The organism is Microbacterium sp. LS_15 (assembly GCF_041954735.1).
Classification (GTDB): Bacteria; Actinomycetota; Actinomycetes; order Actinomycetales; family Microbacteriaceae; genus Microbacterium.
The window spans coordinates 1-55,309 of record NZ_JAVAYD010000015.1; the positions used below are offsets into that span (position 1 = coordinate 1).

At 70.2% G+C, this 55,309-nt stretch carries 57 protein-coding genes, 1 tRNA gene and 1 riboswitch (1 of these 59 cut by a window edge); of the genes, 12 read left to right on the forward strand and 46 right to left on the reverse strand.

Annotation, left to right across the window (positions count from 1 at the left end):
• Positions 1 to 332: 332 nt before the first annotated feature.
• Positions 333 to 1,676: a CoA transferase gene (locus RAC69_RS14835; protein ID WP_375087502.1), complete on the forward strand. Its 1,344-nt coding sequence runs from the start codon at positions 333 to 335 to the stop codon at positions 1,674 to 1,676.
• Here the strand turns inward: RAC69_RS14835 and RAC69_RS14840 are convergent.
• The 4 genes from RAC69_RS14840 to RAC69_RS14855 all read right to left on the reverse strand — a co-directional run bounded on the left by RAC69_RS14840 (position 1,661) and on the right by RAC69_RS14855 (position 5,412).
• Positions 1,661 to 2,467: a DUF4184 family protein gene (locus tag RAC69_RS14840; protein ID WP_375087503.1), complete on the reverse strand. Its 807-nt coding sequence runs from the start codon at positions 2,465 to 2,467 to the stop codon at positions 1,661 to 1,663. The genes RAC69_RS14835 and RAC69_RS14840 overlap by 16 nt on opposite strands.
• A gap of 84 nt (positions 2,468 to 2,551) precedes the next feature.
• The gene (tyrS, locus tag RAC69_RS14845; RefSeq protein ID WP_375087504.1) at positions 2,552 to 3,853 is read right to left on the reverse strand and encodes a tyrosine--tRNA ligase; all 1,302 of its coding nucleotides are present in this window, start codon (positions 3,851 to 3,853) and stop codon (positions 2,552 to 2,554) included.
• A 78-nt stretch (positions 3,854 to 3,931) separates the two neighbouring features.
• Positions 3,932 to 4,771, reverse strand: a complete 840-nt coding sequence (locus RAC69_RS14850; protein ID WP_375087505.1) for a hypothetical protein — start codon at positions 4,769 to 4,771, stop codon at positions 3,932 to 3,934.
• The gene (locus tag RAC69_RS14855) at positions 4,768 to 5,412 is read right to left on the reverse strand and encodes a SatD family protein (RefSeq protein WP_375087506.1); all 645 of its coding nucleotides are present in this window, start codon (positions 5,410 to 5,412) and stop codon (positions 4,768 to 4,770) included. The genes RAC69_RS14850 and RAC69_RS14855 overlap by 4 nt, the downstream gene beginning before the upstream one ends.
• Positions 5,413 to 5,471: 59 nt before the next feature.
• On the opposite strand from RAC69_RS14855, the gene RAC69_RS14860 reads away from it, so the two are divergent.
• Entirely contained in the window at positions 5,472 to 6,059 is a 588-nt protein-coding gene (locus tag RAC69_RS14860) for a DUF1349 domain-containing protein (protein ID WP_375087507.1), read from the forward strand.
• Between the two features lie 55 nt (positions 6,060 to 6,114).
• Here RAC69_RS14860 and argH read toward each other — a convergent pair whose 3' ends face one another.
• The 23 genes from argH to infC all read right to left on the reverse strand — a co-directional run bounded on the left by argH (position 6,115) and on the right by infC (position 30,699).
• On the reverse strand, positions 6,115 to 7,545 hold the full coding sequence (argH, locus tag RAC69_RS14865; RefSeq protein ID WP_375087508.1) for an argininosuccinate lyase: 1,431 nt from the start codon (positions 7,543 to 7,545) through the stop codon (positions 6,115 to 6,117).
• A complete protein-coding gene (gene argF, locus RAC69_RS14870) occupies positions 7,545 to 8,474 on the reverse strand; it encodes an ornithine carbamoyltransferase (protein WP_375087509.1) in 930 nt (309 codons plus the stop codon). Before argF ends, argH begins: the two co-directional genes overlap by 1 nt.
• A complete protein-coding gene (locus RAC69_RS14875; protein WP_375087510.1) occupies positions 8,471 to 9,682 on the reverse strand; it encodes an acetylornithine transaminase in 1,212 nt (403 codons plus the stop codon). Before RAC69_RS14875 ends, argF begins: the two co-directional genes overlap by 4 nt.
• The gene (gene argB, locus RAC69_RS14880; protein WP_341933993.1) at positions 9,679 to 10,596 is read right to left on the reverse strand and encodes an acetylglutamate kinase; all 918 of its coding nucleotides are present in this window, start codon (positions 10,594 to 10,596) and stop codon (positions 9,679 to 9,681) included. Before argB ends, RAC69_RS14875 begins: the two co-directional genes overlap by 4 nt.
• Positions 10,593 to 11,750, reverse strand: coding sequence for a bifunctional glutamate N-acetyltransferase/amino-acid acetyltransferase ArgJ (gene argJ, locus RAC69_RS14885; RefSeq protein ID WP_375087511.1), 1,158 nt, complete (start codon positions 11,748 to 11,750; stop codon positions 10,593 to 10,595). The genes argB and argJ overlap by 4 nt, the downstream gene beginning before the upstream one ends.
• Positions 11,747 to 12,811, reverse strand: a complete 1,065-nt coding sequence (gene argC / locus RAC69_RS14890; protein ID WP_375087512.1) for an N-acetyl-gamma-glutamyl-phosphate reductase — start codon at positions 12,809 to 12,811, stop codon at positions 11,747 to 11,749. Before argC ends, argJ begins: the two co-directional genes overlap by 4 nt.
• Positions 12,812 to 13,049: 238 nt before the next feature.
• Positions 13,050 to 15,227, reverse strand: a complete 2,178-nt coding sequence (locus tag RAC69_RS14895; RefSeq protein ID WP_375087513.1) for a bifunctional hydroxymethylpyrimidine kinase/phosphomethylpyrimidine kinase — start codon at positions 15,225 to 15,227, stop codon at positions 13,050 to 13,052.
• Entirely contained in the window at positions 15,224 to 16,072 is an 849-nt protein-coding gene (thiM, locus tag RAC69_RS14900) for a hydroxyethylthiazole kinase (protein ID WP_375087514.1), read from the reverse strand. Before thiM ends, RAC69_RS14895 begins: the two co-directional genes overlap by 4 nt.
• Positions 16,063 to 16,156: riboswitch (TPP riboswitch) on the reverse strand. Its footprint overlaps the gene before it by 10 nt.
• A 23-nt stretch (positions 16,157 to 16,179) precedes the next feature.
• Positions 16,180 to 17,145, reverse strand: coding sequence for an NAD-dependent epimerase/dehydratase family protein (locus tag RAC69_RS14905; protein WP_375087515.1), 966 nt, complete (start codon positions 17,143 to 17,145; stop codon positions 16,180 to 16,182).
• Positions 17,146 to 17,207: 62 nt separating this feature from the next.
• Entirely contained in the window at positions 17,208 to 17,927 is a 720-nt protein-coding gene (locus tag RAC69_RS14910) for a DUF402 domain-containing protein (protein WP_375087516.1), read from the reverse strand.
• An 86-nt stretch (positions 17,928 to 18,013) separates the two neighbouring features.
• Positions 18,014 to 20,536 carry a phenylalanine--tRNA ligase subunit beta gene (gene pheT, locus RAC69_RS14915; RefSeq protein WP_375087517.1) on the reverse strand — a complete coding sequence of 841 codons (2,523 nt, stop codon included), beginning with the start codon at positions 20,534 to 20,536 and terminating at the stop codon, positions 18,014 to 18,016.
• Positions 20,536 to 21,576, reverse strand: a complete 1,041-nt coding sequence (pheS, locus tag RAC69_RS14920; RefSeq protein WP_375087518.1) for a phenylalanine--tRNA ligase subunit alpha — start codon at positions 21,574 to 21,576, stop codon at positions 20,536 to 20,538. Before pheS ends, pheT begins: the two co-directional genes overlap by 1 nt.
• Before the next feature lie 33 nt (positions 21,577 to 21,609).
• Positions 21,610 to 22,557 (reverse strand): amino acid ABC transporter permease, encoded by a 948-nt coding sequence (locus RAC69_RS14925; RefSeq protein ID WP_375087519.1) that lies wholly within the window; start codon positions 22,555 to 22,557, stop codon positions 21,610 to 21,612.
• Complete coding sequence (locus tag RAC69_RS14930; protein ID WP_096713640.1) at positions 22,554 to 23,201, reverse strand: amino acid ABC transporter permease; 648 nt, start codon at positions 23,199 to 23,201, stop codon at positions 22,554 to 22,556. The genes RAC69_RS14925 and RAC69_RS14930 overlap by 4 nt, the downstream gene beginning before the upstream one ends.
• Positions 23,202 to 23,272: 71 nt before the next feature.
• A complete protein-coding gene (locus tag RAC69_RS14935) occupies positions 23,273 to 24,181 on the reverse strand; it encodes a glutamate ABC transporter substrate-binding protein (RefSeq protein WP_375087520.1) in 909 nt (302 codons plus the stop codon).
• A 64-nt stretch (positions 24,182 to 24,245) separates the two neighbouring features.
• Positions 24,246 to 24,995 carry an amino acid ABC transporter ATP-binding protein gene (locus RAC69_RS14940; protein WP_375087521.1) on the reverse strand — a complete coding sequence of 250 codons (750 nt, stop codon included), beginning with the start codon at positions 24,993 to 24,995 and terminating at the stop codon, positions 24,246 to 24,248.
• 352 nt (positions 24,996 to 25,347) lie between these two features.
• Positions 25,348 to 26,316 carry a TAXI family TRAP transporter solute-binding subunit gene (locus RAC69_RS14945; RefSeq protein WP_375087522.1) on the reverse strand — a complete coding sequence of 323 codons (969 nt, stop codon included), beginning with the start codon at positions 26,314 to 26,316 and terminating at the stop codon, positions 25,348 to 25,350.
• A complete protein-coding gene (locus tag RAC69_RS14950) occupies positions 26,313 to 27,689 on the reverse strand; it encodes an ATP-binding protein (RefSeq protein ID WP_375087523.1) in 1,377 nt (458 codons plus the stop codon). The genes RAC69_RS14945 and RAC69_RS14950 overlap by 4 nt, the downstream gene beginning before the upstream one ends.
• 3 nt (positions 27,690 to 27,692) lie before the next feature.
• Positions 27,693 to 28,361 (reverse strand): response regulator transcription factor, encoded by a 669-nt coding sequence (locus RAC69_RS14955; protein WP_341933979.1) that lies wholly within the window; start codon positions 28,359 to 28,361, stop codon positions 27,693 to 27,695.
• A 95-nt stretch (positions 28,362 to 28,456) separates the two neighbouring features.
• The gene (locus tag RAC69_RS14960; RefSeq protein WP_375087524.1) at positions 28,457 to 29,269 is read right to left on the reverse strand and encodes a TrmH family RNA methyltransferase; all 813 of its coding nucleotides are present in this window, start codon (positions 29,267 to 29,269) and stop codon (positions 28,457 to 28,459) included.
• 103 nt (positions 29,270 to 29,372) lie between these two features.
• Positions 29,373 to 29,759: a 50S ribosomal protein L20 gene (gene rplT, locus RAC69_RS14965; protein ID WP_045252681.1), complete on the reverse strand. Its 387-nt coding sequence runs from the start codon at positions 29,757 to 29,759 to the stop codon at positions 29,373 to 29,375.
• A 32-nt stretch (positions 29,760 to 29,791) separates the two neighbouring features.
• Positions 29,792 to 29,986, reverse strand: a complete 195-nt coding sequence (rpmI, locus tag RAC69_RS14970) for a 50S ribosomal protein L35 (RefSeq protein WP_067357502.1) — start codon at positions 29,984 to 29,986, stop codon at positions 29,792 to 29,794.
• A gap of 74 nt (positions 29,987 to 30,060) precedes the next feature.
• A complete protein-coding gene (gene infC, locus RAC69_RS14975; protein ID WP_341936214.1) occupies positions 30,061 to 30,699 on the reverse strand; it encodes a translation initiation factor IF-3 in 639 nt (212 codons plus the stop codon).
• A 232-nt stretch (positions 30,700 to 30,931) separates the two neighbouring features.
• On the opposite strand from infC, the gene RAC69_RS14980 reads away from it, so the two are divergent.
• Entirely contained in the window at positions 30,932 to 31,330 is a 399-nt protein-coding gene (locus RAC69_RS14980) for a DUF1844 domain-containing protein (RefSeq protein WP_375087525.1), read from the forward strand.
• Positions 31,331 to 31,438: 108 nt separating this feature from the next.
• Here the strand turns inward: RAC69_RS14980 and RAC69_RS14985 are convergent, their stop codons facing one another.
• From RAC69_RS14985 to priA, 3 genes are read right to left on the reverse strand one after another with little or no spacing between them, the layout of a single operon-like run.
• The gene (locus tag RAC69_RS14985; RefSeq protein ID WP_375087526.1) at positions 31,439 to 31,840 is read right to left on the reverse strand and encodes a hypothetical protein; all 402 of its coding nucleotides are present in this window, start codon (positions 31,838 to 31,840) and stop codon (positions 31,439 to 31,441) included.
• A gap of 25 nt (positions 31,841 to 31,865) precedes the next feature.
• The gene (locus RAC69_RS14990) at positions 31,866 to 32,657 is read right to left on the reverse strand and encodes an SseB family protein (protein WP_341933975.1); all 792 of its coding nucleotides are present in this window, start codon (positions 32,655 to 32,657) and stop codon (positions 31,866 to 31,868) included.
• Positions 32,641 to 33,387: a bifunctional 1-(5-phosphoribosyl)-5-((5-phosphoribosylamino)methylideneamino)imidazole-4-carboxamide isomerase/phosphoribosylanthranilate isomerase PriA gene (gene priA, locus RAC69_RS14995; protein WP_341933974.1), complete on the reverse strand. Its 747-nt coding sequence runs from the start codon at positions 33,385 to 33,387 to the stop codon at positions 32,641 to 32,643. The genes RAC69_RS14990 and priA overlap by 17 nt, the downstream gene beginning before the upstream one ends.
• 241 nt (positions 33,388 to 33,628) lie before the next feature.
• Between priA and RAC69_RS15000 the strand changes: the two genes are divergently transcribed.
• Positions 33,629 to 35,215 carry a MinD/ParA family protein gene (locus tag RAC69_RS15000; RefSeq protein WP_375087527.1) on the forward strand — a complete coding sequence of 529 codons (1,587 nt, stop codon included), beginning with the start codon at positions 33,629 to 33,631 and terminating at the stop codon, positions 35,213 to 35,215.
• Here RAC69_RS15000 and hisH read toward each other — a convergent pair whose 3' ends face one another.
• From hisH to RAC69_RS15020, 4 genes are read right to left on the reverse strand one after another with little or no spacing between them, the layout of a single operon-like run.
• Positions 35,216 to 35,857, reverse strand: coding sequence for an imidazole glycerol phosphate synthase subunit HisH (gene hisH, locus RAC69_RS15005; RefSeq protein WP_375087528.1), 642 nt, complete (start codon positions 35,855 to 35,857; stop codon positions 35,216 to 35,218). It lies immediately after the preceding gene.
• Complete coding sequence (gene hisB / locus RAC69_RS15010; protein WP_375087529.1) at positions 35,854 to 36,471, reverse strand: imidazoleglycerol-phosphate dehydratase HisB; 618 nt, start codon at positions 36,469 to 36,471, stop codon at positions 35,854 to 35,856. The genes hisH and hisB overlap by 4 nt, the downstream gene beginning before the upstream one ends.
• Positions 36,468 to 37,562, reverse strand: coding sequence for a histidinol-phosphate transaminase (locus tag RAC69_RS15015; RefSeq protein ID WP_375087530.1), 1,095 nt, complete (start codon positions 37,560 to 37,562; stop codon positions 36,468 to 36,470). The genes hisB and RAC69_RS15015 overlap by 4 nt, the downstream gene beginning before the upstream one ends.
• A gap of 37 nt (positions 37,563 to 37,599) precedes the next feature.
• On the reverse strand, positions 37,600 to 37,962 hold the full coding sequence (locus tag RAC69_RS15020) for a LysM peptidoglycan-binding domain-containing protein (protein WP_341933969.1): 363 nt from the start codon (positions 37,960 to 37,962) through the stop codon (positions 37,600 to 37,602).
• Positions 37,963 to 38,253: 291 nt separating this feature from the next.
• Between RAC69_RS15020 and lexA the strand changes: the two genes are divergently transcribed.
• Positions 38,254 to 38,940, forward strand: coding sequence for a transcriptional repressor LexA (gene lexA, locus RAC69_RS15025; protein ID WP_375087531.1), 687 nt, complete (start codon positions 38,254 to 38,256; stop codon positions 38,938 to 38,940).
• A gap of 60 nt (positions 38,941 to 39,000) precedes the next feature.
• Positions 39,001 to 40,866, forward strand: coding sequence for a prolyl oligopeptidase family serine peptidase (locus tag RAC69_RS15030; RefSeq protein ID WP_375087532.1), 1,866 nt, complete (start codon positions 39,001 to 39,003; stop codon positions 40,864 to 40,866).
• Here RAC69_RS15030 and smpB read toward each other — a convergent pair whose 3' ends face one another.
• The 3 genes from smpB to ftsE form a co-directional block, all read right to left on the reverse strand.
• Positions 40,867 to 41,343, reverse strand: coding sequence for an SsrA-binding protein SmpB (smpB, locus tag RAC69_RS15035; protein WP_050722832.1), 477 nt, complete (start codon positions 41,341 to 41,343; stop codon positions 40,867 to 40,869).
• Between the two features lie 75 nt (positions 41,344 to 41,418).
• On the reverse strand, positions 41,419 to 42,333 hold the full coding sequence (ftsX, locus tag RAC69_RS15040) for a permease-like cell division protein FtsX (protein ID WP_375087533.1): 915 nt from the start codon (positions 42,331 to 42,333) through the stop codon (positions 41,419 to 41,421).
• Positions 42,330 to 43,397, reverse strand: a complete 1,068-nt coding sequence (gene ftsE / locus RAC69_RS15045; protein ID WP_341933966.1) for a cell division ATP-binding protein FtsE — start codon at positions 43,395 to 43,397, stop codon at positions 42,330 to 42,332. The genes ftsX and ftsE overlap by 4 nt, the downstream gene beginning before the upstream one ends.
• Before the next feature lie 156 nt (positions 43,398 to 43,553).
• On the opposite strand from ftsE, the gene RAC69_RS15050 reads away from it, so the two are divergent.
• Positions 43,554 to 45,080 (forward strand): DUF4352 domain-containing protein, encoded by a 1,527-nt coding sequence (locus tag RAC69_RS15050; RefSeq protein ID WP_375087534.1) that lies wholly within the window; start codon positions 43,554 to 43,556, stop codon positions 45,078 to 45,080.
• Positions 45,081 to 45,154: 74 nt separating this feature from the next.
• Here the strand turns inward: RAC69_RS15050 and prfB are convergent, their stop codons facing one another.
• Entirely contained in the window at positions 45,155 to 46,264 is a 1,110-nt protein-coding gene (prfB, locus tag RAC69_RS15055; RefSeq protein WP_341933964.1) for a peptide chain release factor 2, read from the reverse strand.
• 108 nt (positions 46,265 to 46,372) lie between these two features.
• Between prfB and RAC69_RS15060 the strand changes: the two genes are divergently transcribed.
• From RAC69_RS15060 to RAC69_RS15070, 3 genes are read left to right on the forward strand one after another with little or no spacing between them, the layout of a single operon-like run.
• Positions 46,373 to 47,602 (forward strand): MFS transporter, encoded by a 1,230-nt coding sequence (locus RAC69_RS15060; protein WP_375087550.1) that lies wholly within the window; start codon positions 46,373 to 46,375, stop codon positions 47,600 to 47,602.
• Positions 47,599 to 48,150 carry an NUDIX hydrolase gene (locus RAC69_RS15065; RefSeq protein ID WP_375087535.1) on the forward strand — a complete coding sequence of 184 codons (552 nt, stop codon included), beginning with the start codon at positions 47,599 to 47,601 and terminating at the stop codon, positions 48,148 to 48,150. The genes RAC69_RS15060 and RAC69_RS15065 overlap by 4 nt, the downstream gene beginning before the upstream one ends.
• 50 nt (positions 48,151 to 48,200) lie before the next feature.
• On the forward strand, positions 48,201 to 48,971 hold the full coding sequence (locus tag RAC69_RS15070) for a hypothetical protein (RefSeq protein WP_375087536.1): 771 nt from the start codon (positions 48,201 to 48,203) through the stop codon (positions 48,969 to 48,971).
• Between the two features lie 31 nt (positions 48,972 to 49,002).
• On the opposite strand, the gene RAC69_RS15075 is transcribed toward RAC69_RS15070, so the two are convergent.
• Genes RAC69_RS15075 through RAC69_RS15105 form a run of 7 tightly spaced genes read right to left on the reverse strand, consistent with a single transcriptional unit; the run spans position 49,003 to position 53,444 of the window.
• Positions 49,003 to 49,386: a hypothetical protein gene (locus RAC69_RS15075; RefSeq protein ID WP_375087537.1), complete on the reverse strand. Its 384-nt coding sequence runs from the start codon at positions 49,384 to 49,386 to the stop codon at positions 49,003 to 49,005.
• A 23-nt stretch (positions 49,387 to 49,409) separates the two neighbouring features.
• Positions 49,410 to 49,844 carry a TadE family protein gene (locus tag RAC69_RS15080; protein WP_375087538.1) on the reverse strand — a complete coding sequence of 145 codons (435 nt, stop codon included), beginning with the start codon at positions 49,842 to 49,844 and terminating at the stop codon, positions 49,410 to 49,412.
• Positions 49,834 to 50,229: a TadE family protein gene (locus RAC69_RS15085; protein WP_375087551.1), complete on the reverse strand. Its 396-nt coding sequence runs from the start codon at positions 50,227 to 50,229 to the stop codon at positions 49,834 to 49,836. The genes RAC69_RS15080 and RAC69_RS15085 overlap by 11 nt, the downstream gene beginning before the upstream one ends.
• 13 nt (positions 50,230 to 50,242) lie before the next feature.
• The gene (locus RAC69_RS15090; RefSeq protein ID WP_375087539.1) at positions 50,243 to 50,440 is read right to left on the reverse strand and encodes a hypothetical protein; all 198 of its coding nucleotides are present in this window, start codon (positions 50,438 to 50,440) and stop codon (positions 50,243 to 50,245) included.
• A 21-nt stretch (positions 50,441 to 50,461) separates the two neighbouring features.
• On the reverse strand, positions 50,462 to 51,400 hold the full coding sequence (locus tag RAC69_RS15095) for a type II secretion system F family protein (RefSeq protein ID WP_375087540.1): 939 nt from the start codon (positions 51,398 to 51,400) through the stop codon (positions 50,462 to 50,464).
• Positions 51,397 to 52,260: a type II secretion system F family protein gene (locus RAC69_RS15100; protein WP_375087541.1), complete on the reverse strand. Its 864-nt coding sequence runs from the start codon at positions 52,258 to 52,260 to the stop codon at positions 51,397 to 51,399. The genes RAC69_RS15095 and RAC69_RS15100 overlap by 4 nt, the downstream gene beginning before the upstream one ends.
• The gene (locus tag RAC69_RS15105; protein ID WP_375087542.1) at positions 52,257 to 53,444 is read right to left on the reverse strand and encodes a CpaF family protein; all 1,188 of its coding nucleotides are present in this window, start codon (positions 53,442 to 53,444) and stop codon (positions 52,257 to 52,259) included. Before RAC69_RS15105 ends, RAC69_RS15100 begins: the two co-directional genes overlap by 4 nt.
• Before the next feature lie 119 nt (positions 53,445 to 53,563).
• Here RAC69_RS15105 and RAC69_RS15110 point away from each other — a divergent pair.
• A tRNA-Leu gene (locus RAC69_RS15110) sits at positions 53,564 to 53,645 on the forward strand.
• A 66-nt stretch (positions 53,646 to 53,711) separates the two neighbouring features.
• On the forward strand, positions 53,712 to 54,482 hold the full coding sequence (locus RAC69_RS15115) for a DedA family protein (protein ID WP_375087543.1): 771 nt from the start codon (positions 53,712 to 53,714) through the stop codon (positions 54,480 to 54,482).
• Positions 54,483 to 54,501: 19 nt separating this feature from the next.
• On the opposite strand, the gene RAC69_RS15120 is transcribed toward RAC69_RS15115, so the two are convergent.
• Positions 54,502 to 55,309 carry the 3' portion of a Ku protein gene (locus tag RAC69_RS15120; protein WP_375087544.1) on the reverse strand. Its footprint extends 62 nt past the window's final position, so the window shows 808 of its 870 coding nt (coding positions 63–870); its start codon lies off the right edge, out of view — the gene reads right to left on this strand; its stop codon occupies positions 54,502 to 54,504.

Consider the following 55,309-nt stretch of genomic DNA (forward strand, 5'->3'; position numbering starts at 1 on the left):
CACCCTGTCTCGCTTGTCAAATCGGCGCGCGGCGCGGATCTCAGATCCGCTGCGCAGCTGAGGACAGCCGCAGAAGGGGTGGATCTCCCATCCTAGACGCACGCGTCTGTTCTCACAAGTGAGTGGATGTGGGAGGTGGTTCTCCGCTTGAGGGGGGTGAAGCTCTCGGCCTCTCCGCTTCCCTGTGGGGCGAACAGGTAATAAGTTACGCGGATTCCGGGGGTCTGGCAAATCGGGCGGGTCAGCCCGGGCGTGTCGTCGGTATCCGCGCGGCCGTTTCCCCAGTCCAGGGGGCGAAACCGCGGACTCTCTCGCCGTCGTACGATCTGAGGATGTCCTCCCGCTCGTCGTCGGCCGCTGCCTCCGCCCTCCTGGAACGCGTGTGGGCGGACCTCGGTATCCGCCCCCTCGGGGCTGACGACCACCTCGACGCCGCCGGTGAGGTGCCGCTCCGCTCCCGGCTCGCCACGGCGGAGCTCGCCTGGTCCAGCGTGCGCGCCCTCGGGCTGCTCACCGGCATCCGCACTCGCCCCGACCCGCGCCGCATCGCGATGGCCTACCGCAGCGACCGCGTGCTCACGATCGACGGCACGGCGCCGACGGTCTGGGCGCCGCTGTCCGGCTTCTGGCAGACAGCCGACGGCTGGATCCGCACCCATGCGAACTACCCCCACCACGCTGCAGCACTGCGGAGCGCACTCGCCGTGCGCCATGAGTCGTCCGCCGATGCTCTCGAGGAGGCGGTGAGAGATAGGACCGCAGACGACGTCGTCGACGCCATCCTTGCCGCGGGCGGCCTGGCCGTGCGGGTCCGTTCCGAGCAGCCGGCCGTCGACGATGAGCTCCGTCGCTCTCCCCTGCTGCAGATGCAGCGCACCCTCGACCGCTCCACCGTGAACGCCACCGCCATCACCACGGCCGCCGGGCCGACCGGCGCGGGCGCTCGACCGCTGGACGGCATCCGCGTGCTCGACCTGACGCGTGTCATCGCGGGTCCCGTGTGCACGAGATCGCTCGCGCTGCTCGGCGCCGACGTCCTGCGCCTGGATCCTCCGCATCTTCCCGAGCCGGAGTGGCAGCACTTCGACACCGGTCAGGGGAAGCGCTCCGCTCTGCTCGATGCCAGGACGGAACACTTCCGGGAACTGCTGGATCACGCGGACGTGGTGGTCCTCGGCTATCGCCCCTCGTCGCTCGCCCGCCTCGGCCTCCTTCCGGCCGACCTCCTCGCGCGGCATCCGTCCCTCATCGTCGCCGAGCTCAGCGCGTGGGGGCGCGACCAGCCCGACCGCGCCGGTTTCGACAGCCTCGTGCAGGCGGAATCGGGGATCGCCGAGGTCGAGTCCCCCGACGACATCCGCCCCGGCGTGCTGCCCGCCCAGGCTCTCGACCACAGTGCTGGCTATCTGCTCGCCGCGTCGATCGTGGCCGCGCTCCGGCACCGTAAGGCGACCGGCGGCGGGTGGCACATCAGCACCTCGCTCCGCCGGGTGGCCGCTGAACTGCTCACCCTGCCGCGGCGGCACGAGCCGCAGCCGATGGGCGAGTTCGACACCGCCCCGCACGTCGCCGCCTTCGACATCGACGGGCTCCGCCTCACGACGGCGCGACCGGCGCTTCCCGGGGTCGAGTTCGCGCCCCCGCGCCGATGGGGGCGCGATCAGCCGCGCTGGTGAGCGCGACGGAACCGACGGAACAGCGGCACCGAGAGACACAGCGCCAGCGTCGCTGCTCCCCAGAGCGCACAGGCCGGTGGCAGCACCCGATAGGCGAGATGCTGGACGGTGAAGTCCTCGGTGAACGGGCCGAAGAGGGCGTAGCCGACGATCACGGCAGCCACGAGAAGAGCAGGCAGCGAGACCCACCAGGCGAGACGGACCGCGGCGGGCACGGAGCGCACGACGTCGTCACGCACCTCGGCACGATCGAGCCGCAGCAGCATCCATACCCCGATGCCGACCAGGCCGAGGATGCTCGACCCGTGCTGCAACCACTTGTACCCGGTGAGCGGCCCCCACATCTCGTCGAGGACCGGGAACGCGGCGACTCCCCATCGCCCCTCGTGCGTGAACAGATCCCAGACGATGTGCGACAGCACGCCGAGCACGAGAGACACCGCCAGCAGCACGGGATACAGCGGGCGCCGCGGCATCCCGAGCACAGCGGCGCGGACAGCAGCGTCACCGGTCGTCGACCAGTCCCTGGGCAGCCTTCGGGAGATAGCGAGGGGCAGGAGCTCCCCGACGGCGGGGCGCAGGACTACACGCCAGAGGAGGAACAGTGCGAAAGCGACCACGGCGGTCCACACGATGTTCACGACGTCGTGCGTGAACCCGTAGTCGAGGCCGACGCCCCGGAGGAACAGCGGCAGATCCGGCGTCATGGCGCCGATCGCGATGGCGGCAGGAACCAGTGGCGTCCGGATGAAGGGCAACGCCGCCAGCGCATGGCTCGGCGTGAACGGCATGGCGGTCTCCTGTCGAGCGGCGAACGCGTGAAGCCTAACGGCGTCGGCCTGGGAACATCCCAGGCCGACGCCGTCATGACCGGATCAGGACACGAAGACGCCGGCGAGGGTCTTCTTGCCGCGTCGCAGCACGGAGACCCCACCGGGGAGGGAACCCCGCACGGTCGCGGCCTCGTCATCGACACGGACGCCGTCGAGCGAGACTCCGCCCTGCGCGATCGCGCGCCTCGCCTCCGAGAGGCTCGACACGAGACCGGTCGCGACCAGAGCTTCGACGACCGGCTCGCCCGACGCGACCGACGTGTTCGGCAGCTCCTCGAGCGCCGTGCGCAGCGTGGCCGCGTCGAGTGTCGTCAGATCTCCTTGGCCGAACAGCGCATCGGACGCCGCGATCACGGCCGCCGCCGCATCGAGGCCGTGCACGGTGGCGACCACCTCGAGGGCCAGACGCTTCTGCGCCGCACGGCGGAACGGCTCGGTCTCGACGAGCGCGGCGTACTCCTCGATCTCGGCGCGGCTGAGGAACGTGAACACCTTCAGGCGGTCGATCACGTCGGCATCCGCCGTGCTCAGCCAGAACTGGTACATCCGGTACGGGCTGCACATCTCCGGGTCGAGCCAGATCGCGTTGCCCTCGCTCTTGCCGAACTTCGTGCCGTCGCTGTTGGTGATCAGCGGCGTACCGATGGCATGCACGGAGACGCCCTCGACGCGGTGGATGAGATCCGTGCCGCTCGTGAGGTTGCCCCACTGATCCGACCCGCCGGTCTGCAGCACGCAGTCGTACTGGCGGTACAGCTCGAGGAAGTCCATGCCCTGCAGGATCTGGTAGCTGAACTCGGTGTAGCTGATGCCGGCATCCGAGTTGAGGCGCGCGGCGACGGCATCCTTCTTGAGCATCGTGCCGACACGGTAGTGCTTGCCGATCTCGCGGAGGAAGTCGATCGCCGACAGCGGCGCCGTCCAGTCGAGGTTGTTCACGATGCGCGCGGCGTTGTCGCCCTCGAAGCTCAGGTAGCGCTCGACCTGCGCGCGCAGCCGATCGACCCATTCGCCGACGGTCTCTCGCGTGTTCAGCGTGCGCTCGGCCGTCGGTCGGGGGTCGCCGATGAGTCCGGTCGAGCCTCCGACCAGCCCGAGGGGCTTGTGTCCGGCGAGCTGGATGCGGCGGAGGGTGAGGAGCTGGACGAGGTTGCCGAGGTGAAGGCTGGGCGCGGTCGGGTCGAAGCCGCAGTAATACGTGATCGGGTCCCCGGCGAGAAGGGCGCCCAGCGCCTCCTGATCGGTGGACACGTGGACGAGGCCGCGCCACACCAGTTCGTCCCACACGTTCTCGAACGTGGGGTCGATCGCCGGCGTCGCGGTCGTCAGAGCGGAATTCGACACGCTTTCCAGGCTATCAGCGCACGACTGCCGAGAATCGCGTCACGCCGCCACCCCGCTGGGCCGCCGCGAGCGGGACGCTCAGCTGTGCGCGGCCCACCACACGAGGAACGCCGCGCCGAGAGCGATGACCCAGCTGACGAGGCTGCCCACGAGGAAGTACTCGGCCCTCGCACCCGTCTCGCCGTCGCGGGAGATCTCGGGGAATCGGACGATGCCCTTCGCGGCGAGCATGGCGGCGAGGATGGGATACGCCGCGGCGAGGGTGAGGATCAGCACGAGGATCCGCTCGAGTGGACCGATCAGCCGACCGCCCTTGAATCCGCTGCGGGGGTCGACCGCTCCGCTCGCTCCGGTGAGGGCGACCGGCTCGGCCGCGACGTCCGTCGTCTCAGCAGCCGACACCGCCGTCGACATCGCCGCTGTCGACATCGTCGCCGCGGGGTCGGCCTCCGTCGCAGCGTCTGGTCTGAGGATGTCGATCGGCCGCCAGGTGTGTTCGCCGTCGAGCGCCGCGCGCACCACGAGGTTCGCGGATTCGAGCAGGAACACGCCGGCGCCGAAGGCGAGCACCGCGAGGTCGAAGGGTATCTCGCCGAAAGGAGATCGCAGCTCCCAGATCCTGCCGATCAAGCCGGTCTCCCGGCGGGGGCCGAGCCAGACGACGGCACCGATGACGAGGACGCCGAAGAGCGCGGCCGGCCAGAATCCCCGTGGCGCGCGACGCTCGGAGGGCATGCTCCACACCCACAGCGCACCGATCGCCAGCGCGGCGATCATCGGGAGCAGCGCATCGCTCACGCTGCCGAGGAACAGCAGGATGATCGCGACGGTCAGATACCCGATCCAGCGCCGCGGCGCGAACTGCCGCACGAGGTCGGCGGCTCCGACGGCGAGCAGGGCGAAACCGGCGACGATCATCCGCTGCCTCCCCTGATGGCGGCGACCCCGTCGAGGATCGCGGCGCTGCCCGCGTTCCGCAGCGACTTGGACACGCTCGGCTGCGTGATCCCCTCTTCGTCGGCGAGGTCGAGCTGGGAACGACCGATCAGGCGCCCGTAGGTGAGTCGGCGTTCGCGTTCGGACATCGCGCCGACGAGCTCGTCGCGCACGAGCAGGTACGCGTTCGACGCGGCGATCGTGCTCTCCATCACCTCATCCTGCCCGGGGGCACCGACAATCCACGTCCTCGAACGCGGAACGGCGCGCCCCTCCTTGGCGTGCACGGTCTCGATCGCCGCGCGCGCGGCATACCAGCCGGGGCCGTCGGCGAGTTCGCCGTGCACGGACTCCACCGTGCTGACCGCTCCGATGCCGATACCGAATCGGAAGCCGATCCCGTCGGGCAGACGCAGCTGGATCATGAGCAGGGAGACCAATGCGTCTTCGAGGGATCGGTAGACGCCCTGCTGCTCGTCGCCTACCGTAGGCGTGAGCGGCTGACTCGCGAGCGGCAGGTCGCCCTCGACGAGCGAGATCGTCCGGTCGAGCACGCGCTGCGCGGCGGAGCGATCGTCGAGCTTGCGAGAGCCCACGATGTCGGCGACCACGGCGATGACCATGCGATAACCATATCACGCATAGTCTGGTTTTATGCCTTATCTGGCTATAAGGTGAGGATATGCCTGATTCAGTCATCGTGCCGTGGTCCGAGGGAACCTGGACCACCGCGCCCGCCGCGATCCACTCCCCCGACGACCGCCTCGACGTCACCGCCGCCGAAGGCAGCGACGCCTGGCGCCACACGGCCTACGGTTTCGTGCACGACACCGAGCACGCGCTGCTCGCACCGCTCGGCGTGGGTGAGGCCGTCGAGGTGTCGTTCCGCGCGCCCTGGAGCGGCCAGTTCGATCAGGCCGGGGTCTTCGTCCGAGCCGACGACGAGCACTGGGTCAAAGCCGGCGTCGAGTACGCCGACGGCCACCTCGGACTGGGCGCCGTCGTGACCGCCATCCGCTCCGACTGGTCGGTGGGCCACGTCGACGACTGGCTCGACAGCGAGATCACCGTGCGGGTGAGTCGATGGGCGGATGCCGTCATCGTCCGGGCCCGCGCCGATGACGGACCGTGGCGACTCGTGCGGGTCGCCCCGTTCGACGGCGAGGCGACCGCATCCGCCGGCCCCTTCCTCGCCGCACCGACGCGCGCCGGGCTCACCGTCACGTTCACCCGCTGGACGCGGTCGGCCGCCGACGACGCGCTGCACTGACACGGGCGCGGCTGCGACGCGCGCCGGCGACCGGAAGCGCGCGACGAACGCCGCGTCAGAGCCCGAGTGCGTGCGCTGCGGCCTGGGCCCGTGCGACGAGCTCCGCGCGCTGCTCGGCGACCCGCACGGGGGCCGTGCCGCCCGCGCCCGTGCGCGAGGCCACCGAACCCTCGATCGTGAGCACCTCTCGGACCTCGGGCGAGAGGTGCGGCGACACCGACTGCAGCAGCTCGTCCGAGGCGTCCTCGAGCCCGATCCCCTGCTCCTCGCACGCACGCACCAGCGCACCCGAGATCTCGTGAGCGTCGCGGAACGGCACCCGTCGCTTCACCAGCCACTCCGCGACATCCGTCGCGAGCGAGAAGCCCTCCGGCGCCAGCGCGGCCATGCGCTCGGTGTCGAAGCGCAGCGTCGCGATCATGCCCGCGAACGCCGGCAGCACGACCTCGAGCGTCTGCACGGAGTCGAAGACGGGCTCCTTGTCCTCCTGCAGGTCGCGGTTGTACGCGAGCGGCAGCCCCTTGAGCGTCGCCAGCAGACCGGACAGGTTACCGATCAGGCGGCCGGACTTGCCGCGCGCGAGCTCGGCGATGTCGGGGTTCTTCTTCTGCGGCATGATGCTCGACCCGGTCGAGTAGCCGTCGTGCAGGGTCACGAAGCCGAACTCGCGCGTGTTCCAGAGGATGATCTCCTCGCTCAGACGCGACAGATCGACGCCCGTCATCGCCGTGATGAACGCGAACTCGGCGACCACGTCCCGCGCGGCCGTGCCGTCGAGCGAGTTCTCGGCCGGACGGTCGAGCCCGAGCTCCCTCGCCACGAGGGCGGGATCCAGACCGAGCGTGGAGCCGGCGAGGGCTCCCCCGCCGTAGGGGGAGACACCCGCGCGACGGCGCCAGTCGACCAGTCGTTCGAGCTCGCGCACCAGCGGCCACCCGTGGGCCTGCAGATGATGGGCGAGCAGGACCGGCTGCGCGTGCTGCAGATGCGTGCGACCGGGGAGGATCGCGTCGGGATGCGCTTCCGCCTGGGCGACGAGCGCATCGATCACCCGGAGCAGGTCGCGCGCGATCACACGGGCGTGGTCGATCAGGTACATCCGCACGAGCGTCGCGATCTGATCATTGCGACTGCGCCCGGCACGGAGGCGTCCGCCGAGCTCTGGGCCGAGCTCGGCGATCAGCGCCTGCTCCAGCGCGCCGTGCACGTCCTCGTCCGAGGGGACGGGCCGGAGGGTGCCGTCGGCCACCTTGCGTGCGACGGCATCCAGCCCCTCGTGCATCGTCGCGGCCTCGTCGGCCTCCAGATACCCGGCCGCCTCGAGCGCGGTCGCGTGCGCGTGCGAACCCGCGATGTCGTAGGGCGCGAGGATCCAGTCGAAGTGGGTCGACCGGCTGAGCTCGACCAGCTCGGGCGACGGCCCGCTGGCGAATCGGGCTCCCCAGAGAGCGCCCTCGTTGGTCCCGTCGTTCTTGGAGGAGGTCATCACGCGTCCTTCTTGTCGAGCAGCCACACCAGCAGCGCCTTCTGGGCGTGCAGGCGGTTCTCGGCCTCGTCCCACACCACGCTCTGCGGACCGTCGATCACCTCGGAGTCGACCTCGTAGCCGCGGTCGGCGGGGAGGCAGTGGATGAAGATCGCCTCGGAGTCGGCGAGCGTCATGGTCTCGGGGGTCACCTTGTAGCCGCCGAGATCGCGGATGCGGGCGAGCTTCTCCTCCTCCTTGCCCATCGACACCCAGGTGTCGGTCACGACGACGTCGGCTCCGGCCGCGGCCTCGACCGGGTCGGTGAGGAGCGTGATCGAGCCGCCGGTCTCCGCCGCACGCCGATCGGCCGCCTCGACGACATCGGCGCGCGGGGCGTAGTCGGCCGGCGAGGCGATGCGCACGTGCATCCCCGCGGTGACGCCGGCGAGCGCGTACGAGTGCGCCATGTTGCTCTGTCCATCGCCGAAGAACGTCAGGGTGAGGCCCTTCAAGTCGCCCTTGTGCTCGCGGATCGTCAGCAGGTCGGCGAGCAGCTGGCACGGGTGGAAGTCGTCGGACAGCGCGTTGACGACCGGCACGCGGGTCCCCGCCGCCATCTCCTCCAGGCCGGACTGCGCGTAGGTGCGCCACACGATCGCGGCGACCTGCCTCTCGAGCACGCGCGCCGTGTCGGAGGGGGTCTCCTTGCCGCCGAGCTGGCTGTTCGCGGTCGAGATGATCAGCGGCGATCCGCCGAGGTCGGCGATGCCCACCGCGAACGACACCCGCGTGCGCGTCGACGACTTGTCGAAGATCACCGCGACGGTCTGCGGGCCCGCGAGAGCCTTGTTCGCCCAGCGGTCCTTCTTCAGCTCGAACGCGAGGTCGAGGATCTCGGCCTGCTCCGCGGGGGTCAGGTCGTCGTCACGAAGGAGGTGGCGGGTCATGCGTGGGCCTTTCCGGAGTCGGTGAGGGATGCCGAGACGTCGGCGAGCGCGGCGGCGAACAGGTCGCGGAACTCGGCGAGCTCGGCATCCCCGATCGTGAGAGCGGGCGCGATGCGCACGGTCTCGGGGTTGGCCGCATTGACGATGAGGCCGTGCGCCTGAGCGGCGGCCACCACGTCTCCGGCGACCGGAGCGCTGAGCTCGACGCCGATCAGCAGGCCGCGTCCGCGCACCCCCGCGACGAGGGGCGAGTCGAGACCCGTGATGATCTCGCGCAGCTCCTGGCCACGACGGGCGGCATTGTCGACGAGGCCGGCGCGCTCGATCTCGGCGAGCACCGCGTCGGCCACGGCGGTGGCGAGCGGATTGCCGCCGAACGTCGATCCGTGCGAACCGGGCGTGAACAGCGAGCTCGCCGCACCGTAGGTGACGAGAGCGCCGATGGGGAACCCTCCGCCGATGCCCTTGGCCAGCGTGATGGCATCGGGGATGATGCCCTCGTGACTGAAGCCGAACCAGGCGCCGGTGCGCCCAGCGCCCGTCTGGATCTCGTCGACGATGAGCAGGGCACCGTGCGCCAGCGTCAGCGACCGTGCGGCCTGCAGGTACCCCTCGGGCAGTTCGACGACGCCCGCCTCTCCCTGGATCGGTTCGACGATGACGGCGGCGACACGGTCGTCGAGTGCCGCCTCCAGCGCCTCGACGGTGGCGGGGATGTGCTCGACTCCCCCCGGCATGGGTTCGAAGGGGGCCCGCATCGCGGGTTTCGCCGTGAGCGCGAGCGACCCCATCGTGCGGCCGTGGAAGCCGTTCTCGAGAGCGATGATGCGCGGCCTGTCGGCTCCTCCGTGCAGACGGGCGAGCTTGAAAGCCGCCTCGTTCGCCTCGGCTCCCGAGTTGGAGAAGAACACGCGGCCCTCGATGCCGGCGCCCGCGAGACGCTTGAGGCGGGCAGCGAGAGCCAGCTGCGGCGGCGTCGCGAAGTAGTTGGAGACGTGTGCGAGGGTCGCCGCCTGGGTGGCGACGGCGTCCACGAACACCGGGTGCGCGTGACCGAGCGAGGTCACCGCGATACCGGCGAGGAAGTCGAGGTGCCGGGTGCCCTCCGAATCCCAGAGGTACGAACCCTCTCCGCGCGTGAGGAGAGCGAGTCGGCGTCCCGCGTTGAGGACCAGGTCGTTCTCCGCGTCGTCCTGCCAGTTGCTCATGCCGTCGTCCCTGCGCTTCCCTTGACCACTTCTGTTCCGATTCCCTTACTCGTGAAGAGCTCGACGAGCACTGAGTGCGGTACTCGTCCGTCGATGATCGCTGCGGCGTCGACGCCGCCCTCGACCGCGTCGAGGCACGCGCGCATCTTCGGGATCATGCCCGACTCGAGCGACGGCAGCATCTCGACGAGAGCCTCCGAGGTGAGGTGCGAGACGAGCGAGTCGCGGTTCGGCCAGTCGGCGTACAGCCCCGGCACATCGGTGAGGATCACGAGCTTGCGCGCCCTGAGCGCCACCGCGAGCGCGGCCGCCGCGGCGTCGGCGTTCACGTTGAGCGACTGACCGGGGTGGTCGAGGTCGGGCGCGATGCTCGAGACCACGGGAACCCGCCCTGCCGTCAGGTGGTCGAGCACCGGCGTCGGATCGACCTGCACGACGTCGCCCACGCGTCCGAGATCGATCTCCTCCCCGTCCACGACGACCCCGCGGCGGCGTCCGCCGAAGAGTCCGGCATCCTCTCCGCTGAGACCGGTCGCGATCGGGCCGTGCGAGTTGATCTTCGACACGAGCTGCGGGTTCACCTGACCGGTGAGCACCATCCGCACGACGCTGATGGCCTCCGTGTTGGTGACGCGGTAGCCGCCCTTGAACTCGCTGGGGATCTCGAGACGCTCGAGCATGTTCGAGATCTGCGGTCCCCCGCCGTGCACGACGACCGGCAGCACGCCCACGTAGCGCAGATACGCGATGTCCTGCGCGAAGGCCTCCTGCAGCTCGTCCGAGACCATCGCGTTGCCGCCGTACTTGACGACGACGATCTGATCGCGGAACTTCTTCAGCCACGGCAGGGATTCGATGAGCGTCGACGCCTTGACGGCCGCGACGTCCGGCGTGGTGTCCTGGATGTCGGTCATGAGGCGTAGGCGCTGTTCTCGTGCACGTAGTCGTGGGTGAGGTCGTTGGTGAGGATCGTCGCCGTCTCGTCGCCGACCTTGAGATCGATGACGAGGTGCGTGGCGCGCGGGGTCAGGTCGACCTCCTCGCGCGGACGATCGGGACCGCCTTCGCTGCACACACGGACGCCGTTCATCCACACGTCCACGTCGTACGGGTCGAACTGCGCGTTCGTCGTGCCGATCGCCGCGAGCACGCGACCCCAGTTCGGGTCGTTGCCGAAGATCGCGGCTTTGAACAGGTTGTTGCGGGCGACGGAACGGCCGACCTCGACGGCATCGGTCTCGGACGCGGCGTGGCGCACCTCGATCGTGATGTCGTGGCTCGCCCCCTCGGCGTCGCCCTGCAGCTTGACGGCGAGCTCCTGGCACAGCTCCCGGAGGGCCGCACCGAAGTCGTCGAGCGACGGCGCGATGCCGGAGGCGCCGTTGGCGAGCAGCGTCACCTGGTCGTTCGTCGACATGCACCCGTCGGAGTCGAGGCGGTCGAACGTGCGGCCCGTCGCGGCCCGCAGCGCGGCGTCGGCCTCCAGAGGCTCGAGCACGGCATCCGTCGTGATGACGACGAGCATGGTCGCGAGACCGGGAGCGAGCATGCCTGCGCCCTTGGCCATCCCGCCGATGGTCCAGCCGTCGCGGCTGACGACCGCTGTCTTCGACACGCTGTCGGTGGTCATGATGGCCTCGGCCGCCACGGGTCCGCCGTCGGCCGAGAGCTCGGCGATGGCCTGCTCCGTGCCGGCGAGCACCTTGCCGCGGAAGACGTCGTCGCCCACGCCGATGAGGCCGGTCGAGCAGACGAGCACGTCACCCGCGCTGACGCCCAGCAGTTCGGCGGCCTTCTCGGCCGTCTGATGCGTGGTCTGGAATCCGAAGCTGCCGGTGAAGCAGTTCGCCCCGCCCGAGTTCAGCACGACGGCCTCGACCACCCGGTCGGCCACGGCCTGCTGCGACCAGATGATGGGATTCGCCTTCGCGCGGTTGCTCGTGAAGACGGCGGCGCCCACCTTGCGGGGGCCGCGGTTGACGACGACGGCGACGTCGGGCTTGCCGGTCGACTTGAGTCCGGCGGCGACTCCCGCCGCTTCGAATCCTGCGGGGGCGGTGACGCTCACGGCGCGACTCCGTTCACTGAGAGGGCGCGGGACTCGGGGAGTCCCAGCGCGAGGTTCATGGATTGCACGGCTGCGCCGGCGGTGCCCTTGACGAGGTTGTCGACGGCCGTCACGACGGTCACGCGCTGGGCGGCGCGGTCGATCGCGAGTCCGATGAGAGCGGTGTTCGCGCCCAGCACGTCGGCTGTGCGAGGGAACTCGCCCGCCGGCAGCAGCTGCACGAATGTCTCGTCGCCATACGCGGACTCCCAGGCGGCGCGGATCTCGGCGTCGCTGACGCCCTCGACGATCGGCGCCGTCGACGTCGCGAGGATCCCCCGCGACATCGGCACGAGCACGGGCGTGAAGGAGATGCGGATGCCGTCGGCAGCCGCCTCCGGCGAGAGACCGGATGCCGCGGCGAGCGCCTGACGGATCTCCGGGATGTGCCGGTGGGTGCCGCCCACGGCGTAGGGGTTGGCCGTGCCGAGGATCTCACTCGCGAGCAGGTTGGTCTTCAGACTCTTGCCGGCGCCCGAGGGGCCGACGGCGAGCACGGAGACGATGTCGCGAGGGTCGATGACGCCGGCGGCGACTCCCGGCGCGAGGCTGAGGCTCACGGTCGAGGCGTTGCACCCCGGCGCGGCGATCCTCGTCGCACCGCGCAGCTTCTCGCGCTGCTTGGCGCCGCCCGTGAGCAGCTCGGGTACCCCGTACGTCCAGGCATCGTGGAACGCGCCGCCGTAGAACGCGTCCCACGCGTCCTGCGAGGTGAGCCGGTGGTCGGCGCCGGCGTCGATCACGAGCGGGGTGTCGCCGAGCGCATCCGTGTACTGACCGGACTGGCCGTGCGGCAGCGCGAGGAACACGATGTCATGCCCGGCGAGGATCTCGGGGGTCGTGTCCTGCAGCGTGAGGTGCGCGAGTGAACGCAGGTGCGGCTGGTGCTGGACGAGCGGCTGTCCGGCGTTCGAGTGCGCCGTGACGGTGCGGATCTCGATGTCGGGGTGAGCTGCGAGAAGGCGTAGGATCTCGCCGCCCGCGTAGCCGGATGCGCCGGAGACGGCGACGGAATACGTCATGCTTCTACCTTAACGGTCGGACCCTTCGCGGAACTCAGGGTGCAGTGTCGGGGGCCGGGGCGGCGACACCGGCACTCGACCGCCGGGCAGGCAGGAGCGCGGGGTCGCCTACAGTCGGCGGCCGCCGCGGCGTCGGCGCACAGCGATGACGCTCGGAGCGAGCGTCAGGGTGGCGGAGTCGGCCGAAGGCATGTCGTGACGATAGCGCGGGCCTCGCACGGCGCGCAAATCTGCCGCGTCACAGGAGGCCGCTCCTGCCCGCCGCGAAGAACGCGAGCTCGTGCGCGCTGGAGACCTCGAACGCGCGGCGCATGCGGGCCTGCGTGCCGGCATCCGCAACCGCTGCGGCCGACATCGTGTAGGTGATCGCCCGCTCCGTCGCCTCCTCGAACGTCGGATCCGCGTACGTGGCGAGCCACGACGCGTACGGATGCCGGGGGTCACGCGCTGCGGCGCCGAACTCCCCCGCATGGAGCCGGTGACCGAGGTCGGTGTACAGCCAGAAGCACGGCAGGACGGCCGCGACGAGCTCGGCATAGTCGCCGCCGAACGCGATCGACCTCAGATGATCGAGGTACGCGGTGGTCGCGGGCGCCGGCGCGGCGTCGAACGTCGCGGCATCCACGCCCTGCTCGGGGGTCAGCCAGGCGGCGTGCAGTTCGAGCTCTCCCGCGATCGCACCGTGGGCGGCGCCGACCCAGAAGGACTGCTCGGCGGATGTCGGCGCGAGCCGTGACGCCTCGGCGAGCACGCGTGCGTAGTCGCGCAGATACAGCGCGTCCTGCTGCAGGTAGAAGAGGAAGGCATCGCGCGGGAGCGTGCCGTCGGCCAGTCCTCGGACGAAGGGCAGACCGTCGATCCCGGAACGGATGCCGGCGATGCTCTCCCACCATTCGCGCCGGACATCTCCGGGGCGGGGTCGATTCGACTCCCCGGCATCCGTCACCCCCGCCGGCGCCCACAGTCCCGCCCGCGCCCACAGTCCCGCGAAGTGGTCGACGGGCCCGTTACCCCGGCCGACGCGCAGCCGTTCGCCGGAGCGCAGGGATTCGCGCAGCCATTCCCTGGCTGCGGCGACGGCGGTCTCCCGGTCCTCCCCGCGGCCGAGCCGTGTCGCGAGCGCGGACGAGAGCGAGCATCCCGTGCCGTGCGTGTTCTCGGTCGCGATTCGCGAGCCGGGGAACTCGCGGACCATGCCGTCACCCGCGTCGACCAGCGCGTCGGGTACCGCATCGCCCGGCAGGTGACCGCCCTTCACCAGCACAGCGATTCCGGCGCGGCGGGAGAAGCGCTCAGCCGCGGCGAGCGCCCCCTCCCATCCGCCGATCGATTCTCCGGTCAGCGCGGCCAGCTCGGCGAGGTTGGGGGTCACGATGTCGGCCAGCTCGACGAGCTTCCGCATCGCGGTCTCGGCCGCCCGGTCGAGCAGCCGGTCGCCGCTGGTGGCCACCATGACGGGGTCGAGCACGACGATCGGCGGCCGGACGCGCTGAAGCCAGTCGCCGACCACCTCGATGACGGCGGCGTCCGCGAGCATCCCGATCTTGACCGCGTCGATCACGATGTCGTCGGCGAGCGCCTCGAGCTGTGCGTGGAGCATCTCGGGAGGCGGCACGTGCACTGCGCGCACCCCCTGGGTGTTCTGCGCCGTGAGGGCGGTGATCGCCGCCATGCCGTACCCGCCGTTCGCGGCGATCGACTTGAGGTCGGCTTGGATCCCCGCACCGCCGGACGGATCGCTGCCCGCGATGGAGAGCACCCGGGGCACGCCGGCGGATCGCCACGTCGCGAGGAGGTCGGCCGCAGCGGATGCCGGATCGCTCGCCGCGCACAGCGCCGAGACCACCGCGACCCCTGCCGCACCGGCACCGCGCAGAGCGGCCACGTCGGCGCGCCCGACACCGCCGATGGCCACGCACGGGAGCGGGCTCCGGGCAGCGAACGCACGGAAGCCCTCGACGCCCAGTGCGGGCGGGTGATCCGGTTTCGTGCTGGTCGGATGGATGACGCCCACACCGAGGTAGTCGACCGTGCCCGCGGGAAGAGCGAGGGCGTCCTCGAGGTGCTCGGAGGTGTTGGCCGTGAGGCCGATCAGCGCGTGCGGACCCAGCTCTGCCCTCGCCCGTCGCACCGAGGCGTCTCCCTGGCCGAGATGCACGCCGTCCACGCGGGCTCCGGCCGCGCGCGCCGCGAGCGCTGCATCGAGCCGGTCGTTCACGACGAGGAGCGCCTGCCCGTCGATCACCCGCGACAGAGCGACGAGCTGCGCGACCGTCTCGGCGTCCGTCGCGCTCTTGTCTCGGAGCTGGACGATGCGCGCTCCTCCGGCGACAGCGCGCCGCACCGTCTCGACCACACCGCGACGTCCGCACAGGTCGGGATCGGTGACGAGGTACAGCGACAGGTCGGCGATCACCGCACGACCTCCTCGATGCGTGCTGCGGCCGCGATGTCGCCGGGCTGCACGGCGGCGAGCGCGTCGAGCAGGGCCACCGCGAAGTTGCCGGGGCCCGCCGATCCCTCTGCCGCACGCTCCGCGGCGATCGTGTAGACGACGCTCGCGGAGGCGACGGCGGTGAGCGCGTCGATCGGCAGGGAACGGGCGGTCCCGAGGAACGCGGCCATGACCGCCCCGAGCGCGCACCCTCCCCCGGTGACGCGCGTGAGCAGCTCATGACCGTTGGCGATGCGCAGCGTCCGTCTGCCGTCGGTCAGGAGGTCGACCGCACCGGAGACCGCGACGACGCTGCCGAATCTCTCCGCGAGAAAGGCCGCGGCATCCGCTGCCGCATCCGGCGTGTCGACCGCGTCGACCCCGCGTCCCCCCTCGCTCAGCCCGGCGAGCGCGAGGATCTCCGAGGCGTTGCCGCGGATGGCGGTCGGCCGCGACGCTGCGAGCTCCCTGGCCAGGGCCGTCCGCACAGGCAGTGCGCCGATAGCTACCGGGTCGAGCACCCAGGGCGTGCCGGAGGCGGATGCCGCGGCGACCGCCTCGCGGCTCGCTTCGCGCTGTTCGGGTGTGGGGGTCCCCAGGTTGACCAGCATCCCCGAGGCGACCCGCGCGAACGGGCCGGCCTCGTCGACGATGTCGACCATCGCCGGCGCTGCACCGAGAGCGAGCAGCACGTTGGCGGTGAACCCGGTGACCACCGTGTTCGTGATGCAGTGCGTCAGCGGTGGGGCCTGACGCAATGCGGAGAGCAGCTCCGCGGCTGGACCGGTGACGGTCGATTCGGAGTGCGGGCGCAGACGATCGCTCATCGCGACATCCCTTCGCTAGTACGAACTAGACCAGGTTCGACGGGTGTGTTCTCAGCCGCGGATGCGGCACCCCGTGTCACTGCTCGCAGTCTAGCGATCGCCTCTGCTCAGTCCAGGAGGCGAAGGAGGGCGAGTTCGTCGTCGCGCGTGAGTCCGGCGCGACGCGAGCGGTCGACGCCCCGGCGGTCCTCGTCGGCGATGACCGTCGCGATCGTCTCCTCGAGCGATCGGAGACCGCCGCCCGCCGCGCGGTAGCGCTGGTTCGAGCGACGCATGAACCCCGTCATATCGGCGGGCAACCAGAGCGGGAGCGACCGCTCCCCCATCCAGTAGTCGACACCCTGTGCGGCCAGCCAGTCGTCCGCGGCCTCCACGGTGTCGCCCTCGTGCTGCGCGGCGGAACGGAACAGGGCGAGCACGTCGACGAGCGGATGCCGGTCGCCGATCGCGTTCATGACGCCGGTGGCCGTGGTCGTCACGACGAACTCCGCGAGGTCGTCGACATCGATGACCTGCGCATCCCTGCCGCCGGCGAAGGGCACGAGCACGGGTTCGGCGCGCGCCCGGAGGAACGCCGCAGCCCAGTAGCCGAAACGATCGCTCGGGTCGCCGTCGCCCACGATCAGCCCGGGCCTGACCACCAGCGTCCGATCCTCCCCGAGCCGGCGGACGGCGTTCTCGGCGGCGACCTTCTGCGCGCCGTAATCGTCGCTCAGCGACTCGGCGGCCGCGACCAGCGCGGCGGACTCATCGGCATCCTCCTCCTCGTCATCGGCATACACCGAGACCGAGGACACGTATGTCCAGCGACCCGCTCGCGCACCGAGCGCGGCGACCGCCGCGCTCACGTGGTCTGCGCGGGACGACACATCGACGACCTGATCCCAGTCCCTGCGCGACACCACGTCGTAGACGGCGGAGTCGTCACGGTCGCCGAGCATCAGCGTCGCGCCAGGCGGCGCAGGGCGCCCACCCCGCGCGAGGCACGTCACCGCAGCGCCCGAGAGCAGCCAGCGCTGCGCGATGCGACCGGACAACCACCCGGTTCCGCCGAGGATCAGCACATCCGTCATGCCCTCATGTCATCAGGATCCGAGGCGCGAGGAAAGCCCATCCGCTCAGAGCGGAGCGCGGGTCACGGCTGACGCAGATCCTCGAGCCCGTCCAGCACCGGCACGGTCCACGCGGGGTCGGGGCGCCAGGCGATCCACTCCGGGTCGAACGGCCAGGCTCCGGCGGTGAACGAGGCGATGGCCGCCGCGGCGTGCTCGGTGATCTGCGCTGCCTGATCGCTGTCCAGACGGCCCTGCTCGACCGCGGCGATGAGCTCATCCTCGTCCTTCATGACGATCCGCCCGTCCGGCTCGATCTCGACGTCGAGGATGTGGTCCGACGTGAACGTGTCGCGGTCGGTCCGCAGATGCGCGTTCTCGAGGTTCACGTACCAGCCGGCGAAGGTCCAGTCCGCACTCGTCGCCTCACTCCAGAACAGCCAGACCGACCAGGGCCGATCGGCCGGAGCGATCCGCAGGATGCCGTTGCCCACCCACTGCTCCACGATCCGCCGGCGCGGTTCGATCCAGCGCCTCTCCAGCGGAACCGTGCGCACGCGCTGCCCGTCGGCCGCGCCTTGCCCCTCCTGCTCCGTCCCCGGCGCGAGCCAGGCGACGAGCCCGCGCTCGTCGTCGCGGACGACGCGCATCGGCGTGATGGTCGACGGCTCGCCGCGGAGCCAGCCCGGACGGCGGTAGTGCCAGTCGATCTGATCGCCCGGGGCGAGGAACGGAGCCTCTCCCAGTGGGCGCGTCCCGTGCGGGACTGCTGGCGGCGTGGCGTGCGGGTTCACGGTCGTCATCTCGCCACGGTACCGTGTGGCGCCGTGGGACCCGTGCTGCGCCCCTGCGTGGGCGCAGCACGAGTCGCCCGTTCCGACGTGGTCCGTCAGTCGCGGATCGCGGCTCCGAAGCGCCCGGCGGCGACGGCGACGCCCGCAAGCTTGGCCTCGGTGGCCTCAGCAGCAGTCAGTGTGCGATCGTCGGCGCGGAAGCGCAGCGCGAACGTGAGGCTCTTCGCGCCCTCGGGAAGGCCCTCGCCGCGGTAATCGTCGACGAGGCGGACCGACTCGAGCAGCGCGCCGGCGCCCTCGCGCAGGGCTGCGCGGACATCGCCGGCCGGCACCGCCGCGTCCACGACGAGCGACACGTCCTGCGTCGCCGCGGGGAACGTCGACAGCGACGGAGCGACCGCCTTCTCGCCGGCGAGCGAGAGGATGCCGTCGAGGTCGAGTTCGACCACGGTCGCCCGTCCGGGAAGATCCGCGGCGGACGCCACGTCGGGGTGCAGCTCGCCCACGTAGCCCACCTCGGCGCCGTCGACCGTGAGCACGCCGGTGCGGCCGGGGTGCAGCGCCGCGCGCTGCGACTGGGCGACGTCGATCGTCACACCGGCTGCCTCGCCGATGACGCGCACGGCATCCAGAGCCTCGGAGAGACCGGACGGCTCAGCGGCACGGCCGGGCTGGCGGGTTACGGTGTTGCCGGTGAGCAGCAGCGCGACGTGGCAGTGCTGCGGCGGGATCGACGCGTTCAGCTGCGCGAGGGTCTCGTCGGAGGGACGCTCACCGAGCGGCGGCACCTCGTCGGTGCCGTAGGTGACCCCGGCCTCGGGGAGGAAGACCACACCCGTCTCGAACAGCGCGAGATCGGTCAGGCCGCGGGAGATGTTGCGGTGCGCAGTCTGCAGCAGTCCGGGGACGAGCGAGCGCCGCAGGAACGGGGCGGCCCCGTCGAGGGCGTTCGCCAGCCGGATGCTGGGCAGGTGCTCCCCCGACGCCGACCCGTGCAGGTCGTTCTGCGCCTCCGTCGTGAACGGGAACGAGGGCGTCTCGACGAGACCGGCGGCGGCGAGGGCGTTCGCGACGCGACGCCGTCCCTGCTGATGAGCGGTCAACCCCCGGCCGGAGGGCGGGGTCGGCAGCACCGACGGGATGCGGTCGAGCCCGTGGATGCGCGCGACCTCCTCCGCCAGCGACCACTTGTCCGTGATGTCGGGACGCCAGGTGGGCGGGATGACGGTCCACCCGGCTCCCTCGGATCCCGACCCCGTCGAGGCGTTGACCTCGGCGCCGATCATGGTGAGCGCATCGGTGATCTCGGCATCCGTGTAGTCCACGCCGATGAGGTTCTGAACGAAGCCGGCGGGCAGCTCGATCTCGGCGACGAAGATCTCGGCGAACAGCGCGCCGCCCTCCTCCGTCAGCGTCCCTCCAGCCAGCTCGACCATGAGGTCGGCGGCGCGGCGGGCTGCGACGAACGGCACGAGCGGGTCGACGCCTCGTTCGAAGCGCTTGGACGCCTCGCTCGGCAGCTTGTGCCGGCGGGCCGTGCGCGCGATCGTGATGGGGTCGAACGTCGCCGCCTCGATCAGCACGTTCGCGGTCGTCTCGCTCATCTCGGTGGTGCCGCCGCCCATCACACCAGCGAGGCCGATCGGGCCGGAGTCGTCGGTGATGAGCAGATCCTCGACGTGGAGCTTCCGTTCCTGACCGTCGAGCGTGGTCATCTTCTCGCCGGGCGTCGCGCGGCGGACGGTGATGCCGCCCTGGAGCTTGTCGAGGTCGTAGCCGTGCAGGGGCTGTCCGAGCTCGAGCATCACGTAGTTGGTGATGTCGATGAGCACGCCGAGCGACCGCATGCCGGCGAGGGCGAGACGAGCGATCATCCACGGCGGGGTGGGACGCGAGGGGTCCACCCCGCGCACGACGCGGGTGACGAACTCGCTCGCCCCGACGGTGCCGCGGATCGGCGCCGAGTCGTCGACGATCGCCGTGTGCCCCGTGCCCGGCTGCAGCTCGGCGAAGTCCCGCTCGGCGGGGTCGCGGAAGGAGGCGCCGGTCGCGTGCGAGTACTCGCGGGCGATGCCGCGCACCGAGAACGCGTAGCCGCGGTCGGGCGTGACGTTCACGTCGACCGCGACGTCGTCGAGGCCGAGCAGCGCGATCGCGTCGGCGCCGACGGGAGCGTCGATGCCGAGATCCGACAGCACGAGGATGCCGTCGTGCTCGTCGCCGAGGCCGAGTTCGCGTGCCGACGCGATCATGCCGTCGGACACGTGCCCGTAGGTCTTGCGCGCGGCGATGGGGAACGGACCGGGCAGCACGGCTCCGGGGAGCGTCACCACGACCTTGTCGCCGACGACGAAGTTGTGCGCGCCGCAGACGATGCCGCGGACGCCTCCGTTCGCCTCGCCGACGTCGACCTGACACCAGTTGATCGTCTTGCCGTTCGACTGAGGCTCCGGCTCGAGCGACAGCACCTGGCCGACGACGATCGGACCCTGCAGCTCGAAGCGGTGGACATCCTCCTCCTCGAACCCGACGGAGACCATGGCCGCGAGGACGTCCTCGGGGGTCGTGTCCGCTGCCACATCGACGTATTCACGCAACCACGAGAGCGGGACGCGCATCACACCACCATCCCGTACTGCTCGCTGAAACGGACATCGCCCTCGGCCATGTCGCGCATGTCCTGCACGTCGCTGCGGAACATGAGTGCCCGCTCGACGCCCATCCCGAACGCGAAGCCGCTGTAGACGTCGGGGTCGATCCCTGCGGCGCGCAGCACGTTCGGGTTCACCATGCCGCACCCGCCCCACTCGATCCAGCGCGCGCCGCCCTTGAAGGTCGGGTGCCACAGGTCGAGCTCGGCAGAGGGCTCGGTGAACGGGAAGAAGTTCGTGCGGAAGCGCGTCTTGGCCTCCGGACCGAAGAGCTGGCGCGCGACGTGGTCGAGCGTGCCCTTGAGGTGGGCCATGGAGATGCCCTTGTCGATCACGAGACCCTCGAACTGCGTGAACACCGGCAGGTGCGTGGCGTCGAACTCGTCGGTGCGGTAGACCCGGCCGGGGCACAGCACGTAGATCGGCACATCGCGGTCGAGCATCGAGCGCACCTGGACGGGGCTCGTGTGCGTGCGCATCACGAGGTGCCGCGAGGGCGGGTCGACGTAGAACGTGTCCTGCTCCTGGCGGGCGGGGTGGTCGACGTCGAAGTTCAGGGCGTCGAAGTTGAACCACTCGTGCTCGAGCTCCGGTCCCTCGGCGATCTCCCACCCCATGCCGACGAAGATGTCGGAGATCTGCTCGCTGAGGAGGGCGAGCGGATGCCGGGCGCCCACGCGCGAACGCGAGGAGACCGCGGTGATGTCGACGCGCTCGGACTCGAGCCGGGCCGCGACCTCGGCGGCGGCGAGCTCGGATTCCTTGGCTGCGAGGGCCTGCGTGACCCGTCCTCGTCCCTGTCCGACGAGCTTGCCGAACGCGGCCTTGTTCTCGGGGGCGACCTGGCGCATCGAGGCGTTCAGGACGGCCAGCGGCGATCCCTCCGCGACGTGCGCCGCGCGAGCGGCTTTCAGCTCGGCGGTGTCGGCTGCCGCGGCGATGGCGTCGAGCGCCGCCGCGACCGCGGCTTCGACCGCTTCCGGGGTGATTTCGAGAGACTCAGACACGAGAGTCGAGTCTACCGGCGCACGGTGCCGCGCTCAGACGCCGCCCGTACCCGTACTCGTGCCGTCGAACTTGCCTGCGCCGCGCTGCATCGCGATGAGCTCGGTGTTGGTGCCGTCCTGGTGCTGACGCGGGTCGCGTCCCCCCGCCGGTCCGCCGGGCGCCCCTGCTCCTCCCCGGAGCTTGGGCGACCGACGCGTGCGGATCTCGAGCCAGCGCGCGACGCCGGACAGCATGAGGCACATGATGATGTAGATGCCGCCGATCACGAATGCGGACTGCAGCACGGGGCGGCCCTGCTGCGAGGTCAGCTGCTTCGCGAAGTACAGCAGCTCCGGGTAAGTGATGATGAAACCGAGCGCGGTGTCCTTGAGGGTCACGACGAGTTGGGCGACGATCACGGGCAGCATCGCGCGGATCGCCTGGGGCAGGAGGATCAGTCGCATGACGCCGCTCTTGCGGAGTCCGATCGCGTAGCCGGCTTCCTTCTGGCCGCGAGGCAGAGATTCGACGCCGGCGCGGAGCACCTCGGCGAGCACGGAGCCGTTGTAGACCATGAGCGCGATCACGACGGCCCAGTACGGCTCCATCTTCACGCCGACCGTCGGCAGGCCGTAGTAGAGCAGCATCATGAGCACGAGCACGGGAACCGCGCGGAAGACCTCGGTGATGACGGTCACGGGTACGCGGATCCAGGCCTGGTCGGACAGGCGGCCGATCGCGAGCACGAACCCGACGACGAGGCTCAGGACGCCGGCGAGGGCGAACGCGGCGAGGGTGCGACCGAGGGCGCCGAAGATCTGCGTCCACACGGCGCTGAAGGTGAAGACGTACCAGCGCGATGCGTCGAACTGCCCGCTGACGGCGAAGCGCCAGACGATGAAGCCGAGCAGGGCGAGGATGACGACCACGGTCGCCACCCCGAGCAGACGGTTCCGCAGGATCGCCTTCGGACCGGGGACGTCGTACAGGACGGAAGTCATCGCGCGATCCTCCACTTGTTCTCGAGATATCGCTGGAGCCAGCTGAGCAGCAGGACGAGGGCGACGAAGATCGCCGCCACCCACAGGAGGACGACGAGCGCATTCTCACCGCGCTCGCTGAGGTAGGAGCGGATCGCTCCCAGCTCGAGGACCGAGAATCCGGCGGCCACCGTCGTGTTCTTGAGAAGAGCGATGAACACGCTCATCATCGGCGGGACGACCGAGCGGAACGCCTGCGGGAGCACGACCAGGGACATGACCTGGCCGAAGGGAAGGCCGATGGCCCTGGCGGCCTCCGCCTGCCCGACCGGGACGGTGTTGATACCGGCACGCAGCACTTCGGCGACATAGGTCGCGGTGTAGATGCCGATCGCGAGGATGCCGAGGATGGTGGTGCTGAGCTTCGGCAGTCCCAGCTGGGGGTAGCCGAAGACGAAGAAGAAGAAGACGAGCGTCAGGGGGGTGTTGCGAATGAGGTTCACGTACACCGTGCCGACGCCTCGAGCGATCGGGACGGGTGAGACGCGCATGGCGCCCACGATGATCCCGAGGACGAGAGCGAGGACACCGCCGCCGAAGAAGATCAGCAGGGTGTTGCCCAGCGCCCTTCCCCACAGGTCGGTGTTTCCGAAGATGACGTCCACGCCGTCCTCCCCTTCTGAGTTCTGAGGAGGGGGCGGCCGCGGCGGGCCGCCCCCTCGGGTCGTTCAGTCGATCAGTCGACGGCCGGCTGGGTGACCTCGATGCCCGAAGAGCCGAGGTTCTTGTCGAAGATCGCCTGCCAGATGTCGCCGCCGTCGGTGAACATCGTGTTGATGAACTCCTGCAGCGCGGCGTCGTCCTTCGCGAGGCCCACGCCGTAGCGCTCCTCGGTGAACGGCTCGCCGACGACCTTGAGGTTGTCGGGATCCTGCGCCGCGTAGCCGATCAGGATCGCCTGGTCGGTCGTGACGGCCTGGACCTCACCCGAGAGCAGCGCCTCGACACACGCGGAGTACAGGTCGAACTCCTTGGTCGGGACCTCCGGGTAGTTGGTGCGGATGTTCTGGATCGGCGTGGAGCCGGTCGCCGAGCACACCGTGGTGTCCGCGTTGAGGTCGGCCTCGCTCTTGATGTCGTCGTTGTCGGCGGCGACGAGCAGGCCCTGTCCCGTGATGAAGTACGGACCGGCGAAGGCGATCTGCTCCTTGCGCTTGTCGGTGATCGAGTACGTGCCCACGTAGTAGTCGATGTCGCCGTTGGTGATCGCCTGCTCGCGGTTCGCCGATGCGATCGGCTTGAACTCGATCTTGTCCTCGTCGTAGCCGAGCGAGGCGGCGATCCAGCGGGCGATGTCGACGTCGAAGCCGGTGCGCTCATTGGTCGTCACGTCGAGGTAGCCGAGTCCGGGCTGGTCCTCCTTGACGCCGACGACGACCTTGTCGCGCTCCTTGATCGCGTCGAACGTGGGGCTCCCCTCGAGGTCGACGTCCGTCGCCACCTCGAACCAGGTCGAGTCCTCTCCGCCCTCGTCGCCACCGGTGCCTCCGCCGGGGTTCGAGGGGCTGCCGCTGTTGCAGGCCGTCAGGGCGAGCAGTGCTGCGGCTGCGATACCGAGTCCTGCCAGTGTCCGTGTGCGTCGCATGTGCGTCTCCTTCGTGTGCTGTGTGTGCAGGGTCTGTGAAGTGTGCGGGGTGCGCGAGAGAGGGTCAGTGCGTGAGGAGCTTCGAGAGGAAGTCCTTGGCCCGGTCGCTCTTCGGGCTCGTGAAGAACTCCTCGGGCTTCGCCTCTTCCACGATCTGCCCGTCGGCCATGAAGACGACGCGGTCGGCCGCCTTGCGGGCGAACCCCATCTCGTGGGTCACGACGATCATCGTCATGCCCTCCTGAGCGAGCTCGACCATGACGTCGAGCACCTCGTTGATCATCTCGGGGTCGAGCGCGCTGGTGGGCTCGTCGAAGAGCATCACCTTCGGATGCATCGCGAGTGCGCGGGCGATCGCGACGCGCTGCTGCTGGCCGCCGGACAGCTGCGCGGGGAGCTTCGATGCCTGCTGGGCGACGCCGACGCGCTCGAGCAGGGCCATCGCCTCCTTCTCGGCATCCGCCTTCTTCTGGCCGCGGACCTTGATCGGGCCGAGCGTCACGTTCTCGAGGATCGTGAGGTGCGCGAAGAGGTTGAACGACTGGAACACCATGCCGACGTCGGCACGGAGGTTCGCAAGTCCCTTGCCCTCGGCGGGCAGAGCCTTGCCGTCGATGCTGATCGTTCCGCTCGTGATGGTCTCGAGGCGGTTGATCGTGCGGCACAGGGTCGACTTGCCCGACCCCGACGGGCCGATCACGACCACGACCTCGCCGGCGTTGACCGTGAGGTTGATATCCGTGAGCGCCTGGAAGTCGCCGTAGTGCTTCTGCACGTCGTCGACCACGACGAGGGGCTTATCAGAGGTCATCATTTCTCCAAACTAGCCACGGGGGTGGCGGGTCTCCAGGCGGGCTCGTCGAGATTTACACGTTCGTAATCCCCTGATCGAGCCCGTTCCGGCCGACCAGCGGAGTGCCCCCCGGTCCGCCCCCGCAGACCGTGGGGGCGTCCCTGCTGCCGTGCCCCTCCCCCGAAGGGCGCGAGGCAGCAAGCCTCCGATCGGATGAGATCGCGAGGCGATCCGGCGGGATGCCTGAGCCCGAGCCTGCGGGCAGGTCGTCGGGTCTGTGGCATCTGAATTCTCCGTCGAATCGTGCGCGATCGACCCCAGATTGGCAGAGCAGGATGCCGCGACGAGAACTTCTTGAGGATTTCTTGAGGCGTCAGTCGCGCTGCTCGCGGAAGTACTCGACCGCCCCGGGGTGCAGGGGAACAGGACCCGTGAAGATCGCCTGGGTGCGGTCGAGGAGCGCGGCGGCCGGCACATCGTGCGCGAGCCGGGTGCGACCGTCGAAGAGTCCTCGCAGGACGTCGCGCACCACCCCTGGCGGAGTATCGCTCGAGGTGACGAGGTAGTTCGGCACCGCGAGCGTCGGCTCCGACTCCTCCAGGCCGTACAGACCGACCGGCAGATCGGAGGGCCGGTACGCGTACGAATACCGCTCGTTCACGTCGTTCACCCAGCTCTGCTCGATGGGCAGGAGCCGCACGGGCGTGGTCTGCGCCAGTTCGGCGATGCCGGGGGTCGGGATGCCGCCGACCCAGAAGAATCCGTCGATCTCCGCGCTCTCGAGCGCCTCGATCGACGCGGCGAGGCCGAGCTCCGGGTCGCTGATCGACGAGGGATCCACGTCGGCGGCATCCAGCACCCGCGACGCGATGACGTTGACCCCGGAGTTCTCGGCCCCCAACGAGACGACGCGCCCCGAGAGGTCGTCGAGTCCGTCGATGTCGGAGTCGGAACGCACCACGACGTGCAGGTACTCGTCGTACAGACGGGCGACGGCCTGCACAGGCAGCGGCTCCGGGAAGGCGCCCTCGCCCTCCACGGCATCCGCGGCTGCATCCCCCTGTGCGAAGCCGAGGAGAGCATCCCCCGAACTGACGCGGAGCAGGTTGTCGACCGAGCCGGCGGTCTGTTCCGCGGTCACGCGGACATCGAGGGCGGCGGAGAGCTCGTCGGCCAGGCCTTCGCCGTAGGCGAAGTAGACGCCGTTGGCGCCTCCCCCCGCGATCTCGTACGCGGTGTCGTCCCACTCGCCGGAACGCGGCGAGCACGCGGTGACCGACGCCGCGACGAGCACGGCGAGCACTCCGGCCACGATCGGGCGCGCGGCCTCGCGCCGCCTCATGCGTGGACTCCGTCCGGCAGGAGCAGCGTGACGAGCAGTCCGCCGCCGTCCGGCGACTCGACGAGGAGCTCGGCGCCGAGGGAGTCGAGCAGGTCGGTCGCGATCGCGAGCCCGAGCCCCGAACCCGGAGTGTCCCCCCTGTCATCGCTGCGCCAGAACCGATCGGTGGCGGTGGCCGCCTGCTCGGCGGTGAGACCGGGACCCTGGTCGCGCACGGTGAGCCGGCACGACTGCTCGTCCCGCCGCGCCGTGACGACCACGATCGAATCGGGTGTCGAGTACTTCACGGCGTTGTCGATCACGGCATCCAGGGCGCTCTCGACGATCGTCCGGTCGGTCACGCTCATCACCGGCTCGCCTCCCGTCGCCACGACGGAGATCCCCCGGTGGCCGGCGACGTCGCGCCACGCCTCCGCGCGCCGACCGGCGAGGGCCGTGAGGTCGACCGCCGAGATCGCGGTGTCGCCGCGTCCGCCCCTGGCCAGCCCGAGCAGCGTCTCGAGGATGCGCGCCATGCGCCGCCCCTCCTCGCGTGTCTCCTCGACGTCGTCGCGCCAGTCGTCGCCGAGTCCCGTCGACAGGTGCTCGACGCGCAGGAGCAGGGCGTTGAGGGGGTTCCGAAGCTCGTGGGAGGCGTTCAGCGCGAACTCCTGCTGCCTCGTCATGACGCGTTCGATCTCGTCGGCCATGCCGTTGAACACGCGCGTCATCCGTCGCAGTTCGGGCGGCCCCGTGTCCTCGGAGACGCGGGCGTCCATCTCCCCTCTCTCGATCGCGGCCATCGCCTCGTCGAGTCGCCGCACGGGCGAGAGCACCCAGCGCGCGAGCTGCATCACCAGCAGGATGCCGAGACCCACCGTGGCCAGCGCCACGAGCGAGAGGACGATGACCTGCTGCACGATCTCGGCCCGCGGAGCCGCGGTGTCGGCCGACACCATGACCGCTCCGATCACGTCACCGTCGTCGAAGACCGGCTCGACGAGCGACGACTCGGCGACGCTCCACGGGAACACCGGCGCCGGGGCCTCCGCTCGCCGCCCCGACAGCGCGAGGCCCACGCGCGCGGTCTCCTCGTCGGACAGCACGTCGTCATCACGGTCACCCGCCGCCCACGCGGTGCCGGCGAGATCGAACACGCGGACGTCGATGTCGTACACCTCGTGGAACCGGCGCACCTCGGCGTCGATCACCGTGGCGCTCCCCGAGCGCAGCGCCTGTCTCGCACTGGTCACGAAGTACGCGAGATCACCGAGCTGCTCGGTGTAGAAGGCCTGTTGGATGCTGCGCGTCGCGCTCCACGCCGTGGCGCCGCCGAGAGACACGAGGATCGCGATCAACGGCACGAGGAAGACGACGACCAGGCGTCTGCGCATCCCTCAGCCCGCCAGCCGGTAGCCGACGCCGCGGACGGTCTCGATCAGCCGGCGCTGACCTGCTTTGCGACGGATCGCTCCGACGTGCACCTCGAGGGAATGGCCGAATCCGCGCCAATCGGTGTTCCACACCTCGCGGATCAGTCTCTCCTTCGGCACGGCCACGCCGGGGTAACGCGCGAGCACCGCGACGATGTCGAACTCCTTGCGCGTCAGCTCTATGGGGCCTCCGTCGACCATGACCTGCCGGGCCACGAGATCGATCCGCACCGCGCCACCGTCGAGATCGACGACGCCCTCCGACTCCGGTCGCACCGGGCGGGAGCGCCTCGTGACCGCCTCGATGCGGGCGAGCAGCTCGTGCACGTCGTAGGGCTTGACCACGAAGTCGTCGGCGCCGGCCCGCAGCCCCTTGATGCGCTCGGTCACCTGATTGCGTGCCGTCACGATCACGATCGGCACGTCGGAGCGTCCGCGGATGCGCCGGCACAGGTCGATGCCGTCGACATCGGGGAGGCCGAGGTCCAGGAGGACGACCTCGGTGTCGGCGCCGAGGAGGTCGAGCGCTGCGGCGCCGTCGGCCGCGCGCACCGTGGCGTAGCCGGATCGGGCGAGGAACGCGTCGAGTGCGGCGGCGACGCGCTCGTCGTCCTCCACGATCAGAATCCGCATCGACCCCGGTCCCCTTCTCCGCCCACGCGCAGGGACAAACCCTACCAGCCGGGGTGCCCGTCGAAGAGTCGTCGACGGCGGTGTCAGGGAAAGGGTCAGGCAGGGGTGCCGGCGCGCTGCGCGAAGGCGCTCTCGTACAGGCACACGCTCGCTGCGGTGGCGAGGTTCAGGGACTCGGCCCGGCCGAAGATCGGCAGCTTCAGCACCCGGTCGGCGCGGTCGAGCGCGTCGTCGTCGAGCCCCCGTGCCTCGTTCCCGAACAGCCACCCCGTCGGCCCGGCGAGCACCCCCTCGGCACGTGCCTGCAGCAGATCATCGCCCTTGACGTCCGCGGCGAGGATCGTGAGCCCGGCGGCATGCGCGCGCTGCACGACGTCGTCGAGCTCGGCTCCCACCGACACCGGGAGGTGGAAGAGGGAGCCCGTGGTCGCGCGCACGACCTTCGGGTTGTAAGGGTCGACAGTGCGGCCGGTGAGCACGACGGCATCGGCGCCCGCCGCGTCCGCCGCCCGGATGATCGTGCCCAGGTTCCCCGGGTCGCGGATCTCCTCGCAGATCGCGACCAGCCGGGGCGACGCGTCGAAGATGTCGCGCACCGAGGTCGGCGTCTGCCGGACGACGGCGACGAGCCCCTGCGGCGTCACGGTGTCGGCCATGGCATTGAGCACGTACTCGGTGACGAACTCCACCGTGACGTCGGCATCCGACGCCTTCGCGCGGATGTCGGGATGCTTGTCCCATCCGGTCGGCGTCGCGAACAGTTCGACGATCGCCTCGGGGCTGTAGGTGAGCGCCTCGCGGACCGCCTGCGGCCCTTCCGACAGGAACAGACCCGTCTCTGCGCGCGCGCTGCGCTTGGTCAGCTTCGCGACAGCACGGACTCGGGGGGACCGGGGGTTCTCCAGCACGATCTCAGTCTAGGGAACAGCGACGCCTGATCCGCGGAGAACAGCGGGGAAACGACAGAGGGCGCCTTCCCGGAGGAAGGCGCCCTCTGTGCTGACGAGCCGCTTACGCAGCCGACTTCGGCGCGTTGACGTCGGAAGGCAGAGCCTTCTTGGCCGTCTCGACGAGCGTCGTGAACGTCGCCGCGTCGTTGACCGCGAGGTCGGCGAGCATGCGACGGTCGACCGTGACACCCGCGAGGCCGAGGCCCTGGATGAAGCGGTTGTACGTGATGCCGTTCTGGCGTGCAGCGGCGTTGATGCGCTGGATCCAGAGGCGACGGAAGTCACCCTTGCGCTTGCGACGGTCCCGGTACGAGTAGACCAGGGAGTGGATGACCTGCTCCTTGGCCTTCCGGTACAGGCGCGAACGCTGACCGCGGTAGCCGGACGCGCGCTCGAGGATGACGCGGCGCTTCTTGTGGGCGTTTACTGCCCGCTTGACTCTTGCCATTTTCGTGTGTTCCTATTCGTGCGTTCGGCGCGTCAGCGGCCGAGAAGCTTCTTGGCGACCTTGAAGTCGGCCTTCGAGAGCACCTGGTCCTGGTTCAGGCGACGGGTGCGACGGCTCGACTTGTGCTCGAGGTTGTGGCGCATGTTCGCCTGCTGCTTCTTCAGCTTGCCGCTGCCGGTGATCTTGAAGCGCTTCTTAGCACCCGAGTGGGTCTTCTGCTTCGGCATCTTCTCTTCCTTCGTATGGCGCCTTCTCAGGCGACGGGGTCAACCCGCGGTGCGGGAGTCGGTGGGGGCGGTCGTCACTCCGCCGCGGCCTCGGCCGGAGCATCGGCCTCGTGCTTGGCGTCGCGCGCTGCCTGCTTCTTCGCGTCGCGGACGGCGTTCTGCTCCTGCTTCGCCTCGGACTTGCTCTTCAGCGGGGCCACGATCATCACCATGTTGCGACCGTCGATGGTCGGGTTCGACTCGACGGTGCCGAGCTCGGCGACGTCCTCGGCGAACTTGCGCAGCAGACGCACACCCTGCTCGGGACGCGACTGCTCACGACCGCGGAACAGGATCATGGCCTTGACCTTGTCGCCGGCCTTGAGGAAGCCCTCGGCGCGCTTGAGCTTCGTCGTGTAGTCATGCGCCTCGATCTTCAGACGGAAGCGGACCTCCTTGAGAATGGTGTTCGCCTGGTTGCGGCGAGCTTCCTTCTCCTTCTGGGCGGCTTCGTACTTGAACTTGCCGTAGTCCATGATCTTGACCACGGGAGGCTTCGAGTTGGGGGCCACCTCGACGAGGTCGAGGTCGGCTTCCTGCGCAAGGCGCAGCGCCGCCTCGATGCGGACGACGCCGATCTGCTCACCCGCGGGGCCGACGAGGCGGACCTCGGGGACGCGGATGCGCTCATTGGTGCGGGGATCGCTGATGCGGAACTCCTTAGACGATGGGATTCGGCCATCAGGATGCTGTCTGCATCCCGAGCGAAATCGGAATCGTCCCCCACCCGCCGACGGTCAGACGCCGGCTTCGCACCCTGTCTACCGGACGCATCTGACGACGCGATCCGGCGGAGTGCAAGACCCGGTAGCCTGGAACGGCAAGCGCGGGTGGGAAGTGAATCCTCTTTCGTACCGGAGCATGACGCTCCGGAGCCCGACACAGTCTAACAGAGAGCAAGGCGAAGTGACGAACCAGGTATCGGACGATTCCGCACGCGAGCGCGAGGAGCGCTGGGCACGGCAGGAGGAGGCCGCCTCGTCGGCCACCCGCGACATCGCCGACGTGCCCGCCGTGGAGGTCATCACCACCGCCGCCGTGCACCTCATGAGCGCCGCCGCCGTGAAGCTGGGGCTCGCCGACGACCCGAATGCGGCCGAGCAGCTCGACCTCGACGAGGCCCGCAAGCTCATCAACGCCCTCGCCGGTCTGATCACCGCCGGCGCGCCGGAGATCAGCGACATGCACGCCCGCTCCCTGCGCGACGGACTGCGTTCCCTCCAGCTCGCGTTCCGCGAGGCGTCGACCATCCCCGATCCGATCGGCAAGGGTCCCGGCGAGAAGTGGACCGGCCCGGTCACCTGACCGACCCCGCGGATCCTGCTCCGGATCGTCGATCGAGCACGTCTCCCCCGGTCGTTGAGCGAGCGTCCCTCTTCGGGTCGTTGAGCGAACCCAGCGAGACGAAACGCCCTACCGCTCCAGGACCACGGGCGCCGCCGTCGACGGACCCCCGCACGGGTCGGTGGAGTGCGTCCAGTCGATCGTCTCCTCGGACTCCGCGAGGAGGATGCCGTCGGCATCGAACACGCGGACGGTGATGTCGTCCGGAGCGCTGAAGCCGAACCCGAACGCCCCGGCGTCTCCGCGCTCCGGCACAGAGAGGTCGGTGCTCGGCGTCGTCTCGACTCCCGGCGCCGTCGAGCACCCCGCGTCCACGCACACCTGCAAGAAGACGTCGGAGCCGTAGGCCGAGGAGTCGATCGTCACCACGTTGCTCCAGCCGATCGCCGTGCAGGCACCGGGCGGGAATGCACACCCGGCGAGCAGCGTGACCGCGGCCACCAGCATTCCGACCGCGCCCACCCGTCTCATGCCGCGAGCCTAGCGCTGCCGGGCATCAGGCGGAGCGACGGAGCTTGACCGTGAGGGAGTCGGCGAGCACCGCGATGCGATCGTCGGCCGCCCACCGCTGCGCGAGACGGGCGAGCACGGCATCCAGCACTTCACGCTCGAGACCGTCGACGAGCTCCAGGACGACGACGAGCTCGGGACCCCGCAGCCGCGCGTCCGGGTCGCCGGCGGCGACCGACACGTCGATCACGGCGAGCTCGTGTGCGACGCTCTCCTGGAGGGCACGGAAGACCTCCGGCGACAGGAAGCTGGGCTCCCACGCAAGCCCCTGCGCGATCGACCAGACCGCGGGTCGACGGATGACGAACTCGGTGTCGGCGGTCGGGTCGAGCACGATGAGATCCGTGTCCTCGGCGGATGCCGACAGAGCCACGCGCACGGCCTCGACGGGGATCGGCCGCGCCGCGGCATCCCAGTGCTGCATCGTCTGCACCGACGAGAACACCGGCTGCACGCGACGCCCGTCGGGCGCCGCGACCGTCACGATCGACAGCTCCTGCGTCTTGTCGACGGCGAGACCGCTGGGCGCCACGCCCTCCTCGCCCTTCTCGGCGATGAGGGGAATCAGCACCCGCGCGGCGCGGAACGCGTCGACCACCTCGACCTGCGACCCCTCGCCCGCGCGGAACCTCAGCAAGGCCGACAGCAGCGCGGGGTCGGCTGATCCGTCGTCGCCGGAGTGCGGGTTCGACTCGAAGCTGCGGCCCTCCCACGGCACCCCGGCCGAGTCGGCGTGGTGATGCCCGACGGGGCCCGGGTCGTCAGTCCCCTGCGACATCCAGAGCCTCGGCCAGCGTGAACGCGCCGGCGTAGAGGGCCTTCCCGACGATCGCACCCTCGACACCGAGCGGCACGAGGTCGCGAAGAGCGATGATGTCGTCGAGATTCGAGATGCCGCCCGACGCCACGACGGGCTTCGGCGTGCGCGAGGTGACCTCGCGAAGCAGTTCGAGGTTCGGGCCCTTGAGCGTCCCGTCCTTGGTGACGTCGGTGACGACGTAGCGGCTGCACCCGGCATCCTCGAGGCGCTCCAGCACCTCCCAGAGGTCGCCACCCTCCTTCGTCCAGCCGCGCGCGGCCAGCGTCGTGCCGCGCACGTCGAGCCCCACGGCGATGGCCTCGCCGTAGCGGCCGATGACGTCGGCAGCCCACTCGGGGTTCTCCAGTGCAGCGGTTCCGAGGTTGATGCGCGTCGCACCGCTCTCGAGGGCGGCCTCCAGCGTCGCGTCGTCGCGGATGCCGCCGGACAGCTCGACGTTCACGTTGCGGTACTGCTTGATGACCTTGCGCAGGATCGGGGCGTTGCTGCCGCGTCCGAACGCCGCATCGAGGTCGACGAGGTGGATCCACTTCGCACCCTGCGACACCCACTCGCCGGCCGCGTCGAGCGGGTCGCCGTAGCTGGTCTCGGTGCCGGCCTCACCCTGGGTCAGCCGAACGGCCTTGCCGCCGGCCACATCGACCGCGGGAAGCAGGGTGAGAGAGGGGGACTGCGCGAAGTCGTTCATGACGTCCTCAGGTGAGATGGGATGCGCCTGATCACCGGCACGAGAAACGACATTAGCCTCCGCGGCAGTCCGCTCCAAATGAGATGACGGTGAGGGACCGGCCACACGCTGTAGCCTCGATATCACGTCTATTCGGTCGATGAGGAGATGGTTCATGGCGCGCGACGGGGAAGCATACGGCGGAGGCCCCCTGCGGCGGGGTAACACTCCCCCGCCACCGGCGCCCGAGATCGTCGAGCACGTGCCCCTCTCACCGCAGGACGACGACGACTGGCCCACTCTTCCGGCCAGCGCGCTGCGACCGCGGCCCGAGACACTCGACCAGGCCGATGGCGACGCAGGAACGGCGCCGTCGACGCGCGCCGAGGCCGCGGCCGCTGCATCCGGGGGATCGCCCGCCGCTCCCGTGCGGCCCGAGGCGCCCGTCTCCCCGACGCCCGGCACTCCTGCCGCCGCGCCTTCCGCGCCCGGAGCGCCCGGCGCACCGGCCCAGCCGACCGCACCGGCCCAGCCGACCACGCCCTCTCAGCCGACCGCACCGGCGAGCCAGCCCATCGTCTCCTCCGTCCCGACGCTGCTGCCTGCTCCGACAGCGCCGCCTGCCCCGACCTCCGTGCCCACGACGGCGCCGGTTCCGACGCGTCCCGCTCCGGCAGCGCCGACGGCACTGCCGGTGCAGCCGCTCCAGCCCGGGCAGCCCGCGCCGGTGCAGCCTGCGCAGCCGGTGCGCTCTGGCCAGCCGGCCGCCCCTGTCGCGTCGGCGCCCGTCGCCCCGGCCACCGGAGCTCCGGCGGCGCCCGCTGCTCCCCCGTCGATGCCGTCCGGTGCCCAGGGCGCACCGGGACCCGCCGGTACCGCCCCGACCGTCGATCCGCTCACCTCATCGCGTCGACTCCAGCGGGAGCAGGGCCTGGAGCGACGCTCCTTCCTGCAGCAGGACCCCCGCGAGGAGCCCGCCCGCCACGGAGGTCGCGGCGTGCTCAACCGGCTCGGCTTCTCCCTCGCCCCGAACGCGCAGGAGCGCGCGGTGCGCGAGGACGAGCACGCCGTGAGCCGGCACTGGCCGGGCCCGCGCACGGTCGCGGTCGTGAACGGCAAGGGCGGTGCGGGCAAGACCCCCGCGACCGTGCTGCTCTCGGCCGTGTTCGCGCAGTACGGCGGGGCCGGGGTGCTCGCCTGGGACAACAACCAGACCCGCGGCACGCTCGGCTGGCGCACCGAGACCGGCGCCCACGACCGCACACTGCTCGAGCTGCTCCCGCAGACGCAGCGGCTCCTCGGCGCCCAGGGTCAGTCGGCGGACCTCGCCCACTTCGTGCATCATCAGCCGCAGGAGAAGTACGACGTGCTGCGCTCGAAGCCCATCCGTCTCGCGCACGAAAACCGGCTGAGCCCCGATGACGTGGACGCGATCCACGCCGTGGCTGCGAAGTTCTACCGCCTCATCATCATCGACTCCGGCAACGACGAGTCCGACCCGATGTGGCTGCGGATGATCGAGCTCGCCGACCAGATCGTCGTCGCCACCACCACCCGCGACGATCATGCGGAGGCCGGCGCTCTGCTGCTCGAGGCCCTCGAGGACCGCGACGAGCGCTCAGCGCGACTGGCGCGCGAGTCTGTGGTCGTGGTCAGCCAGGCCGACCCCAAGGCGTCGTCGGCCGACGTCGCCGAGGTCGTGGCCGGGTACCAGCCGCTCGCCCGCGACGTCGTGCAGATCCCGTTCGACCGTGAGATGGTCGACGGCCACCTGCGGCTGCGGGCTCTGGCCGCGCCGACGCAGCGCGCCTGGCTGTCGGCCGCTGCCGCGGTCGCACGCGGCTTCTGATCAGTCGCGCAGGCTGTTCACCCAGTTGCGCAGCAGCTGGATGCCGGCTTCCCCGGACTTCTCGGGGTGGAACTGCGTGGCGGAGAGCGGACCGTTCTCGACGGCCGCGAGGAACGGCTCACCGTACGTCGACCAGGTGAGCACGGGCTGCGGGAACGGCGGGATGACGTCGAGCTCCCACGACTGCGCCGCGTACGAGTGCACAAAGTAGAACCGCTCGTCTTCGATCCCACGGAACAGGATGCTGTCTGCGCCCGGCTCCACCGTGTTCCACCCCATGTGGGGCAGCACCGGAGCGTTGAGCTCGGTGACGGCACCCGGCCATTCGCCGAGCCCCTCCGCATCGGTGCCGCGCTCGACGCCGTGGGCGAAGAGCACCTGCATGCCGACGCAGATCCCGAGAACCGGGCGGCCCCCCGCGAGGCGGCGATCGATGATCTCGTCCCCTCCGTGCGCGTGGAGCGCGTCGCGGACCGCCTGGAACGCGCCGACGCCGGGGACGAGCAGGCCGTCGGCCTCGAGCGCCTCGGTGCGGTCGCGGGTGAGCACGGCATCCGCGCCTGCCGCGACGAGTGCCTTGACGGCGGAGTGCACGTTGCCCGACTCGTAGTCGAACACGGCGACGCGGGGTGCCCCGGTCACAGCGCGCCCTTCGTGGAGGGGATGCCGTCGACGAGCGGGTCGAGCGCCTTCGCCTGGCGGAACGCCCTCGCGAACGCCTTGTACTCGGCCTCGGCGATGTGGTGCGGATCGCGTCCGCCCAGCACCCGCACGTGCACGGTCAGCCCGGCGTTGAACGTGATCGCCTCGAACGTGTGGCGGACGAGGGAGCCGGTGAAGTGGCCGCCGATGAGGTGGTGCTCGAAACCCGCCGGCTCGCCCGTGTGGACGAGGTAGGGGCGCCCCGAGATGTCGACCACGGCCTGGGCGAGTGCCTCGTCGAGGGGCACGAGCGCGTCCCCGTAGCGGGAGATGCCGGATTTGTCGCTCAGCGCCTCGCGGATCGCCTGGCCGAGCACGATCGAGATGTCCTCGACCGTGTGGTGAGCGTCGATGTTCGTGTCGCCCGAGGCGCGGACAGTGAGGTCGGTCAGGGAGTGCTTCGCGAACGCCGTCAGCATGTGATCGAAGAAGGGCACCGACGTGTCGATGTGGCTCGCACCGGTGCCGTCGAGGTTCAGCTCGAGCTCGACAGTGGACTCCGAAGTGCTGCGCACACGCGTCGCGGTGCGAGGGGTCAGGGCGGTGCTGCTCATGAAGCCGATCCTATCGAGGCCAGTGCGTCGAGGAACGCGGTGGTCTCCGCCTCCGTGCCGGCGGTGACCCGGAGGTGCCCCGGGATGCCCACGTCGCGGATCAGCACGCCGCGGTCGTACAGCTGCTGCCAGACCGCACGGGGATCGGAGACGCCCCCGAAGAGCACGAAGTTCGACCATGATTCGTGGGGCGTGTACCCGAGCGCCTCGAGCGTCGCCGAGATGCGGTCGCGCTGCTCGATGATCTCCTCGACCATGCCGAGCATGACGTCGGAGTTGCGCAGAGCCGCGATGGCGGCGGCCTGCGTGAGCGCGCTCAGGTGGTAGGGCAGTCGCACGAGGCGCAGCGCGTCGATGAACGCGGGATCGGCCGCGAGGTAGCCGACGCGTGCACCCGCGAAGGCGAAGGCCTTGCTCATCGTGCGCGAGACCGCGAGTCGCGGACGGCCGTCGAGCAGCGTGAGCGCCGATGGCGCCTCGCGCGGAGCGAACTCCTGATACGCCTCATCGACCACGACGATCCCGCGGCTGGCCTCGTACACCGCCTCGATCACATCGAGCGACAACGGGGTTCCGGTCGGGTTGTTCGGCGCGCACAGGAGGATCACATCGGGGTCGGCCTCTTCGACCTGCGCGGCAGCATCGTCGGGAGTGAGCGAGTAGTCGGGCTGGCGCGTGCCGGCGACCCACGTCGCGCCCGTGCCCTGCGCGATGAGCGGGTACATCGAGTAGGTGGGTGCGAAGCTGAAAGCGGTGCGCTCCGGACCGCCGAACGCCTGAAGGATGTGCTGCAGGACCTCGTTCGAGCCGTTCCCTGCCCAGATCTGCTCCGCCTCGAGACCGTGCCCGAGATACTCGGCGAACCCCTCGCGCAGGGTGGTGAACTCGCGGTCGGGGTAGCGGTTGACGTCACGCAGAGCCACGGCGATGTCATCGAGAATGTCGCTCGCCACGGCATCCGGGACGGGATGCGTGTTCTCGTTGACGTTCAAGGCGATGGGCAGCGGCGCCTGAGGGGCCCCGTAGGGAGTGAGTCCTCGAAGATCGTCACGAAGCGGGAGGTCGGCGAGTGATGCGGTCACCCTTCCCATGGTAGGCCGCGCAGTGGCGCCCGGCTGCCGGGTGACGTCACTCGGAGTACTGCGCGGGGATCGCGATCTCCTGGCCGATCTGGAGGGCGCCGCCCTGGAGGACGTTCAGACGGGTGATGTCGCCGATGACCTCTCGCGGGTCGGCACCCGGCGCGACGCTCTCGGCGATCGACCACAGGGTGTCGCCCGGCATCACGGTGACCGTCTCGAACGATGCCGTCGCGACGCTCTCGTTCGAGGCGAGGGCCGTGCCCCCGCTCAGAGCCGCGAACGCGATGCCCCCGGCGAGCGGGACGGCGGCGAGAGCGAGCAGGAAGCGGCGACCGCGCGCCGTCAGCCGGAGCCGCGTCGCCGGACGTGCCGGAAGGACCGCTGCGGTGCTGAAGGTGATGGTGGTCATCTGGTGCTCCTCTGCTCTACCGCTGTGCGTCTGCATCAGCGATGAAGTTGGCGTAGCGTTCGCATTCGCGACTCGGCCGGGAGTCATGAATGCGAAGCTACGTTCCGAAGGTATCTTCGAATTCGAACATCTGTCAAGAGTTCTTCGAAACCCGTCCTCCGAATCAGCCGACACACTCGAACAGATCTTCCAGATCGGCGTGATTCTCGGATACGGTTTCGATACGCACACCCCATCACGGACCACCGACATTCGAATCCGGACCGCGATACCGCACACCTGAGGAGCACCATGAGCGAGATCTCCGCCCCCGAGTCCGAGGCGCCGCGCACTCGGCGGAGGAAGAGCCTCAGCCCCAAGCAGATGGCGATCCTCGAGGTCATCCAGACGTCGATCAGCCGCTACGGCTACCCGCCGAGCATGCGCGAGATCGGCGACGCGGTGGGGCTGAAGTCGCTCTCCAGCGTCACCCACCAGCTCGGACAGCTCGAGCTGAGCGGGTATCTGCGCCGCGACCCCGGCAAGACCCGTGCCATGGAGGTGCTGATCGATTTGCCGGGCACCGGCGCTGAGAACCCGGCCGATGTCGCGACCCCGGTGGGCGACGCCGCCCTCGTCCCGCTGGTCGGCCGCATCGCCGCCGGCGTGCCGATCACCGCCGACCAGCAGGTCGAGGAGATCTTCCCCCTCCCCCGCCAGCTCGTGGGCAAGGGTGACCTCTTCATGCTCAAGGTCTCCGGCGAGTCGATGATCGACGCCGCCATCTGCGACGGCGACTGGGTCGTCGTCCGCTCGCAGAACAGCGCGGAGAACGGCGAGATCGTCGCCGCGATGCTCGACGGCGAGGCCACGGTCAAGGTGCTGCGTCGCCGCGACGGCCACACCTGGCTGCTGCCGCGCAACTCGGCGTTCGAGCCCATCCTCGGCGACGAGTCCGTGGTGCTCGGCAAGGTCGTCGCGGTCCTGCGCGCCGTCTGAGGTCATGCGTCCGGCGGCGACCGGCTGGTCGGCTGGCCGGCTCCGTCTAGGCTCGGAGGCATGTCCGCACCGTTCGGGTCCTGGCCCTCACCGTTCACTCCGGCATCCGTCGCGGCATCGTCGCCGCGCATCGACGGCGCCCGTTTCGTCGGGGACGAGGTCTGGTGGGGCGAGTCGGTCCCGTCGGAAGGCGGTCGCGTCACCGTCCGGAGCTCGACCGGCGACCAGATCCTCCCGACGCCGTGGAGCGCGCGGTCCCGCGTGCACGAGTACGGCGGCGGCGCGTGGACGGCCGACCACGAGGGGACGCTTTACTTCGTCGACGCGAAGGACCAGCGCGTGCGGAGGATGCCGCGCGGCGGCGAGCCCGTCGTCCTCACAGCCCCTGGCCCTGCGCACGGCGGTCTGCGCGTGCAGCGGGGGCGGCTGTTCGCGGTGCGCGAGGATCTGACCGTCGAACCGCACCGGCGCGCCGTCGTCGAAATCCCGGTCGACGGATCTGCCGCGGACGATCCCGACGCGGTGCGGGTGGTCGTCGAGAGCGACGGCTTCTTCGCGCACCCCGCACCGAGTCCGGACGGACACCGGGTCGCCTGGGTCGAATGGGACGCGACACGTATGCCGTGGCAGTCGGCGCGTCTCGCGGTCACCGACGGCTCTCTCACGACCGTCGTGCCGACGCGCGCCGCTCTGCAGCCGGAGTGGACGGGCGACGACGAACTCGTGGTCGCCGATGACCCGACCGGCCGGTGGGCCCTGCACAGGGTGCGCGTCGACGCCGACGGCCGGTCCTGGACGCCAGAGCCGGTGACCGCCGCCGAGGTGGACGCCGACACGGGGTATGGACTCTGGGTGCTCGGCAACCGCTGGTATCAGCCCCTCGTCGACGGTCGCCTCGTCGCGGTGCGGACCGACGGCAGGGACGCGGTGGTCGTGATCTCCTCCGACGGCAGCGCACGCCCGCTGCCCGTGCCGCCGGACGGCCATGTCAGCGTCGACGACGTCGCCGGGACGCGCATCCTCCTCTCCGGCAGCAGTTCGACGTCCGCTCCCGGTCTCTGGCTCGTCGACGTCGACACCGGCGCCGTCGAGGCCGTCGCCGGCGGCGCACCGGCCGACCCGGCGTGGATGCCCACGGCGTCCGCCCTCGTCGTCGACGGCGCTCATGGCCCCGTGCACGCTTTCGCCTACCCACCGGCCCACCCGGCGGCGACCGCCCCCGAGGGAGAGCTGCCGCCGTACGTCGTGCTCGTGCACGGCGGTCCGACCGCCCACGTCACCGGGGCGACGTCATCGGCCATCACGTTCTACACGAGTCGCGGCATCGGGGTGCTCGACGTGAACTACGGCGGCTCGAGCGGGTACGGGCGCGCGTATCGAGAGCGCCTGGATGGCGCGTGGGGCGTCGTGGACGTCGACGACGTGATCGCTGCGGCGCGCGGGCTCGTCGAGGCGGGGCTCGCCGACCCGGCGCGCATCGCGATCAAGGGCGGTTCCGCCGGCGGCTGGACGGTGCTGTCAGCGCTCGTGCGCGGGGGCACGTTCGCGGCCGGCATCAGCCGGTACGGCGTCGCCGACCTGCGGATGCTCGTCGAGCAGTCCCACGACTTCGAGGCGCACTACATCGAGGGGCTCGTCGGTCCGCTCCCCGAGGCGGAGGACCTCTACGTCGAGCGCTCACCGCTCACGCACGCCGATCGCATCGACGTGCCGGTGCTGCTCATGCAGGGCGGGGAAGACCGCGTGGTGCCGCCGTCGCAGTCGGAGGCGATCCGCGATGCGCTGGCAGCGCGCGGGGTCGAACACGAGTACGTGCTGTACCCGACGGAGGGACACGGGTTCCGCGCCGCGGAGACCATCGTCGACGCCCTGGAGCGGGAGCTCGCGTTCCTCGGCCGGGTGTTCGGCTTCAGCCCGGCGGGCTGATCACTCGCCGACGCGGTTGCGCAGGCGCATAGCTCGCTCCGCCTCGCGAGTGTCCTGCCGCTCGCGGAGCGTCTGACGCTTGTCGTACTCGCGCTTGCCCTTCGCGAGCGCGATCTCGACCTTGGCGCGTCCGTCGGAGAAGTACAGCTTCAGCGGGATGAGCGTGTAGCCGCCCGCCGAGACGGCGTGCGCGAGCTTCGCGATCTCCTCGCGGTGCAGCAGCAGCTTGCGGATGCGCTTGGCCGAGTGATTGGTCCAGTGACCCTGCGAGTACTCGGGGATGTGCACGGCGTCGAGGAACACCTCGTTGCCCTTGACGAACGCGTACCCGTCGCTGAGGTTCGCGCGTCCCTGACGCAGTGACTTGACCTCGGTGCCGGTGAGCACCATCCCCGCCTCGTACGACTTCTCGATGTTGTAGTCGTGACGTGCGCGACGATTGGTCGCGATGACCTTCTCCCCGCGTTCCCTGGGCATGATTCTCTCCTGTGCGTGACGACGTCGGTGACGCGATCCGTCACCGAGCAGCCTGTCAGTCTATACCGCGCCGGGTCAGGTGCGAAGCCACCGGCGGATCGCGAAGCCCGCCGAGAGCGCGGCGAGCACGACGCCGATGATGATCAGCACGGGCACGACGACCGCGGCATCCTGCATCCCGATCCAGGTGGTGATGAACGGCACCCGGCCGCGGAGATAGCCGTTGACGCCGAAGTGCACGCCCGCCACGACCGCCGCGCTCGCGAGCACGGAGCCGAGGAAGGCGGCGAACACGCCCTCCAGCACGAACGGCGTCTGGATGAATCGGTTCGAGGCGCCGACGAGACGCATGATCCCGATCTCCTTGCGTCTCGCGTACGCGGAGAGGCGGATGGTGGTCCCGATGAGCAGGATGGCGGCGATGAGCATGAGCACAGCGATGCCGACCGCGATGTACGTCGCGACGGTCAGCGCCGAGAACAGCGGTTCGAGGTACTGCAGCTGGTCCCGCACCTGCTCCACCCCGGCGACGCCGCTGAACGCCTCGGCGATCACCTGCGACTGCCCCGGGTCCTTCATCGTGACGAAGAACACCTCGAAGGCCTGGTCGGGTGTGATGACGCTGGCCTGCTCCTCACCGAGCTGTGCCACGAGCTTGGCGTAGGTGTCCTCCTTGCTGTCGAAGGCCACCTCGCTGATGAGCGGCGACAGCGCGTCGCCCTCGAGCTGGTCGCGGACAGCGGTGACCTGATCCTCCGTCGCCGCGCCGTCGATGCACGTGTCCGATTCCGAGATCGACGAGCACATGTAGACGGCGACCTGCGCGCGCTCCGACCAGTAGCCGCGCATGGTGCCGATCTGCGACTGCATGAGGATCGCGGCGCCGACGAACGTGAGCGACACGAACGTCACGAGCACGACGGAGATGACCATGGAGATGTTGCGGCGGAGGCCGACGAGGGCCTCCGTGAGGATGAGTCCGATTCTCATGACGTCGGCCCCACCTTCTCGTCGCCGTCATCCGAGAGGCCGAGGCGATCGGCGACCCCCAGCTCGGCGACGTCGACTTCGGGGAGCACGATGGGGTGCGTGCGCGGCGGGGTCTGCGCGGCAGGTGCTTCCGGCACCACCGTCGCCTCCTCCACCGACGGCTCGGCGGGCACGGCCTGCGCCTCCGGCGTCTCGGATGCCGTGGGCACGGCGTCCGGCGCGGCCGCAGCCGCCTTGCGCTGTGCACTGAGCTCCTCGGCGAGAGCGGCGCGCACGACGGACAGATCGGCCGTCTGGCGCTGCACCTCCTGCACGGCGGTGAGCGCGGCGGCCGCCGCGGCACCGCGCACCTCTTCTGGCACGAGTCGCGGGATCTGAGAGGTGTCGCCGTAGCCGCCGTGTACCTCGTCGCGCACCATCACGCCGTCGCGGAGCTCGATGACGCGCCGCTGCATCTGATCGACGAACGCCGCCTCGTGGGTGGCCATGAGCACCGTCGTACCGCCCGCGTTGATGCGGGCGAGCAGCTGCATGATGTCGACCGAGGTCGCGGGGTCGAGGTTTCCGGTCGGCTCGTCGGCGAGCAGCACCTGCGGACGGTTGACCAGTGCACGCGCGATCGCGACGCGCTGCTGCTCGCCGCCCGACAGCTCATGCGGCATCCGCTTCTGCTTGCCGTCGAGGCCGACGAGGGCGAGCGCCTCCGGCACGGCCTGCTGGATGAAGCCGCGCGACGATCCGGTCACCTGCAGGGTGAACGCCACGTTCTGATAGACGGTCTTCGACGGCAGGAGGCGGAAGTCCTGGAAGACGGACCCGATGTGCCGGCGGAAGTACGGGACCTTGCGGTTGGCGAGCGAGCGCAGGTCGCGACCGAGCACGGCGACGCGCCCCGAGGTGGGTACGTCCTCGCGCAGGATCAGCCGCAGACACGACGACTTCCCCGACCCGGAGGCACCGACGAGGAAGACGAACTCCCCGCGCTGGACCTCGAAGTCGACGCCGGACAGCGCGGGCCTGGTGGTCCCGCGATAGCGTTTCGTGACGTTCTCGAACCGAATCATGGCGATACGAGCCTAAGTGCGCTGATTCCCCTGCCCGCGAGCGACACCCCTGTGGCCCCCTGCGCGTCGTGGCGCACTGCTATACATGATGTGCCGGTATACAGCGGCGCTGCCGATCCGTGCCGATCGCACGGACGATGATTCGAGGGGGACCCCATGACGACGCCCGCAGGCTGGTACGACGACGGATCCGGACGTCAGCGCTGGTGGGACGGCACGCAGTGGACGGAGCACTTCGCCCCGGCCGCGGATGCCGCGGACTCCGGCGCCGAGCAGACCGCGGACTCGTCGGTCGCCGACGCCTCGATCGTCGGCGCCTCGGACGCGGACGCCTCTGCGGAGGCCGATGCGAGCGTGCCCGAGTCGGCCGCCGCCGCCGAGACCGCAGCCGCAGTCGGGTCGATCTCGGCCGTCGAGAGCGGCGCGTGGGAGCAGCCCTCGACGGGCGCTCCCGCTCCCTCCGCCGAGCCCGCCGCGACCGATCACGCGGCGCACGAGCCCGCGGGGCACCAGCCCGCGGCGCACGAGCAGAGCACTCCCGGGCACACCGCCCCCGTGGACTCGACGCCCGCTGCGGCGGAGCCGGCCGAAGAGACGGTCGTCGCACCCGAGTCGACGCCGTCGTGGTCTGCGCCGAGCGCAGCGGATGGCGCGGACACATCCGGCTACGGCACACAGCCGACCACGCCGTTCACGGCTCCTGGCTCGACCGGCCCGACCGCGCCTGTCGACGGCGGTGCGCCGCCGTACGCGGGCGCGCCCGTCTACCCGGGGGCCGCAGCCTCGTACCCCGGTTCCGCACCGGCACCCCAGCCGCCGCAGGCGCCCCCCTACGGCGGCGCACCGTCGTACCCCGGTGCGGCCCAGCAGGGCTATCAGGGAGGCGGCTACCCGCCCGCAGCCCCCGCGTACGGGGCCCCCGGCGGATATCCGTATGCCGCCGCCCCCGCAGCGCCCGCGCCGCTCTCTATCGTGGGTCTGATCGGCCTCGGTGCCGCTGCACTCGGCACGATCCTGTCCTGCATCCCGTTCACGTTCGTGTTCGGCTGGATCCTGCTCGCCGCAGGCTTCATCGTGTCGCTGATCTCGGTGTTCCTCAAGGGCAGGAAGTGGCCGGGCATCGCCGGTATCGTGCTCTCGGTCGTGGGGACCGTGATCGCTGTCGTCATGGCTTTCGTCTTCGCGATCTCGACGGTCGCCGGCGTGGTGCGCGACCTTCCGAGCGCACCGCCGTCGAGCGATTACAGCACCGACGACTCCGATGACGGCACCTCGACTCCGCCCGAGGTCGTCGAGGGCACGCTCGGCGAGCCGATCACGATCGAGCAGTACTCCGGCGCCAGCGAGATCACCGTCACGTCCGCGACGTGGAGCACGAGCGACGGCTCCAGCATCCCGTCGACCAACGGCGGCTTCGTCATCCTCGACGTGACCGTCACCGGTCTCGAGGGCACGAGCTACGTCAACCCCATCTACTTCGCGATCGAGACGGCGGAGGGCGCCGAGGGCACGTACGACTTCTTCGCCGACGGCCAGCTCAGCAGCGAGGACCTCGAGGCCGGCGACTCGATCAGCGGCAAGGTCACGTTCGACGTCGCGCAGAGCGCCTCGTACACCGTCATCGTCACGGACGAGATGTTCCAGGAGGTCGCGCGCATCACGGTCACCCCGACCGCCGGCTGAGACCCGACGACGAGAGAGGGCCGGAATCCCCGCGGGGATTCCGGCCCTCTCTCAGTGCGGCAGGACTGAGGTGCTCAGTCCTCTTCCTTGCGCTTGCGCCAGCGGATGCCGGCAGAGATGAAACCGTCGAGGTCTCCGTCGAACACCGCTGCCGGGTTGCCCGACTCGTGTCCGGTGCGGAGGTCCTTGACCAGCTGCTGGCCGTAGAGGAAGTACGAGCGCATCTGATCGCCCCAGCTCGCGGTGATGTTGCCCGCGAGTTCCTTCTTCTTCGCTGCTTCCTCTTCCTTCTGCAGCAGCAGGAGGCGGGTCTGCAGCACGCGCATCGCGGCGGCGCGGTTCTGGATCTGCGACTTCTCGTTCTGCATCGACACGACGATCCCGGTCGGGAGGTGCGTGATGCGCACGGCCGAGTCGGTCGTGTTGACCGACTGGCCGCCGGGGCCCGACGAGCGGAACACGTCGACGCGGATGTCGCCCTCGGGGATGTCGACCTCGGTCGCCTCCTCCATGAGCGGGATGACCTCGACGGCGGCGAACGACGTCTGACGCTTGTCGGCCGAGCCGAACGGGCTGATGCGTGCGAGACGGTGGGTGCCCGCCTCGACCGACAGGGTGCCGAAGGCGTAGGGCGCGTCGATCTCGAACGTCGCCGACTTGATGCCGGCGCCCTCCGCGTACGACGTGTCCATCACCTTGACCGGGTACTTGTGCTGCTCGGCGTAGCGCAGGTACATGCGCATGAGCATCTCGGCGAAGTCCGTGGCGTCGTCGCCGCCGGCGCCCGAGCGGATCGTGATGATCGCGGCGCGCTCGTCGTACTCGCCGTCGAGGAGCGTCTGCACCTCGAGCTGGTTGATGACCTCGGTCAGCGCGGCGAGCTCGTTGCGGGCCTCGATCGCGGAGTCCTCGTCGCCCATCTCATTCGCGAGGTCGACGAGCACTTCGAGGTCGTCGAGACGGCGGCCGATGCCCTCGACGCGCGCGAGGGCCGACTGGCGGTGGCTGAGGGCGCTCGTGACCTTCTGTGCGCGCTCGGTGTCGTCCCAGAGGTCGGGAGCGCCGGCCTCTTCACTGAGCTTGGCGATGTCGGAGCGGAGCGCATCGACATCGACGACCTCGCGGATGTCACCGTAGGTGACGCGGAGGGCCTGGATGTCGGCGGAGAGATCGAGTTCGAGCATGGCGCTTCCAGCCTAACGTGCCGCCTGCTCGGACGGGGACGCCCGGTGAACGGGAGTAGCGTGAAGGGAGTGAGCGGTGCATCCACGGTCCTGAGGCGTTTCGGGCCGATGGTGTACCTCCCGACGATCCTCTTCTCCCTCGGCGAGGGCGCGGTCATCCCTCTCATCCCCGTCATCGCCGCCTCGATGGGCGCGGATGTCGCCTTCGCCGCCCTGGTCGCCTCGGCGCTCGTCGTGGGCCAGTTGTGCGGCAACCTGCCCGCGGGCTGGGCCGTCGCGAGGATCGGCGAGCGGTACACCATGGTCATCGCCGGCATCGTCGCGATCGGGGCGGGTATCGGCATGGTGTTCGCCCCGTCGCCCGCGGTACTCGCGGCATCCGTCTTCCTCCTCGGCTTCTGCGCGGCGGCGTTCGGTCTCGCGCGGCACGCGTTCATGACCACGCGCGTGCCGATCGCCTTCCGCGCGAGGGCGCTGTCGCTGCTGGGCGGCAGCTTCCGTCTCGGCGTCTTCATCGGCCCGTTCGTGGCCGCCGGCCTGCTGCAGCTGTTCGGGTCCGAGATCGCGGCGATCTGGTTCTTCCTCGCCTGCCTCATCGTGATGGTCGTGCTCGTGCTGTTCGGACCCGACCCCGAGAAAACGATCCCTCCGACCACCGCGGTGCGCACCGCTCCCCTGATGTCGGATTCGGGTGAGGCGGTCAGCGGATCGATCCCCACCGCCGAGCGCGCCGGCATCTTCCGCACGATGTGGGTGCAGCGCACCGTGCTCGGCCGCCTCGGCCTCGCCGCCGCATCGCTGTCGGCCGTGCGCTCTGCCCGCCAGGTCGTACTGCCGCTGTGGGGTCTCTCGCTCGGCCTCGACGCCTCGACCATCGCGCTCGTCGTGGGCGTCTCCGGAGCGATCGACTTCGCCCTCTTCTACGCGAGCGGACAGGTGATGGACCGGTTCGGCCGACTCTGGGCGGCCATGCCTGCGATGCTCCTCATGGGGGCGGGCTTCGTCGCGCTGTCACTCACCCACGATCTGGACGCCGCGGTGCTGTGGTTCGGCATGTTCGCCGCCGTCCTCGGCGTCGGCAACGGGCTCTCTAGCGGCATCCTGCTGACCCTGGGGGCGGACGTGGCCCCGAAGCGCGAGCCGGCGGCGTTCCTCGGCTCGTGGCGGACGCTCACGGATGCCGGTGGCGCGGCCGCTCCGCTCCTCGTGTCGGGCATCACCGCCGTCGCCTCCCTGCCGATCGCCGCCGCCGCGATGGGCGTGATCGGGCTCGTCGGCGCGGTGGGCTTCATCCGCTGGATCCCCCGGTTCGTGCCGCGGACGAAGGATGACGCGTGAGCGCCCTCGGCGCAGACATCCGCCGTCTGGTCGCCGGCTTCCCGGTGACCTCGGACCAGGATCGAGTGGTCCAGGAGGACTTCGCCTCCTTCTTCTCCGACGACGACGGACCGGTGCAGCGCGACGACGGACCCCGCCATGCGACGGCGTCGGCGTTCGTCTTCGATCGGTCGCTCTCCCGCATCCTGCTCGTGTTCCACGGCAAGGGGCGCTTCTGGGTGCAGCCGGGCGGTCACCTCGAACCCGGCGACGGGTCGGTAGCAGATGCCGCGCTCCGTGAACTGCGGGAGGAGACCGGCGTCACGGCCCCGCCGCCCGGCGATTCCTTCGTCTACGACCTCGACCACCACGAGCTGTCCGCCGCCTTCGGCCGGTGCGCCTCACACCTCGACGTCGGGGTCCTGTTCGTCGTCACCGACGAGGGCGCGCTGCGGGTCAGTGACGAGTCGGAGGACGTGCGATGGTGGCCGATCGACGCACTCCCCGACGAGGTGCCGCCCCAGTTCCACCGCCGCGTGGAGCACGCGCTCGCGCGGCTGCGCGGCTGAATCGCGGGCGGCCCTGGCGCCGGTAACAGCGCCTCGATATATTCCTCCTCATGGAGCTCCGCGCGAAGATCGCCCTCGGGGTCTCCGCGCTGGTCGTGGGCGGACTCGCCGCCGCCGCCCTCCCGACCGTGATGGTCATCGCAGATATCGCGCACACCACCGCGCAGGGCATCGGCGAGCTGACGAAGACGTCCACCGCGTCTCCGACGCCCACACCGACACGCGAAGAGACATCGAGCGATGAGCAGTCCCTCGCGGACCTCGGGTATGTGCCCCTCGGGGACGGCACATGGATTCCGGCCGGCGGCCCCGGCGACTGCACCACGACCGCGATGCTCGGGGTCAAGGACGGCGTCCTCCAGATGCTCGGGGGTGCCGTCATGGACATGGGCGTTCAGGACGGCGCCCGCGGCGAGGTCGTCTCGGATGCGGCCGGGATCCGTGCGTACATCGTTGCCCCGAACGACAACCTCATCGCGATCGGCGAGCGCCTCTGCGTCTCCTATCCCGGCCTGGTCCCGTTCAATCATGTGCTGGGAGTGGCCATTCAACCGGGTCAGGAGCTGATCCTCCGCCCCGACCCCGACATCCCGTGGATCGATCCCTACTCCCCGTACGGCGCGATCCCGAACGAGACGAACACCGTGGCCCACAACACGGCGATCTACGAGATGGGCACGTTCGTCCGCAACCGAGACCTGACGGCTGCGAGGGCGCTCTGGACGCAGCTCGCCCCGGACATCGATCCCGCCATCGTCCCGTTCGTCGCGGCAGCCTTCGATTCCGGGGACTGGTACGTGCTCGGGCACCTCTTCCCCTGACCTCTTCCCGCGACCGAGGAGAGCGGATCCGTCAGCGCAGCGCGGTGCGGCTCGTGGCGGTGGCTTCGAGATGCACGCCCTCCGGGACGAAGAGCGAGACGACCGGCGGGTGCCACTTCGCGGCGATCGTCACCCGGGCCGAGAGTCCGTCCGGCGCGGTCGCGGCGACGAGCGCGGCCCGCCCCGGCATCCCCTCGAGTACGGCGGTCGCCTGCTCGCGCACTCCCCCGTCGGTGAGCCTCGCGTGCACGACGTCGCCCTCCACCTCGACCGTGAAGCCGTCCGCTGCGGCGAGCGCGGCGGAGTCGGCGAGCGCATCGAGGCGCTTCTGCGCGATGTACAGGTCGGTCGCGGTGACGGCAACCAGGATGAGGGCGAGGGCGAGCAGGGCGTACCCGAGGGTGAGCAGGAGCACGCTCCCGCCCTCGCCTTCCCTTGTCACCGCGTCCCCCACAGACGGGACACCTTCTGCACCGCTGTGCCCTCCACGGGGATGGATGCCGCGGCGTCGAACCCCAACACCGGCGGCACCAGAGGGAGCGGCATCCGGGTGGCGACGGTCACCGTCATGAGCGCACCGGGCACGGGGCATTCCGCGGTGCGCGGGGTGCACGTCACCGACACTTCCAGCGCCCCGTGGTCGATCCCGTACTGCTCGGCGATGCTCTCGACGACCAGGTCTCCGTGCGCGGCGGCCGTCTCGGCATCCGGCGCGAGCGCGATCGCCCGCGCGAGGTGACGAGCCGCGGCCTCGGCACCGAGCGTGTGCTCCTGAATGCTCCCGAGCGCGACGATGAGGTACACCAGCGGCACCAGCAGGATCACCCCGACCGTGATGAACTCGAGAGCGGCTGACCCGCGATCATCGCTCATCGAACGACTCCGCTGGAGCATGGGCGTCGACCTGCATCGCCGAGGGGATGCCGATCAGACCGATGACCGGCAGAGCCGTGCGGATGCGGACCACCACCACGCGGCGCCCGCTCCGCTCCACCCGGGCCGCCGAGACGTCACCGGCGTAGCTCGAGCCGATGGCCTGCGTGATCACCTCGCGCGCACGACTCGCCCCTTCCTCGAGAGCCACGTCTGCCAGGGCCGCATGGTGAGCGCCCTCGAGCGCCGCGTCATGGACGACGTTGCGCACGTAGACCGCGAGTGCGAGCTGCAGCACCGCGAGCGTCAATGCGGTCAGCATCGTGCCGACGAGAACGAACTCGACCGGGCTCGACCCGCGGTCACCCGCCCGGAGAACGCGCATCTGGTTCACGCGCTCAGAGACCGGATACGCGCTGAATGGCCTGCTCGAATAGCGCGCTCAGTGCCGGCCCCGCGACGGCCCAGATCAGCACGACGAGCCCGGCGGTCATCAATGTGACGAGCACCCAGCCCGGCACATCCCCGGCCTCGTCCTGTAGCAGTTCGCGGTTCCATCGCGCTGCTCGGGAGCAGCGGAGTGAAGTGTCGTTCATGTCGTCCTTTCCGAGGAGCGCTCAGCCGATGCCGAGTCGCAGGATGAAGAGGCCGGGGTAGATGGCGAAGAGCACCGACAGCGGCAGGATGAGGAAGACCAGCGGGAAGAGCATGAGGATCTCCTTGCGCCCCGCCTGTTCGATGAGCACGCGCTTGGCGTCTTCTCGGGCATCACCCGCCTGGGCCTGCAGGACGCCGGCGAGGGGCGCCCCGTGCTCGAGGGCGGCGATCACCTGATCGACCGCGCGGCTGAGTCCCGGCAGGTCCGCACGCGACGCCAGTTCGCGCAGCGCGTCCCCGACAGGCGACCCGGTGCCCACCGCGACGACCACGCGTCGCAGCTCCACCGTGAGCTCGCCCGTTCCGACCGCGGCCACGCGCCGGAGCGAATCCAGCAGGCCCTCCCCAGCCGAGAGGCACAGCGAGAGGAACTCCAACGTGGTCGGGAGCTCCTCGGCGAGACGCGCTCGACGGGAGGCGACCCGGGCCGTGAGCCTCATGTCGTACCCCATCGCCGTACCCGCCCCGAGCAGCAGAGGCGCCAACGCGACCGGGGGCGACATCCGCCCCACGACCACGACGATGACCACGATCGCGGCGCCGACCGCGATCCCGGAGACCAGCCACCCGAGCTGGCGGCCGCGGAAGACGGTCGGCGACACAGAGGTCCCCGCCTGCGCGAGGCGTCGTCGTAGCGCATCGCTCCCTCCGGACGCGAGGTCGATCACCGCCGTCAGCCGTTCGGTGCGCGCCCGCCCCGCTGCGGGAAGCCGCTGCAGCGACGGGACTGCCGCACGCGGCATGGCGTCGTCGGCGACCGAATCGCGCACGTACGGGGCGAGTCGGACCATCAGCGGGGTGGCCGACCACCTCGGAACCGTCGAGAGCATCAGCAGCAGCCCCGCGGCGAGCGCTCCTCCGCCGAGGACCGAGAGGGCCGCGGCGGAGAGGACGCTCATCCGAACCACCGTTCGGGCTCGGGGAGGCGTCCGATCCGGATCATGATCCGGTAGGCGATGACCGAGATCGCGGCTCCCACCCCGATCACGATGACGCCCTCCGGCGTTCCGTAGGCGGACGCTCCCTCCGGACGCATCACGAGCAGCCCGAGGATGACCCATGGCGCGGTCGCTCCGAGCACTGCAGCGCCCCTGATCCAGGACTGTCGCGCGTCGGCCTCCCCCCGCAGCGCGGCGTCGGCGCGCACGGACGCCGACAGCGCTCGAAGGACGGCGCCGAGCTCGGTCCCGCCGACCTGTCTCGCCATGCGCAGTGTCTCGAGGATCCGATCGGCGACGGGATCGGCGAGCGACGTCTTGAGCCGGTCGAGGCTCGACTCGAAGCGCCCCGTCGCCCGGAGGTCGCGTGCGAACATCGCGAAGGCCGGCCGCATCATCCCCGGTGCCGACTCCGCCAGACTCGCGACGGCATCCGGCAGCGACAGACCGACGCGGATCGACGCGATCAGCAGGTCGCAGACGTCGGGCCACACCTGGCGACGAAGCTTGCGCAGACGGAGACGGCGAGCGCGGAGGAACATCACGGGCGCGGCTGTGGCCGCCCCCGCCGCGAGGACCGCGAGAGCGGGGATCGGGACGGCCAGCCACACGACGGATGCTGTCGCCGCAGCGAGCGCGATCATCGCCGTGATCAGCGTGCGCGGTGCGACCGCAGCGAATCCCGCCTCGCCGAGCATCCGCGCGAGACGACCTCGTCGGTCAGCCGAGGCCGGTGTGGCCGCCGCGCGGCGCGGCCACAACCACGGGGACGAGACCAGGAGGACGCCGGCGGCCAGCAGCGCTCCGAGAAAGAGGGTCACGGCGCAGCCCCCGCCCGTCGGAGCCCGTGCCCGCCGGGCTGCACGGCAGTGTCGAGGTGCCGGTAGACCGTCCGCGCTGCGAGGCGGCCGTCGACGACCTCACCCGTCGGCTCGATCACCTCCACCACGCGCCGCGCCCCCTGGGCGTCGCGGGCGCAGTGCACCACGAGGTCCACCGCGCGCGCGAGCGCCGGGGCGACGAAGCTCCGGTCGATGTTCCGGCCGGCGAGCAGCGGTAGGACCGTGAGCTTCTCCAGCGCCTCCGCGGCGGAGTTCGCGTGCACGGTCGCCGCGCCGGGGACACCGGTGTTGAGGGCGAGCACGAGATCGAGGGCCTCCGCATCGCGGACCTCGCCGATCACCAGCCGATCGGGGCGCATGCGCAGCGCCTCCTTCACGAGCCGCCGCAGCGTGATCTCGCCGGTTCCCTCCAGACTCGCCTGCCGCCCCTGGAGCGCGACCACATCGGGCCCCTGGAGCCCGAGCTCGAATGTCTCCTCCACGGTCACGACTCGCTGCGCGGTCACGCAGCTGGCGAGCAGAGCGCCCAGAACCGTCGTCTTGCCCGCGTGGGTCGCTCCGGAGACCACGATGCTCCGGCCCTCCCTCATCGAATCCGCGAGCCTCCTCGCGAGCCGAGCCGGCAGCGCCCCCTGCTCGACGAGCGCTTCCAACGACCGGTAGCGCGGCAGGAACTTCCGGATGTTGACCGCCGTGCCGCCCCGCACGACGTCCGCGATCGCGACGTGCAGGCGTGAACCGTCGGGCAGCGAGGCATCGACGAACGGCTGGCTGATGTCGACCCGGCGACCGGTCGAGTGCAGCATCCGCTCGATGAGGTCGCGCAGGCCCTCCCCCGTCAACCGCAGATCGATCCGCTCCGCGACCCCGTGACGGGCGATGTGGATGCTGTCGGGTCCGTTGAGCCAGATCTCCTCGATCTCGGGGTCGTCGAGCAGTGGCTGCAGAGCACCGAATCCGCCGAGCGACGCGAGCACGTCGCGCAGGCACGCGGTCTCATCATCGACGAGCGCACCGCCCTGCGTCAGCGCGAGGTCGTTGAACCGACGCACCTCGGTCTGGGCCACCGCCCTCGCGGCATCCGCGTCGAAGGCCGGTTCGATGCCCTGGCTGCGCAGTCGCGCGCGGACGCGTTCGGCGATGAGGACGGAGGGCTGGATCACTCGAGCATCCTCGCAAGGTTGCGGGACTCGCGGCGGGAGTTATCCACACCGTCCTCATACGGCTGCGGGCGGATCCCCAGCAACACCGGATGCCCCGGTCAGTAGACTTATCCCACCGCGCGGGAGTGGTGAAATCGGCAGACACGCAGGATTTAGGTTCCTGTGCCTTCGGGCGTGTGGGTTCAAGTCCCACCTTCCGCACCGATCAGTCGCATCCTCGGCGGCCGACGACCAAGCCGCCGCACACAGCTCTACGACGGGAAGTCCATGCATCACGCCGCTCTCATCCCCTGGCTCGACCCCGCCACCATCATCGGCACGGCCGGTCCCTGGGCGCTTCTCGTGGTGTGCTTCATCGTGTTCGCGGAGACCGGACTCCTCGTGGGCTTCCTGCTCCCCGGCGACACTCTGCTCGTGATCTCGGGCCTCCTCTCGCACCCGCTCGCGGGGTCGGAGCACGGCGTGTTCGGCATCAACGTGTGGTTCGTGGCTCTGCTCATCGGCCTCGCCGCGTTCGTCGGCGGTGAAGTCGGCTACGTGATCGGCCACAAGGGCGGCCCCGCGGTCTTCGAACGCAAGGAATCGGGCCTCTTCAGCAAGAAGAACGTCGAACGCACGAACGCGTTCTTCGAGCGCTTCGGCGGCATCACCGTCATCCTCGCCCGCTTCGTGCCGATCGTCCGCACTTTCGCGCCCGTCGCGGCCGGCGTCGGCCACATGCCCTGGCGCAAGTACACGCTGTACAACCTCATCGGCGCCGTGCTGTGGGGCTTCGGCCTCACGATGTTCGGCTACCTGATCGGCTTCATCCCGCCCGTCGCCGAGTTCGTCGAGAGCTACATCGACCTCATCCTGCTCGCCGCGGTCGGCGGCACGGCGCTCGTGACCCTGTGGCACTACCTGTCCGAGCGTCACAAGGCGAAGAAGGCGGCAGCTGCCGGCGACGCGACCACCGACGCCGCGGAGGCCGAGGAGCTCGCGCTCGAGCCCGAGGTCTTCGACCGCGCGCCCGACCTCGACGGCGACGGCACGCACTGACGAGCGGAGCGGATGCCGGTCAGCCGGCTTTCTTCTTCGCCGCCGGCTTCGACGCCTTCTTCGGCTTCTCGTCGGAGTCGGCGTCCTTGCCGCCTGACCGCGCCGCCTTCGACTTGGCGACGCTGGCCCGGAGCGCCTCCATGAGGTCGATGACCTCGCCGCTCTTCGCGTCGGCATCCTCCTCGCCGAACGTGTCCGACACGTCGAACGTGTCCCCGGCCTCGATCTTCGCGTCGATGAGGGTGCGCAGCTCCTTCTGATACTCGTCCACGAACGACTCGGCGTCGAAGTCGGCCGAGTAGCTGTCGACGAGCGACGACGACAGCTCGAGCTCCTTCTTCGAGATGCGCACGTCCTCGTCGAGCGACGGGAAATCGGCCTCGCGCACCTCGTCCGCCCAGAGCAGCGTCTGCAGCACGAGCACCTTGCCGCGCACGCGGAGCGCGGCGAGCCGGGTCTTCTGGCGCAGGGTGAACCGCACGATCGCGGTGCGGTCGGTCTGCTCCAGCGTCTTGCGCAGCAGCACGTAGGCCTTCGGCGACTTCGAGTCCGGCTCCAGGTAGTACGCCTTGTCGAGAGTGAGCAGGTCGACCTGTTCCGATGGCACGAACTCGACGACGTCGATCTCCCGACTCCGCTCGGCGGGCAGCGCCGCGAGGTCGTCCTTCGTGAGCACGACCGTCTGGCCGTCATCGACGTAGGCGCGGTCGATGTCGGAGTAGGCGACGGTCTCACCGCACACCTCGCACGTGCGCTGGTAGCGGATGCGCCCGCCGTCCTTGTCGTGCACCTGGTGCAGCGGAACGTCGTGGTCCTCGGTCGCCGAG

Excerpts from the sequence above, each read along its gene's own strand:
- RAC69_RS14835 (WP_375087502.1), top strand. The coding sequence starts at position 333 with ATGTCCTCCCGCTCGTCGTCGGCCGCTGCCTCCGCCCTCCTGGAACGC.
- RAC69_RS14840 (WP_375087503.1), bottom strand. The coding sequence starts at position 2,467 with ATGCCGTTCACGCCGAGCCATGCGCTGGCGGCGTTGCCCTTCATCCGG.
- RAC69_RS14850 (WP_375087505.1), bottom strand. The coding sequence starts at position 4,771 with ATGATCGTCGCCGGTTTCGCCCTGCTCGCCGTCGGAGCCGCCGACCTC.
- RAC69_RS14855 (WP_375087506.1), bottom strand. The coding sequence starts at position 5,412 with ATGGTCATCGCCGTGGTCGCCGACATCGTGGGCTCTCGCAAGCTCGAC.
- RAC69_RS14860 (WP_375087507.1), top strand. The coding sequence starts at position 5,472 with ATGCCTGATTCAGTCATCGTGCCGTGGTCCGAGGGAACCTGGACCACC.
- argH (WP_375087508.1), bottom strand. The coding sequence starts at position 7,545 with ATGACCTCCTCCAAGAACGACGGGACCAACGAGGGCGCTCTCTGGGGA.
- argF (WP_375087509.1), bottom strand. The coding sequence starts at position 8,474 with ATGACCCGCCACCTCCTTCGTGACGACGACCTGACCCCCGCGGAGCAG.
- RAC69_RS14875 (WP_375087510.1), bottom strand. The coding sequence starts at position 9,682 with ATGAGCAACTGGCAGGACGACGCGGAGAACGACCTGGTCCTCAACGCG.
- argB (WP_341933993.1), bottom strand. The coding sequence starts at position 10,596 with ATGACCGACATCCAGGACACCACGCCGGACGTCGCGGCCGTCAAGGCG.
- argC (WP_375087512.1), bottom strand. The coding sequence starts at position 12,811 with ATGACGTATTCCGTCGCCGTCTCCGGCGCATCCGGCTACGCGGGCGGC.
- thiM (WP_375087514.1), bottom strand. The coding sequence starts at position 16,072 with ATGAGCGATCGTCTGCGCCCGCACTCCGAATCGACCGTCACCGGTCCA.
- RAC69_RS14905 (WP_375087515.1), bottom strand. The coding sequence starts at position 17,145 with ATGACGGATGTGCTGATCCTCGGCGGAACCGGGTGGTTGTCCGGTCGC.
- RAC69_RS14910 (WP_375087516.1), bottom strand. The coding sequence starts at position 17,927 with ATGACGACCGTGAACCCGCACGCCACGCCGCCAGCAGTCCCGCACGGG.
- pheT (WP_375087517.1), bottom strand. The coding sequence starts at position 20,536 with ATGCGCGTCCCGCTCTCGTGGTTGCGTGAATACGTCGATGTGGCAGCG.
- RAC69_RS14925 (WP_375087519.1), bottom strand. The coding sequence starts at position 22,557 with ATGACTTCCGTCCTGTACGACGTCCCCGGTCCGAAGGCGATCCTGCGG.
- RAC69_RS14935 (WP_375087520.1), bottom strand. The coding sequence starts at position 24,181 with ATGCGACGCACACGGACACTGGCAGGACTCGGTATCGCAGCCGCAGCA.
- RAC69_RS14940 (WP_375087521.1), bottom strand. The coding sequence starts at position 24,995 with ATGATGACCTCTGATAAGCCCCTCGTCGTGGTCGACGACGTGCAGAAG.
- RAC69_RS14945 (WP_375087522.1), bottom strand. The coding sequence starts at position 26,316 with ATGAGGCGGCGCGAGGCCGCGCGCCCGATCGTGGCCGGAGTGCTCGCC.
- RAC69_RS14950 (WP_375087523.1), bottom strand. The coding sequence starts at position 27,689 with ATGCGCAGACGCCTGGTCGTCGTCTTCCTCGTGCCGTTGATCGCGATC.
- RAC69_RS14955 (WP_341933979.1), bottom strand. The coding sequence starts at position 28,361 with ATGCGGATTCTGATCGTGGAGGACGACGAGCGCGTCGCCGCCGCACTC.
- rplT (WP_045252681.1), bottom strand. The coding sequence starts at position 29,759 with ATGGCAAGAGTCAAGCGGGCAGTAAACGCCCACAAGAAGCGCCGCGTC.
- rpmI (WP_067357502.1), bottom strand. The coding sequence starts at position 29,986 with ATGCCGAAGCAGAAGACCCACTCGGGTGCTAAGAAGCGCTTCAAGATC.
- RAC69_RS14985 (WP_375087526.1), bottom strand. The coding sequence starts at position 31,840 with ATGAGACGGGTGGGCGCGGTCGGAATGCTGGTGGCCGCGGTCACGCTG.
- RAC69_RS14990 (WP_341933975.1), bottom strand. The coding sequence starts at position 32,657 with ATGTCGCAGGGGACTGACGACCCGGGCCCCGTCGGGCATCACCACGCC.
- priA (WP_341933974.1), bottom strand. The coding sequence starts at position 33,387 with ATGAACGACTTCGCGCAGTCCCCCTCTCTCACCCTGCTTCCCGCGGTC.
- hisB (WP_375087529.1), bottom strand. The coding sequence starts at position 36,471 with ATGAGCAGCACCGCCCTGACCCCTCGCACCGCGACGCGTGTGCGCAGC.
- RAC69_RS15015 (WP_375087530.1), bottom strand. The coding sequence starts at position 37,562 with ATGGGAAGGGTGACCGCATCACTCGCCGACCTCCCGCTTCGTGACGAT.
- RAC69_RS15020 (WP_341933969.1), bottom strand. The coding sequence starts at position 37,962 with ATGACCACCATCACCTTCAGCACCGCAGCGGTCCTTCCGGCACGTCCG.
- lexA (WP_375087531.1), top strand. The coding sequence starts at position 38,254 with ATGAGCGAGATCTCCGCCCCCGAGTCCGAGGCGCCGCGCACTCGGCGG.
- RAC69_RS15030 (WP_375087532.1), top strand. The coding sequence starts at position 39,001 with ATGTCCGCACCGTTCGGGTCCTGGCCCTCACCGTTCACTCCGGCATCC.
- smpB (WP_050722832.1), bottom strand. The coding sequence starts at position 41,343 with ATGCCCAGGGAACGCGGGGAGAAGGTCATCGCGACCAATCGTCGCGCA.
- ftsX (WP_375087533.1), bottom strand. The coding sequence starts at position 42,333 with ATGAGAATCGGACTCATCCTCACGGAGGCCCTCGTCGGCCTCCGCCGC.
- ftsE (WP_341933966.1), bottom strand. The coding sequence starts at position 43,397 with ATGATTCGGTTCGAGAACGTCACGAAACGCTATCGCGGGACCACCAGG.
- RAC69_RS15050 (WP_375087534.1), top strand. The coding sequence starts at position 43,554 with ATGACGACGCCCGCAGGCTGGTACGACGACGGATCCGGACGTCAGCGC.
- prfB (WP_341933964.1), bottom strand. The coding sequence starts at position 46,264 with ATGCTCGAACTCGATCTCTCCGCCGACATCCAGGCCCTCCGCGTCACC.
- RAC69_RS15060 (WP_375087550.1), top strand. The coding sequence starts at position 46,373 with ATGGTGTACCTCCCGACGATCCTCTTCTCCCTCGGCGAGGGCGCGGTC.
- RAC69_RS15070 (WP_375087536.1), top strand. The coding sequence starts at position 48,201 with ATGGAGCTCCGCGCGAAGATCGCCCTCGGGGTCTCCGCGCTGGTCGTG.
- RAC69_RS15080 (WP_375087538.1), bottom strand. The coding sequence starts at position 49,844 with ATGAGCGATGATCGCGGGTCAGCCGCTCTCGAGTTCATCACGGTCGGG.
- RAC69_RS15085 (WP_375087551.1), bottom strand. The coding sequence starts at position 50,229 with ATGCGCGTTCTCCGGGCGGGTGACCGCGGGTCGAGCCCGGTCGAGTTC.
- RAC69_RS15090 (WP_375087539.1), bottom strand. The coding sequence starts at position 50,440 with ATGAACGACACTTCACTCCGCTGCTCCCGAGCAGCGCGATGGAACCGC.
- RAC69_RS15095 (WP_375087540.1), bottom strand. The coding sequence starts at position 51,400 with ATGAGCGTCCTCTCCGCCGCGGCCCTCTCGGTCCTCGGCGGAGGAGCG.
- RAC69_RS15115 (WP_375087543.1), top strand. The coding sequence starts at position 53,712 with ATGCATCACGCCGCTCTCATCCCCTGGCTCGACCCCGCCACCATCATC.